This window comes from Microbispora sp. H11081 (assembly GCF_012999535.1).
Lineage (GTDB): Bacteria > Actinomycetota > Actinomycetes > Streptosporangiales > Streptosporangiaceae > Microbispora.
In genome coordinates this window covers 55,116-112,141 of the sequence record NZ_JABBWV010000015.1, presented here as the reverse complement: position 1 = coordinate 112,141, position 57,026 = coordinate 55,116, and the positions used below count along the sequence as shown (strand labels likewise).

Below are 57,026 nucleotides of genomic sequence, written 5' to 3'. Positions count from 1 at the left end.
GCCCGGCATGTGCACGTCGAGCAGCACCACGTCGGGCTCCAGCTCGGCGATCGTCTTCACGGCCGACTCCACGTCCTCGGCCTCGCCGATCACCTGGATCGACGGCCCCAGCTCGGCCCGCACACCGGAACGGAACAGCCGGTGGTCGTCGACGATCAGCACGCGTACGGTCTTCATCGCTCCCTCTTCATGGTCAGCATGACCTCGGTTCCGTCGCCTGGCTCGGTCCTGACCCTGGCGCTTCCCCCGTTGCGCTCCATCCTGCCGATGATCGACTGGCGGATGCCCATCCGGTCCCCCGGGACGTCGTCGAGCACGAAGCCCTTGCCACGGTCCCGGACGAACACCGTCACCTCGTCGGGCTCGACCTCGGCGTAGACGGAGACGACCGGAGCCCCACTGTATTTGCACGCGTTGACCATCGCCTGCCTGGCCGCGTGCAGCAGGGCCACCAGGCCCTCGTTCAGCTCGCAGTCGCCCACGCAGACGACCTCGATCTGCACCCCGTGGGCGTCCTCCTCCTCGGCCGCGACCCGCCGTACGGCCGCCGCGAGGGTGGCGTCGGCGTCCTGCTTGGGCTGGTACAGCCAGTTGCGCAGCTCCCGCTCCTGCGACCTGGCCAGGCGCACGACCTCACGGGCGTCGTGGGCGTTGCGCTGGATCAGGGTGAGCGTGTGCAGCACCGAGTCGTGGACGTGGGCGGCCACCTCGGCCCGCTCCTCCTGCCTGATGCGCTCGGTGCGCTCGCGCTGGAGCTCCTTGACCAGCGAGGCGAGCCAGGGCGCGGCGATCATCGACATGCCGCCGACGACTACCGCGGTGAACACCAGCCCGGTCCTGGCCTTGGCCAGCTCGCCGCTCGCGGCGAGGAAGCCGATCGCGCCCACGACGACGAGCAGCGCCCCCACGCCGGTGCGCACCCAGCTCGCGCTGACCTGCTTCACCGCGCCGGACATCCACCGCTGCCGCCTCCCCGGGTCGGCCTGCTGCCAAAGGATCAGCGCGCCGATGCCGCCGACCGCGATCGGCCACATGCCGAACCCGCCGCTGGACGCGCCGGTCAGCCAGGCGAAGCCCGCCAGGGCCAGCCAGAGCACGCCGTACGCGGCGAGCTGGCCCCAGTCACGGGCCGGCTCGCGGCCCTTCGCCTCCTCCTTGGGGACGTCCTCCTTGGGGGTGAACATCCACAGCGCGGCGTACGCCACGAGCCCCAGCCCGTCGACCACGGTGAGCAGCACGAACGCGAGGCGCAGCACGACGGGGTCGAGCCGCAGCTGGGCGGCGGCGCCCTGCGCGACGCCCGCGACCACCCGGCCCGCGAGGGGCCGGACCATCCGGGGGTACGCCACGGGGGCGTTAGGCATCTCAGACATCTCGGGAAGCATCGTCACACGTCACGGGCCATGAGCGCATCAGGGCATGCCCTGACCGCATCCCTGAGGGGTCGGGGTCGAGTCAGGGGTTCCCCCGATGGCAGAGACACGGCGGGCGACGACAGGATGGGACCATGACCGAGGCACCATCCACCCCCGCTCCCGACCCCGCAGGCCCGCCCGAGCCCGAGAAGGCGCTGAGCCGTTCCGGGGACGGCCGCATGATCACAGGGGTCTGCGCGGGCCTCGGCAGGTTCACGGGCATGGACCCCGTGCTCTTCCGGGTCGGTTTCGCTGTGCTGGTCCTCGCCTCCGGCATCGGCGTCATGCTGTACGTCGCGGCGTTCCTGCTGATGCGCAGGCCGGACGGCGGCCCCGGCCATCTGGAGCAGTGGACCCGGCGGCTGTTCGACGCCGAGACCGTGCTCGCGCTGCTCGCCGCCGTCTTCGCGTTCGGCCTGATCGTCAACGTCGCGTCCGGGGGGATCAACCGCGGCACGATCGTGGTCGGCACGCTGCTGGCCATCGTGCTGATGGCCGCCCACGCGCGCGGCGTCGACCTGCTGACCATGGCCAAGTCGATGCCCGACCGGGCGACCGGACGGCGCGGCATGACCCGCGCCGCCCCGAGGTTCGCGCCGTTCGCGCCCCCCACTCCGCCGCCCGGCTGGGAGCCGTACGGCGCCGGTGCGCCCGGGGCGGGAGCGCCGCTGCGGCAGACCCCGCCTCCGCCGCCGCCGGGCCCCGCCGGGGACGCCCCTGTCACCCCCGGTCCGGCCTCGGACGACAGGAGGGAGGACACGGCCGTGGACCACACGCTCGTCCAGGAGGCCGTGCCCGGCGACGCGGCGGAGCGCGCCGACGCCGGCCCGCCGACCCGGCCCTTCGAGCCCGTCGCCCCGCCGGCCGCCGAGCCGGTCTCCCGTCTGGCCGCGGAGCCCGCCCCCTCGGAATCCGGCCACGCCCAGGGTGCGCCGGCCGGTTGGGCCTCCGGAGCACCGGGACCCTCCGTCCCCGCGCCTCCGGCCGCCGACGGCTACCGGCGGCTGTCCGATCTCGCTCGCGAGGCGCGGGAGGTCGCGTACGGTCCCAGCGGCGCCCGGGACGCCAGGCAAGGCACGTGGCGACACGGAACCGGGAGCGAGGGATACGGGTCGGGAGAGCCGTTCGCCCCGCACGGCCCCTACATGACGCGGGAAGCGCACCCGTCCTACGCGCCGTCCCCCTACGCGCCACCCGCGCCGCCGCCCGTGCGGCCCGCGAAGCCCAAGCGCCCCAGGTCGTTCATCGGCGTCCTCACCATCTGCCTCGCCCTGATCGTTGGAGGGATCATGGTCACCTTGGAGCGGACCGGCTCAGGCTCGGTCGGCCTGCCGGTCGTCGGCGGGGCGGTCCTCGTCACGATCGGAGCCGGCCTGCTGGTGGCGACGTGGTTCGGCCGGGGCGCGGGGCTGGTCGCCGCCGGGACGATCGTGGCCCTCGTTTTGGTGGGGAGTTCGACGGTGAACGGCATCCCCCGCAAGGTCGGCAGCTTCGTCTGGCACCCCGTCGGCACCGTCCAGTCGCCCGGGACGTACGAACTGGGGATCGGCCAGGGCAAGCTCGACCTCGGCGACATCGCGCTCAAGCCGGGCGCCCGGGTCAGGTTCGACGCCTCGGTGTCGCTGGGACAGCTCACCGTGATCGTCCCGGCGACCGCCCGCGTCGAGGTGTTCGGCTCGGCCAAGCTGGGCGAGGTGAAGATCGACCACAGGGTCGAGGGCGGCACGGACGTGCGCTTCGACCGCGTCCTGGAGCCCGAGACGCCCGTCGAGGGCGACGCGCCCACGATCGAGTTGCACGTCAAGGCGGGGGTCGGCGACGTGGAGGTGCGCCGTGCAGCGTGAGATCCAGCCCGAGCGCCCGCGCCGGACACACCGTACGGACTGGATGTCCCTGCTGTGCGGCCTGCTGTTCATCGGCATCGGCATCCGCTATCTGGCCGGGCCCGTTCCCGACGCGGTCGTCATGGCGCCCATCATCGTCGGAGGACTGGGCTTCGCGGCCTTCGTCGCCATCCTCGCCAAAATCATCCGCCGCTGACGGCGTTCTCATGGATGGAGCCGGACGGTCGCGTTAGACTGACGCGATGTCCTCCCTGCTGACCCTGGAATTCGTGAGCACCGTCCGCGCGGACCGCTCAGGACCCGTGGACGCGCTGGAGGACGTCGGCGGCCTGACCGCCTGGGTCCGGGAACACGCGCCCGATCTCGGCGTCGACCCCGGCACGTTCGCCGCGACCACGGAGATGCTCGACGAGGTCGTGGCGTTGCGACAGGCGATCCGCGCGCTGCTCGCGCGGGCCGTCTCCCCCGCGCCGCCGAGCGGCGCGGACGCGGCCCGGCTGCCGGCCTTCGAGCCCTCCCTCGATCTCGTCAACGCCACCGCGGCGGCGATGCCCGTCGCTCCCCGGCTGGAATGGCCGGCCGGCGACGGGCCCCGCGCCCGGATGCTGCCCTCCAGGGCCGCCGACGACTCGGCCCGCCTCCGGGCGACGCTCGCGGCCGCCGCCATCGACCTGCTGGCCGGGCCGCGGCGGGAGCAACTCCGCACCTGCCCGGCGCCCAGGTGCGTGCTGTACTTCCTCAAGGAGCACCCGCGCCAGGAGTGGTGCTCCGTGGCCTGCGGAAACCGCGCCCGCGCGGCCCGCCACTACCGGCAGCACAAGAACACCTGATCCCCCGCGCGTTCACTCCTCGCGTGGTCGGCCCGCCAGACTCCTAATGGACTTTATCGTCAGGTTCCATTAGCCTGCCCTCATCTTCTAACGGAACCATCCGTTAGAAATAGCAAGGGGAACGGCTATGAGCTTCACCACGGGACACATCGGACTGAACGTCTCCGACCTCGACAGGTCCGTCGGCTTCTACCGGAAGGTCTTCGGCTTCGACGTAACCGGCGAGTCGGCCGACGAGGCACGGCGGTACGCGTTCCTCGCGCAGGACGGCACGCTGGTGCTGACGCTGTGGCAGCAGAGCGAGGGCACGTTCGCACCCGGCCTGCCGGGGTTGCACCACCTGTCCTTCCAGGTGCCGGACATCGACGCCGTACGCAGGGCGGAGGCCGTCATCAGGGAGACGGGGGCGGCGATCCACCACGGCGGGATCGTGCCGCACGGCGAAGGGGCCTCCTCGGGCGGCGTGTTCTTCGAGGACCCCGACGGCATCCGGCTGGAGATCTACGCGCCGAGCGGCGCCGACGAGCGCCCCGCACCCCGGTCCGACGCCCCGACCTGCGGCTTCTTCTGATGCGGCACACCGGAGAGATCGCGGTCCAGCGCCGGGCGGGCGTCCGGCTGGCCGAGCACGGATCGGCCCGCGTACGGGCCGAGATCCCAGAGGTGGCGGCGCGGTTCCTGGAGTCCCAGCGCATGGTCGTGATCGGCGCGGAGGACCGGGAAGGCCGCGTGTGGGCCGCGCCGCTCACCGGTCCCGCGGGCTTCGTCGCCGCGGCCGGCGACCGCGCGATCCTCGTCGAGGCGGTACCCGGCGCGCCGCTCGCGGGGCTGTTCGACGACGAGCGCGACATCGGCATGCTGGCCATCGAGCCGTGGTCGCGGCGCCGGATGCGGATCAACGGCCGCGCCCGGCGGGACGGCGACCGCCTGAGCGTACGGACCGAGCAGGTGTACGCCAACTGCCCGAAGTATCTGCAGCGGCGTACGATCATCGGCGACCTGGAGCCGGGTGAGCGGGCGGCTCGGTCAGGAGACCGTCTGTCGGCCGCCCAGCGGGAGTGGATCGGGAACGCCGACACCTTCTTCGTCGCGACGCACGCGCCCGGGCTCGGCTCGGACGTCTCGCACCGGGGCGGCAACCCCGGGTTCGTCCAGGTGGTGGACGACCGGCGGCTCGTCTGGCCCGACTACGCCGGCAACCTGATGTACATGACCCTCGGCAACCTGGAGCTGAACCCCGCCGCCGGCCTGCTCTTCCTCGACTGGACCACCGGCGACGCGCTGCACCTGACCGGCAGCGCGCAGGTCGAGTGGGACCCTCGCGGTGTGCCGGGAGCCCAGCGGCTCGTGGAGTTCGACGTAGAGCGCGTGCTCCAGATCGACGGCGCGAGCCCGCTGCGCTGGGCCTTCGAGGACTTTTCCCGCTTCAACCCCCCAGCGACCACCAACACCCCCCGTGTGATCTTGTAGTTTGTCGCAGAGATATGCCCTGGCCTGCGCCGATACCCTTGGTGATCTTGCACTTTTTGCCGACGAGGGCCTCCCATCTGCGCGGACGCCTTTCATGACCTTGCAATTGCAAGATCACGAAAGGCACACGCGCAGGCCAGCTGGCACATCCACCGATTTCTGCATGATCACGAAGGGTATCGGCCCAGGTAGGCGGGTTTTCTGCGACAAACTCCAAGATCACGCCCTAGGGGGGTTAGTGAGGGAGGAGTTCGGGGGTGCGCTGCTGGGGGAGGCCCGCGAGGCGGCGCTGGCCTTCGGTCAGCAGGGCCGCCAGGGGGCCGGGCTCGCGCAGCCGGGTGAGCCGGTCACGGTTGTACTTGCGCAGCCGCGCCGCGCGGCGCTTGGCCGCCGCCGCCTTGAACGCCGCGACGTGGTCACGGTCCGCCTTGCGCGCGCCGCTCAGCTCGTAGCCGTACGCCGTGAGCCGCTCGCCGAGCACCTCCTCGCACAGCGAGATCTCCCAGGGCTCCAGCCGGGAGGCCCACTTGCCCGAGTGGGCGGTGGTCACCTCCTCGTGGGTGTTGCTGTGCCACACCTTGTGCTTGGGCACGGCCAGCTCGGCCATGTGGCGGGGGTCGCACATCCCCGGGTCGTAGTCCTCGCCGAGGAACACGCACAGCTTCTGCAGCTCGGTCTCCGGGTCGGCGGTGAGGTCCTCGTACCGCAGCTCGTAGAAGCTGTCGGCAGGCAGCTTGCGGGCGTGCCGCCGGCCGAAGTCGATCGCCTCGGCCCAGTTGGCCATGGCGTGTACGGCGTCCGCCTTGTACCAGGGCATCTGCTTGAGCGAGGCCACGCAGTCGCGGCCGTCCCTGACGAGGTGGACGAACTGCGCGTCGGGGAACATCCGCGTCAGCATCTCGACGTGCCGGTAGTAGCTGGGCCGCTTGTCGCCCCAGCGCGGCTTGCCGAAGCGCTCGGCGTAGGACTTGAAGACCATGCCGATGACCGAGCCGAAGCTGCCCGGCCCGAGCATGGCGGCCTGGACGAAGTCGGGACGGCTCAGGCCGAGCTCGTGGAACTTGGTGGTGCGGCCCTCGGCGATCCAGGTCGCCAGCTTGCGCCGGTTGTCGGCCAGCCGCATGTCGCCGTACGCCCGGCGGGAGAAGTAGGCCGGGACGAGGAAGCGCGTCTCCGGCGGGACCGCGATGCGCGGGTGCGAGTGCAGCATGAGCTGCAGCATGGTGGTGCCGGAGCGCGGGCAGCCGACGACGAAGACAGGTCTGTCCGAATGCATGAGTTCTATCCCCCGTGGTGAAATTTCCGGACGTCAGGGCCACCGCCCCCGGGCGCGGCTCATGACGCGAGTCCTACGGCAGCACGCCGTACGAGCTGGTGGATCAGGCCGAGCAGGCCAGGTCAGACGAGGATCTTCTCTCTCTCGGCGGCGGAGCTTGGCACCTGGCGCGACGCCAGCCAGACGCGGTAGACCAGGCTCATCTCGAACGCCAGCAGCAGCGCGCCGGCCACGGCCGAGACCGGCACCAGCGCCGCGGGCCCGAGCAGCGGGGCCACGACGAAGACCGCGGCGTGGAACTCGATGCCGCTCATGACGTGGGTGCGCACCCGCCGCCGCACCAGGAAGACGCGGAACCTGTCGTACCAGGGGAAGCGGGCGTGGAACGCCTTCTGCAGGTCGACCACCGTGGCGCCGGTCTCGTCGGCGACCTGGCCGAACTCGGCGGCGGCCTGGCCGAGCTCCGCCCGCGGCCTGCCGCGCAGGACGCTCTCGGCGAGGACGCACTGCCCATCCAGCCGCGCCTCCACCAGCGCGCGGGTGGCGTCCTTGACCCGCTTCAGCTGCGGGCCGTTGATATAGCGGAACAGGTCGAGCACGACGACGCCGACGGCGGCGAGCACCACATCGGCGTCGCCCGTCCGGGAGTACTCCCCGAAGCCCAGCCCGAAGGCGCAGCAGACCACCCGCAGCCGGTCGCCGACGTAGTCGAGCCACAGGCCGAAGGGCGTCCCCGTGCCCTTGAGCCTGGCGATCTTCCCGTCCATGCAGTCGATCGTGAAGCTGAGGTAGAACAGCGCCGCCCCCGCGACGAGCATGCCCTCCGCGAACGCGGCCGCCGAGGCGAAGCCGATCAGCATGGACAGCCTGGTCAGCCCGTTCGGCGTGATCGAAGTGTGGTTAGCCACGAGCAGCGCGAGCCGGCAGGCGAGCGGATCGACCATGAAGACGGTCCACCACGAGTCCCTCGGCTTGCGTGTCGCGAGTATGTCGTTCAGCGTGAAGCCCCCCATGCAGGCAAGAATGACTACAACGGGTAGCCGTTGGCCTGCTCTTCGGTAACAGGCAGGGCATCTCATTGCCGGTTCTTGACCGTCTTCCACAGGTAGGTAAACCGTGCGCCAATACGGTCGCCGATCGGTTACAGTCCGTGTTCGAGGGGGAGACCATGCCCGTTGTCACGTTGTACCGGCGGCTGCAGGGGCGGTTGCCGTCATGGGAGCCCGCGCCGCGGGCCGCGCTCATCCGCCCTGACGCGGGTCCGCTGCAGGCCCAGCGCGAGACGCTGGACGTGGTGTGCGCCCTGCTGGACGGGGCGGGCGTGCCCTATTTCTGCGTCAGGCCGCTGCCGAACCGGCCGCCCGTCGTCGCCGTGCCGGAGGACTCGCGCGCCCGCGCGCTCACCGCGCTCGCCGCCGGCGACCACCCGCTGTTCGCGGCGCGGCAGCCGTACGGCAGGCAGGGCCCGCGGGCGCGCCAGGCGGACGCGGGCCGGATGCGTCCGCTGCGGCGGGCGGCGGCGCTGCTCGGCGACGCCAGGGTCGTACGGGTGGCCATGTACTTCGCCAGCCCCTCGCGCACGCTGACGCTCGGCCCGGAGAACGGCTGCGACCTGGAGTTCTGGGCCCGTGAGGGTGACGAGCTGGTCGCGCCGAGGCCGAACCCCGCCTGCGACCGCGTGCCCGTGGAGGGCACCGACGTGGACGGCGGCGAGGAGTTGTTCACCCCGCTGGCGTGCGCCACCCGCCGGGCTCGCGTCTACCGCACCCGGCCCGAGTTCGCCAGGCGGCTGCTCGACGACATCGACTTCCCGATCGACGCCGTCTACACGTGGGTGGACGGCGCCGACCCGGCCTGGCGGGCCCGCCGCGACCAGGCAGAGCGCGGCGAGTCGCTGCGCGCCGGCGGGCCGCTGAGCGAGATGGCCACCACCGAGGCGCGCTTCACCAGCAGGGACGAGCTGCGCTACTCGCTGCGTTCGCTGCTGATGTACGCCCCGTGGATCAACCGGGTGTGGATCGTCACCGACGGCCAGACGCCGCCGTGGCTCGACACCACGCATCCGATGGTCGCGGTGGTCGACCACAAGGACATCTTCACCGACCCGTCGGTGCTGCCGGTGTTCAACTCCCACGCCATCGAGACCCAGTTGCACCACATCGACGGGCTCAGCGAGCACTTCCTCTACTTCAACGACGACTTCTTCCTTGGCAGGCCGCTGCCTCCCCGGACGTTCTTCGAGGGCAACGGGATCACCCGGTTCTTTCCCAGCACCGTCCACGTGCCGTTCGGCGTGCCGGAGACCGAGGAGTCGCCGGTGCACGCCGCCGGCATGAACAACCGGCGCATCCTGGAGGACCTGACCGGCCGCACGATCACGCAGAAGCTCAAGCACGTGCCGTACGCGCTGCGCCGGTCGCTGATGTACGAACTGGAGCAGCGGTTCGCGGCGGAGTTCACCGCGACCGCCCGCAGCAGGTTCCGCACGTCGCGGGACATCTCCGTGGTGTCCTCGCTGGCGCACTACTACGGCTACCTGAGCGGGCGGGCGGTCCCCGGCACCGTCGACTACACCTACGTCGACCTGTCGCTGCCGAAGACGCCCGCCAAGCTCCGCCGCATGCTCGCCCGGCGCAGGCACGACGTGTTCTGCCTGAACGACACCGCTCCCACCACCGTCGAGCAGGACGCCCTGCTGGCGCGCTTCCTGGAGGCGTACTTCCCCACCCCGGCGCCGTTCGAGCTGCGCTGAGACCGAGTCGAGTCAGCGGGACGGTTCCGGCCTGTCCTTGGGCAGGTAACGGGCGACGAACAGGCCGCGGAAGGTCCAGTGGCCGGCCGGGGTGAACGAACGGGCGACCAGGGCGCGCCGGCGGGCGGGCATCGTGTGCCTGCCGGTGTGCCCGACCACCCAGAGCGTGCGCAGCCCGTCGAGCCGGGCGGCGAGCGCCCGGGGGCCCGTCTCGCGGCCGGGGAAGCTGCCGTCCCGCTCCGGTGACAGGGCCAGCGCCACGTCACTAAGCCTGCCGAAGACAGACGGGTAGACCATGGTGTATTTCCTGACCTTGGCGGGGACGAACAGCACCCCGTCGCCCGGCCGCGCCTCGGCCGCGAGCAACGCCATGACCGGCCGGGGATCATCCTGCCTGCCGTCCGGCCCGCGCGTGGCGAACTGCCCCGGAACCGACAGCCCGAGCCAGGCGGCCAGCACGGCGGCGGCGAGCCCGGGAGGCAGCGCGGCCAGGCCCGCCCCCGCGAGCAGCGCGGCCGCCGGCACGCAGCAGAAGACGTACCGGAACACGTACACGGGATGGCCCGTCCAGGAGATCGTGAGCAGCACCAGCGCGGGCACCAGCAGCCACGGCAGCGTCAGCCGCACGAGCGCCCCATGCCCGCCGGGCGCGTGGGCGGGGGCCTCCGCGGGAGGCTCCGGCGTGTGACGCGCCGTGGGCTCGTCCGCGCCGCGTGCGGCACGGGCCCCGCGTACGCCCGCGACGGCGGCGCCCGCGAGGCCGAAGATCGCGAGCCCCCAGGTCAGGGGGGCCACTCCGGGTCCGGTCGCCCCGCCGAGGTCGCCGAACAGTTCTACGGCCAGCCTGCCCACGTCGGACGCGTCCGGCGGGGAGATCCAGTCCACCTGCTCGCTCTGCCGGGAGCCGAGCCAGGCCAGCGGCGCCACGGCCGCCAGCGCCGGCGTCGCCGCGCACGCCCAGCGCAGCAGTGGTCCCCTGGACAGGATCAGCGCGACGCCGTGCGCCGCCGCGACCAGGAACGCGAACAGGTTGAGGTAGCCGAGCACGGTCAGCGCCGCCGCGTACGCCGCGAGGACCCCCGACGTCGGCGACCTGACCAGGCGCAGGAGCAGCAGGGTCGCCCCCACGGCCGCCGCGGCCGCCAGCGAGTACGGCCGGGCCTCCTGGACGTACCTGGAGAAGATGGGCATGAGGGCCAGCAGCACGCCGCCGTACAGGCCCGCCCGGGGGGAGCCGAGGGCGCGGCCGAGCGCGCCGGTCCCCGCCGCGGCCAGCGCGCCCGCGACGACCGACGGCAGCCGCAGCGCCACCTCACCGGTGCCGGACAGGTCGGCGACGACGTGCGCCACCAGGTAGTAGAGGCCGTGCACGGCGTCGACCGACTGCAGCAGGTGCGCCAGCTCGGGCAGGGTTCGGCCGGCCGCGCTGATGGTGGCCGCCTCGTCCCGCCACGGCGGCGGCCCCCCGAGGTTACACAGCCCGGCAGCCAGCGCGACGACGGCGGGCACGACGGTGACGGTGACGACGCCGGGCAGGTCACGCCACCCGGGCCGCTCCGGCGACTCGGCGGACCGCGACGCGGACGACCGGGACGCGGACGACCGGGACGACGGCTGCGACGGCGGCGCGGTGCGCCGGGGCGCGCGGGTCATGACCGCATCCGCGCGACCACGCGCGCCGAGGCGTGCCCGTCGTCCCAGGGGCAGTACGTGCGGGCGAATCGCTCGTAGCGCTCCGCGAAGCGTCCGAGGTCGCCGTCGCGCAGCACGTCGAGCACGTCGTCGCCGGTCCTGAGTACGGGCCCGGGGGCCTCGGCCTCGAAGTCGAGATAGAAGCCGCGCACCTCGTCCCGGTAGCGCTCCAGGTCGTGGGCGAAGAACACCATGGGCCTCCCGGTGCACGCGAAGTCGAACATGGCCGACGAATAGTCGGTGACGAGCACGTCCGCGGCGGCCAGGAGATCCGCCATGTCTGGAAATTTCGAGACATCGCGAATGCGGTCTCCGGCCGGGATCGTCATGTCCCGCGCCACCAGGTAGTGCGCCCGCACGAGCAGCACGTCGTCGTCGCCCAGCGCCCCTGCCGCCCGGACCGGGTCCAGCGCGAGCCGCCCCACGGGCTCGTCGTCCCGCCACGTCGGCGCGTAGAGGACGACCCGCCGATCGTCGGGCAGCCCCAGCCGCCGCCGCGCCGCGCGGGCGCGGGCGGGGTCGAAGAGCGCGTCGTTGCGCGGGTAACCCGACTCAAGGATCTCCCCCTCGTAGCCGAACGCCCGCCGCAGCGCCGCCGTGGCGAACGGGCTCGGCGACAGCAGCAGGTCCCAGGTCGCCACCTGCCGCGCCAGTTCGTCGCGCGGCACCCGTCGCGCGTACGGCATGCCCTCCAGGTCGAGCCCCAGCCGCTTGAGCGGCGTGCCGTGCCAGGTCTGCACGAACGTCTGCCACCGCGGCTTGCGGTACCAGCCAGGCTGGGTGCGCCGGTTGGCCACGACGAAACGGCTGGTGCGCAGCGCCTCCTCGTGCTCGCGCGAGCCGAAAAGGACCAGCCGTACGCCAGGCGGCACCGCGAACTGCCCGTCCCTGGTCACCCAGACGATCTCGACGTCCGGGTGGCGGCGCGCCAGTTCCTCGGAGACGGCGCGGGGATTGCACGAGTACTGCCCGCCGCCGTAGCTGTCGAACAGCGCCGCGTTCCGCGGAGCGGTGCGCCCCCGCGACCGGGACCCCGCCGCGGCCAGGCGCCTGCGCGTCGCGTACGGCCCGCGCTCGTGCGGGCCGAGCGCGGGCCGCACCGCGAGGCTCAGGTCGCCGTCGCGCGAGGTGCGGACGGAGACCTCGTGGAACCCGGTGACCCGCGGCCTCGGCGGGTCGGCGATCAGCGCCGGGCTCAGGCGCACCCGCTCCTCCCCGCCGTCCGGTGTCACGGCGAGGACCCGCCAGGTGCCGCTGCGGAGCGGAAGTCCCTCGGCCGTCGCGCCGACCGCGACCGTCCACACCGTCTCGTCCTCGGAACCCGGCCCCGCCGCCTCGTCCTCGCGGACCGTGCGCACCGCTTCGTCCTGGCGGACGGGCCACGCGTGCCGCTCCGTGCCGCACTCCAGGACGATCCGGCCGACCGGCGGGCGTCCTGTCCCCTGCAGGACCAACTCGCCGGACTCCGTCCACCTGACCGCGCTTATCCGGCCGCATACACCGCGACCGGCGCCTGGATCGGGGTCGCCGGCGGCGCCGGGGCCGAGGGTGAGCCCGCGGTCGCGGGTGAGGCTGACGCGCACGCCTCCCGCGTCGAAGACGCGTTCGCTCGGGCCTCCCGCCGCCCGCCCGGTCCTGGTCACGCCCCGGGCCAGGACCCGCGCGTGCAGCGCCCAGCGGCCGGGAGGCAGCGCGTCGAGCGCGACCACGGTCTCGAAGCCGGAGTCGTCGTGGCAGGCGACCGACTGCCGGGAGTCCGCGGTCACGTCGGGCCTGGCCGTCCGCCGTACCGGCAGGGTGATGCGCTCCTCGCCCCGCTGGAGCCACAGATCGATCCGGCTGCGCCCGCTGTCCAGATGGGCGATGTACGCGTGCCCGGCCACGACGAGCCTGTCCTCCGTGTGGCGTACGTCGTCCACGCAGGCGACGAGCCGCAGGTCGCGGGTGGCGTCGAACAGCGAGCGCGGAAGCCGGGGGTCGCGCCTGAAGGGATAGTCGAGATACCAGCGGCGGCGGCGCAGCCCTCGCCGGAGCACGCCCCGGTGCCTGATCTCCGACTCGGTGAACGTCCGTAGCTCCGCCAGTTCGCCGGTCATGCCGTGCGCGGCGAGGTGGATCCGCAGCCGCCTGAGGACCGGCAGCCGTTCGACCGCGCCGGGGTCGAGGCGGCCCAGCGCCTCGGCGATCCCGTCGGGGACGTGGTCGCGCACGGCGTCCAGCACCGCGTCGAGGTCGGGCCCCTCGGCCAGTCGCAGGTCGTACGCCGTGCGCAGCGCGGGCGCGTGCCGGCCGAGCAGGTCCGACACCTCCAGCATGGCCCGCAGGCGGCACAGGGGGTCGGCGGGCGGCCGGGACCCGCGGGTGAGGCAGACCACGTCACCGAGCACGTCGGCCGACGCGGACAGCACGTGCGCGGGGATCGTCACAGGGAAGTCCTCACCCAGCCCCGCCGGGAACGCGAAGGCGTGCCGGTTCCAGAACTCGCGGCGGAACACGGTGCCCCCCGCCCGCGGGTCGTCGAGCAGCTTCGGATGCCGGGTGATGTGGGTGCGCAGGAGCTCCTTGGCCTTCGAGGCGGTGTCCCGCGCGTACGGCGTCCAGGTGCGGATCCTGCCGCAGGCGAGGTCGGAGCCGGTGTGGTCGAGTGCGCGGACCAGCGCGCGGTAGGCGTCCGCGGGGACGACCGAGCCGGGGTCGGCGAAGGCGAGGTAGCGCCCGGTGGCGCACGCCGCGCCCGTGTTGCGCGTGACGCCGGGGTCGTCGCCGCCGTCGCCGAGCGTGAGGAGCGTGAACCTGTGGTCGGGCGGGCGAATGCCTCTAGGGCGGCCGACCAGGATCACCTCCAGGTCGTCCAGGGTCTGGTCGCGCAGGGATTCGAGGCACTCCTCGGCGTGTTCCTCCCCGCCGTACAGGGGGACGACCACCGAGAGGCTGGGAGGCACCGTCACGCCGTCAGGATGCCGACGCCCGGCGGCGCGCCACCCGGCCCATCCCCGATGCCTTACGGTCGCTTTGCCGGTTCTTGACCCGCGTATGCGGCGTGGTCAGCCGAACAGGCCGTCAACCACGCGGCAGGCGGCCCGGCCGTCGGCCATCGGGCGATGCCTCGCCAGGAAGGCGGCGTGCGCGTCCCGGTGCTTGTCGGCGACCTCGTCGAGGTGTGCGACCGCGTCGAGCACCTCGGCCTCGCGCCGCAGCGCCGGCCCCGGCGCCTCTGGAAGGAGCCACAGGTCCTGCGGCCGGCCCGCGTGCAGGAGCACCGGCCGGCCGGTCACGGCGAAGTCGAACACGGCCGCCACGTCCCCGGCGACGAGGACGTCCGCGGCGAGGTACAGCTCGTGCGGGTCGGGATGGCCGGTGACGTCCCGCAGGCGCGCCTCGTCGGGCCCTGCCTCCGAGAGCCGGCGGACCAGCAGGACGTGGTCCTCAGGCAGCCCGTCCGCCAGGCGTCCCGCGTCGAGCGTGTCGTGCTCCCCCGCGACGTACAGCACGACGCGGGCGGGCTCCGGCAGACCGAGGCGGCGCCGCACCTCGGCGGCGCGCTCCTCCGCGCCGGGGCCCGTCAGCAGGTCGTCGCAGGGCAGGCCGGTCTCCCACACCTGCCCGCCGAAGCCCGGCGTCCCCCGCAGCGACGGCGTCCACCGCGGGCCTGGGGACAGGAGATGGGTCCACTGACCCGCCCCGACATCGTCACGGGCGTCACCGCCACCGTGGGCGGACCCCTGCCAGGTCTGCAGGACCACCTGGCCCGGCCTGCGCCTGAACCAGCGCGGCAGCGGCGCGTCGGTGACGACGTAGCGGCACCGGGCGAGGGCCTCGTAGTGTTCCCGCCCCAGCGTGCGCACCGCTTCCACGTCGCCGGGCAGGGCGACCTGGCCGTCGCGCACGTTCCACAGCAGCGGCAGGTCGGCCCCCCTGCGGCGCAGTTCCTCGCAGACCGCCCTCGGGCTGCCGCCGAAACGGGTGCCCGCGCCGCCGTCGAACAGGACGGCGTCCCGCAGCGACCTGTCCCTCATCTGCGGATAGGCCGTCGCGCGCAGCACCCGCTGCGCCTTCCTGCCGCGCTCGTCGGCGGTCAGGTCGCCGCTCACGGTCAGCACGGCCCTGCCGGGACCCGACGTGGCGATCCCGAACGTACGGCGGGCCGTCTGGTGGGGCGCCGGCACCTCCGTGTCGAGCTCCAAGGGCAGATCGGTCCAGCCTCCCCCGGCGGCGCGCGCCCGGATCGACAGGGCGTACCGGCCGCGCGGCAGCGGCAACGGGCCGGCGGCCGAGCACACCCGCTCGGGCGTCAGCCGGGCCCTGAACCGGCTCCCCGCGCCCTCGATCGGCAGCAGCCGCTCCCCGCGCCAGGGGGCTGCGTCGAGCGCGGTCACCACCAGCGCCGACATCTCGTGCGGCACGGTGAGGCCGCCTTCCAGGAGCAACTCGCCGCCGGGCAGCCACTCGGCGAGGTCGGCGTACGCCGCGGCGGCCTGGTCGCGCAGGACCAGGCCGCCGGTGCCGTCCCTGGACACGACCATCTCCCGGCCGGCCAGGCCGTACCGGCCGGTGGGCACGTCCTCGGCGAGGGTCACCGGGGTGACCGCGCCGTCGGCGGCCACCACCGTGACCTCCCACCATGCCTCCGGCGCGGCGACCTCCGCCGGCACGAGCTCCCGGAACGCGGCGGCCCGGCTCGGGGGCAGTAGGTCGCGCAGGTCGACGACGGCCTCGAACGTCCGCCCGTCGACGTGCACGGGACAGGTGCGGGGAACGCCGCCGGGACGCCGGGTGACCTGGAGCACCGGGCTCGGTCCGAGGTCGTTGACGACGTGGCCCACGAGGCGCAGGCGGCCGTCCCGCACCTCGTGGGTGACGACCCGGGCGGTCTCCCGCTCGGCGCGGAGCACGAGGTCGCCGGTCTCCCCGAGGAGCGGCGCGACGTAGTGGTCGGGGCCCACGGCGCGATACCCCGCCCCCTCGACAATCGGGACGGGGACGCGCGGATCAGTCAGCCGTCCGCGCCGCAGGGCGCCCCGGTGGAGCACGCGCAACTCAACGTGCCACCGGCCGAGGCGGCCCGGCCTGGCCAGCGCCGCCGGGTCGATCGCCAGCCGGAAGCCGCCCCAGTCGCGTTCCTTCGACTTCGTGGAGATCCGGGCCCTGGTGACCGAGGCGGGCACCCGGACGCGCCGTCCCGTCCGCTCGTGGACGAGGGTCGCGAAGACCTGCTGGTGGACGCGCCGGGTGGGGCGCAGGTACGGCGGGGCGGCGCGGCCCTCCACCACGAGCACGCCGTCCTCCCACCTGACCGCGTCGATCCGGTGACGCGGGACGAGTTCGTCCCTGGCCTTGGTGACGGTGGCGGGGATGTCGGCGGAGCGCGGGAGGGAGACGTTCAGATGGTGGCCGCCCATCCTGCGGACGAGCCGCCGGTCGGGTCGCACCTCCCGGTCCCAGGCCAGGACGTCCAGCAGGTCGGTCAGGCGGCGCAGGCGCACCAGATGCCACTGCAGGCGCCGCAGGGCGGGCAGCCCGTCGAGCACCGGTGGCGCCACGTCCTCCAGGTAGCGGCCGGCGAGGTCGAGAAAGCGCTCCCGGAACTCCGCGGTGCCCTGGTCGAGCACGTCGAGGAAGTTCGTGAGGTCGCCGTCGAGCACGGCGTGGTCCCAGGCGTGGATGTGCGCGGTGAAGTGGTGCTGGCTGAGGAAGCGGCGGACCTGGGTCACGGCGGCGAACCGGTCCTCCAGATGCGCGGTCCGGGCCTTGTCCTGGGTGATCGAACGGCCGCCGTCCTCGCGCCGCCGCCACACGTAGACCGGCGAGGGCAGGACGTCCACCGACCGCGCCAGGAAGTGGGCGCGCAGCGCCACCGCGATGTCCTCGTACAGCACGCCCTCGGGGAAGGCGAACCCGTGGGCGTCCCAGAACGAGCGGCGCCACAGCTTGTTGGTCACCAGGCGGTCGCGGAGCAGCGTGCGCGTCCTGGTGATGTGGGTCGCCGCGGCGGCGTCGGCGAACACGGCCCTGTGCATGGCCGACTGGCGGGCGCCGCGCGCGTCGAGGCGCAGCACGTTGCCCGTGGCGAGGTCCGACCCCGTACGCTCCAGGGACGCCATGAGGTGCTCGAGGGCGTGCGCGGGTAGCAGGTCGTCGCTGTCGAGGAACATCAGGTAGTCCCCCGTCGCGTGCCGCACCCCCGTGTTGCGTGCCGCGCCGAGCCCCGCGTTGGCCTGGCTCACCAGCCGGAACCTGTCGTCCCGCGCCGCGAAGCCGGCGGCGATCGCGGCGCTGCCGTCCGGCGAGCCGTCATCGACCATGACGACCTCGACGTCCTCCCAGGTCTGCGCGGCGACCGAGGCCAGGCACCCGGCGAGGTACGGTTCCACGTCGTAGATGGGGACGATCACGCTCAGGCGGGGCATGGCTTGTCCTTGCGAGTCGGCGGTCGGTGGTAGGCCCGGCTCAGGCCGGGCGCACGAGCGCCCGCAGGCGCCTGCGGAGCGACCGGGCCGTGCGGCGCAGCGGCCTGCGTACGAAGCGAAGCGATCCAGGGGTGGCGCGAAGCGACCTGGGAGTGAAGCGCACCCATCCAGGGGCGGAGCGGGGCGATCCGGAGGAGGAGCGGGCCCGGTCGTGCCCCGGCATCGGCGACGCGGTGGCCGACGCGATGTCGGCGGGCAGGAACCCCCACGTGGCGCCCGCGACCCACACCGTGCCGTACATCTCGTGGACCAGGTCGTCGAGGTCGTCCCCCGGCCCCGCGCACCGGCGGGCGCGGCTCATCGCGGCGGTGCGCTCCAGCCGGGCGCTGACGACGCGGCCGTCCTTCCGCTCGTCCAGCGCCAGCGAGACGACGCCAAGCCGCTGCCGGTCCGCGTGCTTCACGACAGAACCGATGGTGCCCCGAGACGGCACCCAGCCGGGCGGGCAGTGGAAGCGGAACGGCACGGGGAAGCAGTCGTCCGGCACGGCCTCCCGGAACCGCACGCGCGGCTCGCCCTGGTAGCAGGCGAGAACCAGCCGGAGGTCGAGCGCGGGATCGCCGAGCGGGTCCCGCCGCCCGCCGCCGAGCCGCCCCCACGGCCCGACGACGGTCACCCGCACGTCGGGCAGGCGCCCGGCGAGCACGGCGTCGACGGTGGCCCTGACATCCTCGAACGACGCGTCCCCCACCTCGACCACCACGTCGACGTACGGCACCAGATAGGAGCGGTGGGGGTGCCTGCGCAGCCAGCGGAAGCTCGGGACGCGCTCGGCGAGGTGGGGCCAGTTGTGCCGCTTCACGTCGGCCTCGCGGCGCATGACGGTCGACCTGCCGAGGTGCCAGCACCGGCTGCGGCGGTCGGGCACGAACACGGCCCCCGCCTGGGCCAGCCGGTAGCCGAGTTCGGTGTCCTCGCCGAGGACCAGCGAGGCGTCGAGCCCTCCCGCGTCACGCAGCAGGCGGGCGGGCAGCGACGCGGTGGCCCCGACCATGACGGAGAACGCGCTGAAACCGGCCGCCCGCAGGTCGTCGGTCTGGTCCCAGCGCCGCTCTGTCCACTGCGGCGTGGCGTCCTCCTCGGCGTAGAGCTTGTGCACCGCGCCCGCGTCGACGGCCGCGAGCACCTCGCTCGCCGGGACCTCGTCCAGGCCGGGCACGAACCGCAGGTGCCCGAGCACGACCAGGTAGTCGGCCATGTGGTGCCAGCGCATCTGGGCCTCCACGTGCTCGGGGAACAGCACGATGTCGGCGTCCAGGTAGAGGATCACCTCTCCATGGGCCGCCTCGGCCCCCGCCGCGCAGGCGCTCGCCCTGCCCCACTCCCCGTCACGCGGGCGTACCACCCGCAGCCGCTCCGGCAGCGGCCCCGCGTACGACTCGAGCGGCGGCGACATGGGCCGTTCGCCGTCGTCCACGACCACGACCTCCATGAGGTGGGCCGGGTACGTCTGCCGGGCCAGGCCTGCCAGCGTCAGCGGCAGGGTGCGCTCCGCGCGGTGGGCGGGGACCACCACGCTCACCGTCCGCGTGGGGGTCCACTCCCCGAGCGCGGGCGGCTCCCCCAGCACCCCGTAGTCGTTGAGCGGGATGCGCACAGCCCCCGTCACGTCCTCACCTCCGCCCGCCATCCGGCACCGTCCTCCATCAGTTCGTTGAAGACCAGCCCGCGCCACTGCTCCTGATAGGCCGCGAGGAACGACTGCACGGGCTGGCGCCAGGTGTGTCCGTACGCGCTGCGGCGACGCAGCATGTAGCCGAGGCCGTGGGTGCGGTAGATCCGGCCGCCGACGGCCTCCACCGCCTGCAGGAGCTGGCCGTCCACGGTCCTCGCCAGCGGCCGGAAGCCGCCGGCCGCCTCGAACGCCGCCCGGGTGACCAGCATCGTGCCCCCGGCGACCAGCGGGGCGAACCGCTCGGTGCCGATGCACCTCCTGATCGTCACGTCGAGCGACTCCAGGTAGACGAACTCCGCCGCGGTCCCGACCAGGTCCGCGCCGCTGTAGTGCCGCGCGAGCAGGAGGTCGGCGAGGTGGTCGGGGCCGTACCAGTCGTCGTCGTCCACCTTCGTCAGGTACGACCCCGACGCCGCGGCGGCCATCCGGTTCAGCACCTCGCCGAACGGCGTCGCGGCCGGGGCCTCGATGACGGTGAGCGGCAGCGGCGTACGGGGCAGCACCGTCTCCGCCGCCGTGAAGCCGTGCATCCCCACGATCAGTTCCGCGGTGACGCCGCGCTGGCGCCCCATCTGCTCGACCGCGAACGGCACCATCTCAGGGCGGCGCGTGCACAGCAGGATCGACACCCGCGGCTCCGGCGGCACCGGCAGGCCCGCGGCCAGGGCGAGACCCCGCCAGCGGGCGGCGGCCCCGTGCTCGCGCAGCGCGGCCCTGCGCAGCCGGACGCTCAGCTCCTCGCGGCGCAGGTCGGACGTGATCGCCTCGTGGGTCACGGCGGCGAGCGCGGCGGCCAGGCCGGGGCCGAGCGCCCGGTCGCGGGCGGCGTCGGGTGCGGTGACGACCGGGATCCCGGCGGCCGCGAGGGCGGCCACGACACGGGCGACGGCGGACGCCCGTCCCTCGATCGCGGGCACCTCGATCCCGCGTAAGTCCCGCAGGCGGGCGACGTCGACGTCCGTGACCCGGCCCGCGGCAGGGATCCGTACGAGCGTGTCACCGCCGAGGGTGACGACGAACCCGTCCCGGTGCGCGGCGAGCGCCGCCGTCCCCTGCGCGGGATGCTGCCGGAACCCGATGGGGTTGACCACGGCCTCGTCCAGGGGCGGCACGGAACCGGCCGTCTCCGCCAGGGGCAGCGGCAGATCGCAGCCGGGGGCGTCGCGGCGGTCCGGCACCGGCCCGCCGGGCGGCGACAACGTCACGTTGGGGTCGCCGGGCCGCCAGTCGGCCGCGCCGCCGCCCTCCAGCCCCGCGACGGGAGTGGTCGCCTCGCACCCGCCGAACAGGCCGCGTGCCACGTGGGCGACGACGTCACCGGCCGGCACCGGCTCGGTGAAGGCGGCGTCCAGGTGCCAGCCGCGCTTGCGGCGCACGATCCGCATCTCGGCGAGGTGACGCCAGCAGGCGCCCGGCGCGGCGGCCGGCAGGGGCTGGGCCGCCCAGGGCGGCACGTCGGCGACGGCGATCCTGACCCGCGTCGCCGTGGGCAGCAGGCCGCGCAGCGGCACCGCCCTGCGCAGATCGGCCGGGGAGCGGGCGGCGAGCACGACGCATCCGACCGCGCCGGTGCCATCCTGCGCCCGCTCCACGCCGGTCGCGCCGTCCGGGCTGTTCACTGTGGGGACGGTGCCGGGGATCGCGTCCGCGTCGCCCGCCGCTGCCGACGGCGGCGCGGGGACGGGCACCTCCTCAAGCGCGGTCCAGGGACCGGCGAAGCCCTCGACGAGACGGCCGAGCAGCGCGGGACAGGACTCGAACCCGATCCACGTCCCCCACGCCGACCGGGAGGCGGCTCGCTTCACCCGCCCTCCTCACCATGCCCGGGGTCCTCTTCCGACCGGCCCAGCATCGCGAACCCCACCCGTGACGGGCCGGGTTATTCCCTTCCTTGGCCGAAGGTTTAATCGCCCTTCGCCGCAGGTGGGCGCGGATTTACCGGCGGTGAGAAACCGGACTGACGAGGAGGAAGTGACGTGAAGCACGTTACGATGCCGCGTTATAGATTCCCGAGGAGTATCCCCATGGCTGTACGTCGTCTGATCGCCGTGGCCGTCGCGTGCGCCCTCGCCGCGGCCACCGCCACCCCTGCGCAGGCCCGCGGGACCGATGAACCGTACTGCGCGACCCACAAGTGCATCGCCCTGACCTTCGACGACGGTCCGGGGAAGTACACCCAGACGTTGCTGAAGACCCTCGCCCAGTACAAGGCGAAGGCGACGTTCTTCGTCATCGGGACGGAGGTGAAGAAGCACCCGAAGATCACTCAGATGATCGCCAAGGCGGGTCACGAGATCGGCAACCACTCGTGGGACGCCAGCTACCTGACCGAGCTGACGTACGCCCAGATCAACAAGAAGATCGGCGACAGCCAGCGACTGATCCAGAAGACGACCGGCAAGGCCCCGAAGCTCTTCCGCGCCCCCGGCGGGCTGCGCAACGGCGGAGTGGAGGAGATCACCGCCAAGTTCGGGCTCATCCAGGTGCCCGGCACGACGGCCACCAAGGACTACATCAAGGACTACCGGCACGTGGACCTGCTCACGACCCGGGCACTCGACGTGGCCGGCGACGGCGAGGTCGTGCTGATGCACGAGACCGTCAAGGAGACCGTGGCGTCCATGCCCGAGGTGCTCCAGATGCTGACGGCGGAGGGCTACAGCTTCGTGACGGTGTCCACCCTGCTGCAGGGCCAGGAGCTCACCCCGGGACAGGTATATCCCGACCGGTCGGGGACGGAGACGACGGCCACCGTCCACTGATCCTGCGGCCCAGCGCCTGGGCCGGCGTCTCCAGGAAGCGGTAGGTGACCCAGCTCAGCGTGAGCAGCGCCACGAGATAACCGAGCCCGAGAGCCGTCCGGCCGGTCGGCGGGAGCGACCGCAGGTCGCCCGCGAGCGCGTTCAGATACTTGAGCAGCGGGTGGTGCAGCAGGTAGACGGAGTAGCTGATCAGCCCGAGCCAGGTCAGCACGCCGGGGACGCGCCGCCCGCGCAGCGCCATGCCGAGCGCGAACGTCCCGCCGGCGAGGATCATCGTGATGATCCACACGTCGGGCTGCACCCACCACCACCCCGCCTGGATCGACCACACCGGCGCGGCGGCCACCAGCGCCGCCGCGGCCACGACCGGGCCGAGCCCGCCCGTCCCGCGCTCCCACCGGTACAGCGCCGTCCCCGTGAACATCACCGCGAGGATGGCCGCGCCGAACCACGGCACGTAGCTGCCGAACACGAGGAGCACGAGCGCCATCAGGCCCAGCGCGTACGCCGCGACCGTGCGGAACCTGCCGGTGATCAGGCAGCCCAGGCCCACGACGAACAGCACACAGGAGACGACGGCGGGCCACGGCCCCGGCAGCAGCGGCGCCGAGAGCACCAGACCGGCGCCGACCGCCACGAGACCGAAGGCGATCGCCAGCCGCCCGCTGCGCCGGTGCACGCCACCCACGAACAACGCCGTCACCAGCAGGTAGAACACCATCTCGTACGACAGCGTCCACATCGGGTCGGCGAGCGCGCCGGTGTGGACGACGTCGAGCAGCATGGTCACGTGCGCGGCCACGCCCGAGGGGTCCCGGGGCACCTCCGCACGCACCGGAACCCAGAACGCCATCGCGAGCACGAGCACGATCACCAGGAGATACAGCGGATACAGCCGGAAAACCCGGCTGATCCAGAACGCTCCCACGTCGCCCCGCTTCTCCAGCGACGCGGGAATGATGTATCCGCTGACCAGGAAGAAGACCAGCACGCCGTACATGCCGAGACTGAACCAGTAGGGGCGCAACGACGGCATGAGCCAGGGCAGCGCGTGCTCGGCGACCACCGCCATCGCACCGATCCCGCGCAGTGCGTCCAGCCAGGCCAGCCGGGTGACCTGGTGTGACGCGGCGGTGACGGGCTGAGTGGCTATCACCGCGTCACCCTATCCAGAGACGCCGGATCTATTCCTGTTGATCCAGGATCATTCCCACTCGATGGTGCCCGGCGGCTTGCTCGTTACGTCGAGCACCACGCGGTTGACCTCGCGGACCTCGTTGGTGATCCGGGTGGAGATGCGCGAAAGCACGTCGTACGGCACCCGCGACCAGTCGGCGGTCATGGCGTCCTCGGAGGACACCGGCCGCAGCACGACGGGGTGGCCGTACGTGCGCCCGTCACCCTGCACGCCGACCGAGCGGACGTCGGCCAGCAGCACGACCGGGCACTGCCAGATGTCGCGGTCGAGACCGGCGCGGGTGAGCTCCTCCCGCGCGATCGCGTCGGCCTCGCGCAGCAGGTCGAGGCGGTCGCGGGTGACCTCGCCGATGATCCGGATGCCGAGGCCGGGCCCGGGGAACGGCTGGCGCCAGACCATCGCCGGAGGCAGCCCGAGCTCTTCGCCGGCCCGCCGCACCTCGTCCTTGAACAGCGTGCGCAACGGCTCGACCAACTGGAACTTGAGGTCGTCCGGCAGCCCGCCCACGTTGTGGTGCGACTTGATGTTCGCGGTGCCCGTGCCGCCGCCCGACTCGACCACGTCCGGGTAGAGCGTGCCCTGCACGAGGAAGTCCACCGGCCCGTCGGCGAGGATCGCGCGCTGCTCGTCCTCGAAGACCCGGATGAACTCCCGGCCGATGATCTTGCGCTTCTCCTCCGGGTCGGTGACGCCCGACAGCGCCTTGAGGAAGCGCTCCGAGGCGTCCACCACGCGCAGCTTGACGCCGGTCACCTCGACGAAGTCCCGCTCGACCTGCTCCGCCTCGCCCTTACGCAGCAGGCCATGGTCGACGAACACGCAGGTCAGCCGGTCACCGATGGCCCGCTGCACGATCGCGGCCGCCACCGCGGAGTCCACGCCGCCCGACAGGCCGCAGATCGCGCGGCCGTCGCCCACCTGGGCGCGCACCGCCTCCACGGCGTCCTCGACGATGTTGAGCATGGTCCAGGAGGGACGGCAGCCCGCCGCCTCCAGGAAGTGCTTGAGCACCTGCTGCCCGTGCTCGGAATGGAGCACCTCAGGGTGGAACTGCACGCCGTACAGGCCGCGCGCGGGGTCCTCCATCGCGGCGACCGGGGTGGCGTCGGTGGCGGCCGTGACGGCGAACCCGGCAGGGGCGCCGACCACCGAGTCGCCGTGGGACATCCAGACGGTCTGGGCGGCCGGGAGACCGGCGAACAGCCGTCCCTCGTCGACGACCTTGAGCGCGGTCCCGCCGAACTCGGCGGAGCCGGTCCTGGCGACCTCGCCGCCGAGCGCCTGGGCCATGGCCTGGAAGCCGTAGCAGATGCCGAAGGTCGGCACCCCGGTCTCGAACAGGCCGTCCGGCACCGGCGGGGCGCCCTCGGCGTACACCGACGAAGGTCCGCCGGACAGGATGATCGCCTTGGGCTTCCGCTCCAGCATCTCGGAGACCGGCATGGACGACGGGACGATCTCGGAGTAGACGTGGCACTCACGCACCCGTCGGGCGATCAGCTGCGCGTACTGCGCGCCGAAGTCCACGACGAGCACCGTGTCGAACTCGGACACTGGAAAGGACCCCCATGAAGGCAGCGAGGCGGTAACGCCAGTCTATCGGCGCGGTGACGCGTACCGCCCGGCCACACTCACCCGTCGGGCGACGGAGGTCCGGTGATCTCCACGATGGGCAGGCGCAGCGCCCCCGGCGCGGACGCCGGGACCACTGGCCGTACGGGCGCGACCGGGGTGAGCCGCACGTACGGCGAGCCGGGGGCGGGGCGGCGGTCCCGCTCGCCCTTGTTCGGCCACAGCGCCATCGCGCGCTCGGCCTGGGCGGTGATCGTGAGGGAGGGGTTCACCCCGAGGTTCGCCGACACGGCGGAGCCGTCGACGACGTGCAGGCCGTCGTACCCGTAAACGCGGTGGTAGGGGTCGATCACACCCGTCTCGGGCGAGTCGCCGATCGCGCAGCCGCCGAGGAAATGCGCCGTAGCCGGGATGTCGAACAGGTCGAGCCAGGAACCGCCGGGCATGCCGCCGACCTCCTCCGCCGCCAGGCGTACGGCCTCGTGCCCGGCCGGGATCCAGGTGGGGTTCGGCTCGCCGTGGCCCGGCCCCGCCCGCAGCCTGCCGCCCTTCATGGACAGCGTGATCGAGTTGTCCTTGGCCTGCATGACCAGGGCGATGACCGCGCGCTCCGACCACCCGCGGTGGTTGACCAGCCGGGCCAGCACGCGTGGCCGCCGCAGCGCCGCGCCCAGGAACTTCAGCCACCGGGGAGCCCGGCCGCCGCCGTCCACGAGCAGCGTGCGCAGCAGGCCCATGGCGTTGGAGCCGTCGCCGTACCTGACCGGCTCGATGTGCGTCTCCGCGTCCGGATGGATCGAGGAGGTGATCGCCACGCCGCGGTTGAGCTTGACGCCCTTCGTGGCGAGGCGCTCGAAGCCGAGCAGCGCCTCGGAGTTCGTCCTCGTCAGCGCGCCGAGCCGGGGCGAGATCCGGGGCAGCGTCGTCGCCCTCAGCCGGTGGAGCAGGAGCTGGGTGCCGTACGTGCCGGCCGCGAAGACCACCTGGGCGGCGGTCAGCGTGCGGGTGGAGCCGAACACCCCGGTGCGCTTCACCGTGATCTCGTAGCCGCCCTCGACGGGCCGTACGCCGGTCACGGTGGTCTCCGGGTGGACCCTGGCCCCGGCCTTCTCGGCCAGGTAGAGGTAGTTCTTGATCAGCATGTTCTTGGCGCCGTGGCGGCAGCCGGTCATACACTCGCCGCACTCGACACAGCCGCGTCGGCGTGGCCCCACCCCGCCGAAGTAGGGGTCGTCGACCTCGGCCCCCGGCTCGCCGAAGAACACCCCGACCGGTGCGAGGCGGAAGGTGTGGCCGACGCCCATCCGCTCCGCGACCTTCCTCATCACCTCGTCGGCGGCGGTCACCGTGGGGTTCTCCACCACGCCGAGCATCCGTTTGGCCTGGTCGTAGTAGGGGGCGAGCTCCGCCTTCCAGTCGGTGATGTGGCGCCACTGCGGGTCCTCGTAGAACGGGGCGAGGGGCTCGTACAGCGTGTTGGCGTAGACGAGCGAGCCGCCGCCCACGCCGGCCCCGGCCAGCACCATCACGCCGTTGGCGCCGCGCAGGACGTGGATGCGCTGGATGCCCTTGAGGCCGAGCGCGGGAGCCCACAGGAAGTCCCTGGCCCGCCACGAGGTCTTGGGCAGGGTCTTCTCGTCGAACCGCCGGCCGGCCTCGATGACGCCGACCGAGTAACCCTTCTCAGTGAGCCGCAGCGCGGTCACACTCCCGCCGAACCCCGACCCGATCACCACAACGTCGTAATCCACAACCCCACCCATCCCATCCCCACCACCGTGATCTTGTAGTTTGTCGCACGGATGGCCGCTCACCTGGGCGCCTATTCGTCGTGATCTTGCAGTAATTCCGCGGATGACCCCCCGACCTCGTCTTTCGCATGTCGTGATCATGCAATCGCATGATCACGGTGGATGTCGTCCGAGGTGAGAGGCCGATAGAGAGTTTTTCTGCATGATCACGGAGGGTTCCGCTCCAGCTCAAGGCGTACGCCTGCGACAAACTGCAAGATCACGGCATGAGGGGGGCTTCATGAGGGGGGCTTTATGGGTGGGGTTATTTGAGGTGGAGGCGTTTCATGGTTTTGAGCACGCCGGAGAGGGTGTCGGCGTACTTGTCGTAGGTCATGCCGAGGATCGGCTCGAAGCCCAGCCACGTGGCCTGGCTCGACACCGTCTGGACCTCCGTGTACTTCAGCAGGCCTTCGGCCCCGTGGCGGCGGCCGAGCCCGGACGACCTCATCCCGCCCATCGGCGCGTCATAGGAGGCGTACGCCGAGCCGTACCCCTCATTGATGTTGACGGTGCCCGCCTTGATCCGGGCGGCGAGGCGGCGGCCCCGCGCGACGTCCCTGGTCCAGATCGAGGCGTTCAGCCCGTACGCCGTGTCGTTGGCCGCGCGGACCGCCTCGTCGTCGTCCCTGAAGCGGTAGAGCGACACGACCGGCCCGAACGTCTCGTCCCTGCAGACGGCCATGTCCTCGCCGACGCCGTCGAGCACGGTCGGCTCGTAGAAGAACGGGCCGAGGTCGGGCCGCGGCCGGCCACCCGTCAGCACCGTGGCGCCCTTGGCGACCGCGTCCTCGACGTGCGCGACGACCGCGTCGAGTTGCCGCTGCGAGGTGAGCGAGCCCATCTGCGGGTCCCAGTCGAGGCCGGGGCCGATCCTCATGTTCTCCACCGCCCGCACGAACTTGTCGCGGAAGGCGGCGGCGACGGCCTCGTGCACGTAGATCCGCTCGATCGAGAGGCACAGCTGCCCGGCATTGGTGAAGCAGGCCCGGATCGCGCCCTGCGCCGCGACGTCGAGGTCGGCGTCGTCGAGCACGACCATCGGGTTCTTGCCGCCGAGCTCCAGTGAGCAGCCGATGAGCCGCTTGGCCGCCTCTTCCGCGATCCTCCGCCCGCCGCGCGTCGAGCCGGTGAACGCGACGTAGTCGGCGCCGTCGATCAGCGGCTCGCCGATCTCCTCGGGGTCGCCGAGCACGACCTGCCAGATGTCGCGCGGCATGCCCAGCTCGGCCAGCAGGTCGATCGTCCACAGCGCGGACAGCGGGGTCTGGGTGTCGGGCTTGTGCACGACCGCGTTGCCGGCCATCAGGGCGGGGACGACGTCGGTGACGCCGAGGGCCAGCGGGTAGTTCCACGGGCTGATCACGGCGACCGTGCCCTTGGGGTGGCGCAGCTCGGTCGTACGGGTGGCGACCGGGAAGATGCCCTGCCTGCGCTTCGGCTCCAGCAGCCCGGCCGCCCGCCGCGCGTAGTAGAGCACGCAGCCCGCCACGTCGGCGACTTCCTCGTACGCGTGGCGGCGCGCCTTGCCCGTCTCCCACTGCACCACGTCGAGCAGGTCGGCGCGCCGGTCGAGCAGCGCGTCGTGGAGCCGGAGGAAGGGTTTGACCCGTTCGCGGACCGGCAGCGCCGCCCACGCCTCCCGCGCCTGCCCGGCCCTGGCGTACGCCTCCCGGACGTCGTCCCGGGTGGAGATCGGGACCTCGGCCAGGACGTCGCCGGTGAACGGCGCGAGGATCTCCCGCGTCTTGCCCTCGGAGGAGACGTGCGTGAGGATCCGGTCGACCATGGCCGCGTCGAGCGTCCGATTCATGGCACCCATGGCCGAAGAATATTCCGGAGCCTCGCTCCTGGCTACCGCCTGGTAATGGGCCGCTGGGCGCTCAGGACCGCGCGCAGCGTCTCCCCGAACTCGGCGGGGTGCGTGGTGAGCCCCACGTGGCCGCCGGGGAAGTGGACGAGCTCCGTGCCGAGGCGTTCTGCCAGGAAGGCGGCGGGACGATAGGGCAGCTCACCGACCGAGTCCGTGCCGGCCGCGAGCACGAGCCGGTCCGACAGCGCCGCCAGGCGGTCCACATCCGGCCTGTACGCCATGAAGCTCGGCACGATACGCCCGAGAAAGTACGACATATCCGTCAAGGCCCGGCCCGGCGGCGGCGCTATGGCCGCCGGGGGCTCGACGGGGTCGCCGGGCCTCCTGAGGCCGGCCGCGAACACCGCGGCCGCGGGCATGAGCCCCTCCCGGCGGAACGTGTCCGCGACGCGGGCGAGCAGCGCCCGGTGCTCGGCGGCGTCCGGCAGCACCTCGACCACCGGCGGCTCGTGCGCCACGACCCGCTCGACGCGCTCGGGGTGCGTGGTGAGCAGGTGCAGCGCGACGATCGCGCCGGAACTGCAGCCGGCCACGCGGGCGGGCGCGTCCGGAGACAGCAGGTCAAGCAGCCGCACCGCGTCGTCGGCGTGCCGCGCGACCCGCTGCTCGGCCTCCGGGTCGTCCAGGGGGCTGCGGGACAGGCCGCGCGGATCATAGGACGCGACCGTGTATTCGGCGGCCAGGCCGTCGGCGACCCCGTCGTAGGCGGCCGCGCCGCCCGTGCCGCCGGGGATCAGCAGGAGGAGCGGGCCGCTGCCGCGCACCTCGTAGCGCAGGGTGGCGCCGTCCACGCGCAGGCGGCCGACGATCGGGCTGGTCATGCGGGGTCTCCTTCGGGGCGCGAGGGCCAGTGCTCCAGGAGGGTGTGCAGGGCGTCGAGGCAGCGGATCCACGTGTCCTGCGCCGGGCGCTCGTGCGCGAACCCGCCCGCGGCCTCGAGGCTGGTGAAGCCGTGGAGCGTGCTGCGCATCAGCCGGACCGCGTCGGTCAGGTCGGGCTCCTCCAGCGCGTAGGCGCGCAGCATGCCGTAGGTCAGCTCGATCGCGCGTCGCGGCCCGGGAGCCCGGGCCACGAGCTCGGGATCGATCCGCATCGGGATCTGCGTCGCCAGGTATCGGCCCGGGTGGTCGTGGGCGTACTGCCGCCAGGCGTTCGCGTACGCGACCAGCGCGTCCTTCCCGGCCCGTCCGGCGATCGCCTCCGCGATCCGGAGGGTCTTCTCGTCGGCGGCGAGCAGCGCGATCCGCCCGCGCAGATCCTCCAGGCTGCGCACGTGCGCGTAGAGGCTGGCGTCCTTCACGCCGAGCCGCCGCGCCACCGCCGACATGGTCACGTGGTCGAGCCCGGCCTCGTCCGCCAGTTCGGCGCCGGCGAGCGTCACCCGGTCCGCCGTAAGCCCGGCCCTTCGCATCCGCCCATCCCTTCCTAGGACTATTAGGCACAACCTAGCAACCCTAGATCCCGGCCGTCGAACCCGTTTCCGATCCGATCCGTCTTGGAAGCATGAGGACATCGATCCGTACGGCCGGCGTTGTCGCCGCGCTGCTGGCCATGGGGGCCACCGGAGCCACGGCCTGCGCGGGTGGCCGTACGACTCCGGACTCGCCGCCCTCCCCCGCCGACCTGACCGGGAAGGTGCGGCTCGTCGCGTACGCGGGCTGCGACGAACTGACGGAAGGGCTGCGGCAGGCGGCCGCGCGGAACGTCACCCCCTGGGGCTTCGAGGAGAGCCTGCTCCTCATGGCCCGCTCCGATGTCGCCGCGGGCAGGGAGGCGGCGTCCGGGCAGCCGTCCCACTCGACCACCAACACCCACGAGGCGGGCGTGGACGAGCCCGACCTCGTGAAGACGGACGGCGAACGGGTGGTCACGGTCACGGCGGGCGTGCTGCGCGTCGTGGACGCGAGGAGCCGGAAGGTCACGGCGACGCTGCGGCTCGTCCCCGAGGACCAGTCGTGGGCCCAGGCCGACCTGCTGGTCCACGGCGACCGCGCGCTCGTGCTGTTCGAGGGTGGCGGGGTGATTCCCTTCGGGACGACGGCCAGGCCCGCGGACGGTCCCGGCGGCCCGAGATACGTCCTCGTGGACCTGTCCGGCGAGCCGCGCGTCCTCGGCGCGATGACCGTGCGGGGGCACCACGTCGACGCCCGGCAGACCGGCTCCGTGGTGCGGCTCGTCGCCAGGTCCCAGCCGGCGATCGTCTTCCCCCCGCCGAAGGGGAACGAGGCGGAGAAGGAACTGCTCGAAGGCAACCGTCAGGCCGTGCTGTCCGCCCCCGCGGACGCGTGGCTGCCGTCGTACGACGTCGAGTCCGGCGGTGTGAGCCGCACCGAGCGGGTCGCCTGCGACCGGGTCAGCCATCCCGAGCGCTTCACCGGGGCCTCGATGCTGACCATCCACACGATCGACCTGGCCGCCGCCACGCCGTTCGGCTCGCCCACGCCGATCGCGGTCGCGGCCGACGGCGACACCGTGTACGGGACGGCGGGCAGCCTATACGTCACCAGCAACCCGCTGTGGTGGGCGGCCCGCCCGATCGACGTGGCGCCCATCCCCGGCGCGACGGCCACCGCGCCCACGCCCACCGCTCCCCCCGAGCGCACGGAGGTGCACCGCTTCGACGTCTCCGCCCCCGGCGCCCCGCGCTACGTCGCCTCGGGATCGGTGCCGGGACGGCTGCTGAACCAGTACTCCCTGTCGGAGTACGACGGCCATCTGCGGGTGGCGACGACCAGCGGCGCGGAGGCGTCCGGCAGCGAGAGCGGCGTGTACGTGCTCGACGCCGGCACGCTCTCCCCGACCGGCTCGGTGACGGGCCTCGGCAGGGGCGAACGGATCTACTCCGTCCGGTTCATGGACGGCCTCGGCTACGTGGTGACGTTCCGCCAGACCGACCCCCTGTACGCGCTGGACCTGCGTGACCCGGCCGCGCCGAAGGTCACCGGCGAGCTGAAGATCACCGGCTTCTCCGCCTATCTCCACCCGGCGGGCGAGGGGCGGTTGATCGGCGTGGGCCAGGAGGCGAGCGATGAGGGCCGCACGCTCGGCACGCAGATCTCGCTGTTCGACGTCTCCGACCCGGCCGCGCCCGCCGTGCTGTCGCGGTTCCACCAGGAGCGGTCGGGCTCGGAGGCCGAGTGGGACCCGCACGCCTTCCTCTACTGGCCCGCCACCGGGCTGGCCGTGCTCCCGCTCGTGAACTGGACCGAGGGCGGGATCGCGGGGAGCGCCGCCCTCGCCCTGCGGGTGGGCGACCGCGAGATCACCAAGCTGGGCGTCGTCAGCCACCCGGGGCAGGCCGGCAGGAGCGGCTTCGCCCCCGCCGGCCAGGGCATCCGCCGTTCCCTCGTCATCGGCGACGACCTGTGGACCCTGTCCGACAACGGCCTCAAGGTCAGCGACGCGGCCACGCTGGCCGACCGGGCGTGGATCCCCTTCGGCTGACGGTCAGCTTCCGCTCCCCCGCGCCTTCGCGAGGTCGCGCGGGGGCGCGACGGGAACGATCTCCGGCGCGCCGAGGCGGATCGCGTCGGCCTCCTGGTCGGTGTCCTGCTCCTGGGAGGCCCGCTCCGCCTCGACCCGCTTGGTGTAGTACTCGACCTCGCGCTTGACCTGATCGCCGTCCCAGCCGAGCGGGCCGGCCATGAGCTCGGCGGCCTCCCCCGCGACCGCGGTGCCCCGGTGGAAGGTCTCGATTGAGATGCGGGTGCGCCGGGTCAGCGCGTCGTTGAGGTGCCGCGCGCCCTCGTGCGTCGCGGCGTACACGATCTCCGCCCGCAGGTAGTCGTCGGCGCCGTCGAGGGGCCGGCCGAGCGAGGGGTCGGCCTCGATGATCGCGAGCACCTCGTCGATCAGCGAGCCGTACCGCTCCAGCAGGTGCTCGATCCTCGCCACGTGCAGTCCCGAGGAGCGCGCCATGCGGTGGCGGGAGTTCCACAGCGCCTGGTAGCCCTCCGCGCCGACGAGCGGCACCTGGTCGGTGCACGACGGCGGCACGCGCTGGTCGAGGCCGAGCGCGACCGCGTCCACCGCGTCGGCCGCCATGACCCGGTACGTCGTGAACTTGCCGCCGGCCACCATGACCAGCCCGGGCACGGGGTGGGCGACGACGTGCTCGCGCGAGAGCTTCGAGGTCTCCTCGGACTCCCCGGCCAGCAGCGGCCGCAGCCCGGCGTACACGCCCTCGACGTCGTCCCTGGTCAACGGCACCGCGAGGACGGAGTTGACCTGGTCGAGCAGGTAGTCGATGTCCGCCCGGGAGGCAGCGGGGTGTGCCTTGTCCAGGTTCCAGCGGGTGTCGGTGGTGCCGATGACCCAGTGCCGCCCCCAGGGGATGACGAACAGCACGGACTTCTCGGTGCGCATGATCAGGCCGCTGCGCGAGTGGATGCGGTCGCGCGGCACCACGAGGTGGATGCCCTTGGACGCCCGCACGTGGATCTGTCCCCGGCCGCCGACGAGTTGCTGGATGTCGTCTGTCCACACGCCGGTGGCGTTGACCACCTGGCGGGCCCGCACGTCCAGTTCCGCGCCGGTCTCCAGGTCGCAGACCCGCACTCCGGTGACCCGCTCCCCCTCCCGCAGGAAGCCGATCGCCTGCACCCGCGAGGCGACGTGCGCGCCGTACGTCGCGGCGGTGCGCAGCGTGGTCATCACGTAGCGGGCGTCGTCCACCTGGGCGTCCCAGTACTGCACGGCGCCGGTGAACGCCGACCGCCGCAGCGACGGGATGACCCGCAGGGCCTGGCGGCGGGTCAGGTGGCGGTGCCCGGGCACGCCCCGGGTGAGGCCGAAGGACAGCCCGAGCGTGTCGTAGAGCACGAGCCCCGCCCCGATGTACGGCCGCTCCCAGCCCGCGTGGGTGAGCGGATACAGGAAGGGCACCGGCCTGACCAGGTGCGGCGCGATCCGCTTGAGCAGCAGGGCACGCTCCCGCAGGGCCTCTCTGACCAGGTCGAAGTTGAGCTGCTCCAGGTAGCGCAGCCCGCCGTGGATCAGCTTCGACGACCGCGAGGACGTGCCCGAGGCGAAGTCGCGCGCCTCGACGAGGCCGACGGAGAGCCCGCGGGTCGCGGCGTCGAGCGCGACGCCCGCGCCGACCACGCCGCCGCCGATCACGACGACGTCGAGTTCCTGCGCCTCCATCCGTGCCAGGGCTGCGGTGCGTTCCGCCGGGCCGAGTCGCGCCGTGCCCATCCTCGCCGTCATAAAGCTCCTTCTGTACCGCTTGCACCTGTGCCGAGTAAATCTACCCACGAGTAGCCACCCGGGAATCCATCCTTTTCGCCCACTTTTCCGATGATCTCCGGAAAGTCGGTGAACTCGTCCCCGCGCCAGGCGCTCGGCGGACGGCCGGAGCCGCCCGCGCGCCCGCTCCGGGACCCGCGGCGGCACTTGCGGGCCGTACGCGGAAGGATGGCGGCATGAGCGTGACTCTCTCCGATGCCCGCGTCGTCACTCCCGACGGCGTGCACGACGGCTGGCTGACCATCGAGGACGGCAGGATCACCCACATAGGGCGCGGACAGGCGCCGCGCGACGGGTTCGGCCTGGGCGGACGCACCGTCGTCCCCGGTTTCGTCGACATCCACAGCCACGGCGGCGCCGGGGGGAGCTTCCCTGAGGGGAACCCGGAGACCGCCGCCGAGGTCGCCGCCTTCCATCTCGGACGCGGCACGACCACCCTCATGGCCAGCCTGGTCACCGCCGCGCCGGACACGCTCACGCGGGCCGCCGCGTCGCTCGCCGACCTGTGCGAGCAGGGCCTGCTCGCCGGCGTCCACTTCGAGGGGCCGTACATCGCCCGGTCGCGGTGCGGGGCGCACGAGCCCGCGCTGCTGCGCGAGCCTGACCGGGCGGAGTTCCGGGCGCTGGTCAAGGCGGGGCGCGGGCACGTACGGATGCTGACGATCGCCCCGGAACTGCCTAACGCGCTCGACGTGATCAGGGACGCCGCCGCCGAGGGGATCGTCGCGGCCCTCGGGCACAGCGACGCCACCTACGAGCGGACGCTCGACGGCATCGAGGCGGGGGCGAGCGTGGCGACCCACCTCTACAACGCGATGCCGCCGCTGGGCCACCGCGCGCCCGGCCCGGTCGCCGCGCTGCTGCAGGACGAGCGGGTGACGGTGGAACTCATCAACGACGGGGTCCACGTCCACCCGGCCATGCTGCGCCTGGCCATGGACGCGGCGGGCGCGGACCGCACGGCGCTGGTCACCGACGCCATGGCGGCGGCCGGCATGGGCGACGGGCGCTACCCGCTCGGCCCGATGACCGTCGACGTCGTCGACGGGGTGGCCAGGATCGCCTCCGGCGTCTCCGGGGAGCCGGGCCCGATCGCGGGCAGCACGCTCACGATGGACGTGGCCTTCCGCCGCACGGTGCGTGAGGTCGGGCGGTCGCTGGTGGACGCCGCCCGCATGACCTCCCTCACCCCCGCCCGCGTCCTCGGCCTGGACGGCGAGGTCGGCTCGATCACGGTCGGCAGGTACGCCGATCTGGTCGTGCTCGACGACGACCTGGAGGTCGCCGGCGTGATGCGGCGCGGCGCCTGGGCCCGCCACCCCTGACCGGCGGCCCCGGCCCCCTCTGGTGGCGCGGCGCGTTCACGGGATGATCCCGCGGCGGCGGAAGCCGGCGAAGATGTCCAGGAACATCTTCCTGGTGTCGACGAACTCGTGGAATCCGAACCGCCGCGCCTTGGAGCCGTCCGCGATGAAGTCGTAGTCCCAGGAGAAGACGGCGTCGCCGAAGCGCCAGGACGACACCTCCTCGTAGGAGTTCTTCATCAGGCCGTGCCGCTCGACCATCGAGTCCCACAGCGGCCCCTTGTCCGCCATGACGACCTCCAGCGACATCGGGAGCGGCGGCGCAACCTCAAGGCCGAAGAAGCGGGCGATCTCCGGCCACATCTCCTCCCACCGGAAGAGATCGCCGTTGTTGATGTTGAACGCCTGGTTGGCGCAGGCCTCACTGGTCGCCGCCCACACCGTGGCCTTGGCCAGCAGCGTCGCGTCGGTCATCTCCAGCAGCGCGTGGTAGGCCCCCGGCCTGCCGGGGAACCGCAGCGGCAGGCCCAGCTCCCTGGAGACGGCCGCGTACACCGCGATCACCATGGCGAGGTTCATCGGGTTGCCGAGGGCGAACCCGCACACGACCGAGGGACGCAGCGCGGACCACGTCCACGCCTTGCCCCTCTGGCGTTCTTCGAGGAAGTTCTGCTGGTCCACGTTGAACTCCGGCGGCATGTGGTGGGGGTCGTCCTCCCGCGCGGGCGTCTTGAACGGCCCGAGATGCGCGCCGTACACCTTGTAGCCCTGCATCAGGCTGACGTGGCGCAGGCCGGGTGCGGCGGCCTCCACCGCCTCGACGACGTTCACCAGCATGGCGAGGTTGGGCGGCACCAGTTCCGCCCAGGTCGGCCGGTCCTGGTAGGCGGCGTAGAAGACGTGGGTGACGCGGTCGAGGCCGCGCAGCCGCTCCCGGCGGTCCTCCGCGTCCAGCAGGTCCACGGCGATGTGCCTGACCCGGCCCGCGTCGGTCCCGCCCCGCCGGGACAGGCCGATCACGTCCCAGTCTCCGAGCTCCACGAGATGATCGATCAGATTGCGGCCGATGACGCCATTCGCCCCGACGACGAGGGCGACCTTGTGGTCCGTGTCCATGGTCCAAGCTTCGGGCGGCCGCTGAGATTAGTCCAAGACATGGATTTCACAGCTCCGATAATCTCTGTTCATGGCAAGCCTGCGGCAGCTCGAATATCTGGTCGCGATCGTGGACGAGGGGTCGTTCACCAGGGCGGCCGAACTCCTCCACGTGTCCCAGCCCGCGCTGTCCCACCAGGTGCGGGCGCTCGAACGCGAGGTCGGCGGCCCGCTGCTCGAACGGCTCCCGCGAGCGGTGCGGCTCACCGCGATGGGCCGGGCGATGCTGCCGCACGCCCGGGCCGCGCTGGCCGACGCGGAGCGGGCGCGGTGCGCGGCACGGCAGGCCGGTGGGCTGGAGACCGGTGAGCTCCAGGTCGCGACCCTCTACTCGGTGAGCCTCGGCGTGCTGCCGCCCGCGCTGCGCGCCTGGCGGCGCTCACATCCCGGCGTACGGGTCAGGCTGTTCGAGCATCCGCACGCCGAGCAGTTGCGCGAGGCGATGCTGGCCGGCCAGGCGGACCTCGCCATCGGGCCCGCCCCGCGCGACTGGGACGGCCAGATCACGCCGCTCGGGACCGAACCGTTCCTCGTCGTGCTCCCCGCGGACGACCCGGCGGGCCGCCCGGCCGACGACGAGGACGCTCGGGACGACGCCGGGGACGACGCCGGGGACGACGCCGGGGAGTCTGTGGATCTGGCGGCGCTGGCCGGCCGCGACTGGGTGCACTTCGCGCCGGGCAACGGGCTCGGTGAGATCCTCGACCAGGCGTGCGCGGCCGCCGGGTTCCAGGCGCGGGCCGCCGTGCGCACCGAGCAGACCGCCGCCGCGCCCGTCCTCGCCGCCGCCGGGCTGGGGCCCACCCTGGTGCCCGCCAACGTCATCCCGCCCCACTTCGACGGACGCGTGCTGTGGCCCAGGCCGCCCGTGGAGCGCGTCATGACGGCCTACACGCGGGGCCGCCCCGATCCCCTCGCCGCCGCCTTCGTGGCGACCCTGGGGCGTGCCGCCCGCCTCGTGCCCGCCCACGTACGCGCCCGTCGCTGAGGCCCGCCGCCGGCCCTACGCCGACCGGTCACCCGCGCGGCGGGAACGACTCAGCGCCAGCCCGCTGACGACCGCGGCGGCCGGCCCCACCACCAGGGCGACGTAGCCCCCGACTATCCCGTAGCCGGCGCCGGGACCACCGTCGGCGGCGGCCACGACCAGGCCGCCGACGACCGTGCCGGTCAGCCCGGCCACCAGCGCCACGACGGCCCCGCTTCTCGCGTCGCCGACGCGGATACGGCCCGCGGAGCGGGCCAGGGCCAGCCCGCCGACGGCCACGCCGGCCAGCCCCAGCACCATGGCCACCAGGGCCCAGAGGCGTCCTGCGGTCATGGTGTAGGCGCCGGCCGGCTCAACCAGGAGATGGACCACCGGCGACGTCGCCTGCCCGGCGGATCCGAGCAGGGCGGTCGGGGCGGCGGCGAACAGGTGACGCACGGACATGAGGTGCTCTTTCTCCTCGTACGACGGGACGTGACCCGAGCATGTCCGCCGGACCCGCCGCCCGTCGTCCGCCGTGGGCGGGCCGTTCACGCTGCCGCCGGCGCCGCACCCCGCTGCCGCGTACGCCACGGGGGCGGCGCGAGTACCGCGGGGGCGGTAGCCGGCCGATCATCCGCGCGGAGGAGTCCCCCGCGCCCGCGCCGGGCTAGGGTGCGCGCATGAGGACAGTCCGGCCCGGTGTCATAGACGGGGCGATCGCCGTCTGCGTGGCGGCGGCGCTGGTGGTCACAGGGCTGTCCAAGCAGGACCCCGCGACCGGCCTCGATCCGGTCGGCTTCGCGCTGCTCGCGTCCGGCGGCCTGGCGCTGGCCGCCGGACGCCGCGCACCGGTCCCCGTCCTGGCCGTCACCGGGCTGTGCGCGGTGGGTTACCAGGCGGCCGGTTTCGACGTGCCCGCCGTCGCGTTCCTGTTCGCGGTGTACGCCGCGATGCGGGCGGGACACCGCGCCGTCACGGTGGCGGCGAGTGTGACGATGCTGGCCGCGCTCCCTCTCGCGGCCATGGCCTCGGGCCTGCACGACACGGGCGCGGCGCTCGCGCAGGCTCGTGGCGCCCTCGAACTGGCCTGGCTGATCGCGGCCGGCGCGGCGGGCGAGGCGCTGCGGCAGGCCGAGCGGCGGGCCGAGGAGGCCGAGCGGACCCGTGAGGAGACCGCGCGCCGCCGCGCCGACGAGGAGCGGCTGCACATCGCGCGGGAGTTGCACGACTCTTTGACCCACCAGATCTCGGTCATCAAGGTGCAGGCCGAAGTCGCCGTGCACGTGGCGCGCAAGCGGGGGGAGCAGGTGCCGGAGGCCCTGCTCGCTATCAGGGACGCCGGCCGTGAGGCGGCTCGCGAGCTGCGGGCGACCCTGGAGGCGCTGCGCGACGACGAGAACCCGGCGCGTGGGCTCGACCACGTCCCCGACCTGGTGCGACGCGCCCGTACGACCGGCCTGGACGCGACGCTGACGATCGAGGGACAGCGAGACGACGTGCCGGCCGCGGTGGACAGGACCGCCTACCGGATCGTCCAGGAGTCGCTCACCAACGTCGCCAGGCACGCCTCCGCCACCACGGCGACGGTCCGGATCGGCTACCGTCCCGGCGCCCTGGTCGTGCGGGTCGACGACGACGGGAAGGCATGTCCGGGCGCCGCGCCCGTGCCCGGCGTCGGACTGCTCGGGATGCGCGAACGCGTCACCGCCCTCGGCGGTCACCTCCGCGCGGAGCCGCGCGGCGAGGGCGGCTTCACCGTCCACGCCGAACTGCCGGTGCCGCCGTGATCCGGGTCCTGCTGGCCGACGACCAGCCGCTCCTGCGCAGCGGATTCCGCGCGCTTCTCGACCTCGAAGACGACATCGAGGTGGTCGCCGAGGCGGGCGACGGGATGGAGTGCCTGGCCCTGGTCGGGGAGCATCTGCCCGACATCGCCCTCGTCGACATCCAGATGCCGGCCGCCGACGGCATCGAGGTGACCCGGCGCATCGCCGCGGACCCGGCCCTCGCCGGGGTGCACGTCGTCATCCTGACCAACTACGGCCTGGACGAGTACGTCTTCGACGCGTTGCGCGCCGGCGCCGCCGGTTTCCTCGTCAAGGACATCGTGCCGGAGGACTTCCTGCACGCCGTACGCGTCGCCGCGCGCGGCGACGCCCTGCTGGCGCCGTCGATCACCCGCAAGCTGATCGACCGGTACGTGACCCAGCCGCTCCATCTGGGCGCCGGGATCGAGCTGGGGGAGCTGACCAACCGCGAGCGCGAGGCCGTCGCCCTGGTCGCCCGCGGCCTGTCCAACGAGCAGATCGCCGAACGCATGGTGATCAGCCCGCTGACCGCCAAGACCCACATCAACCGGGCCATGGCCAAGCTGCACGCGCGTGACCGCGCGCAGCTCGTGGTCATCGCCTACGAGTCGGGCCTGGTGACCCCGCGCGACCGCTGACCCCCGGCGCTCGGGCGTACGGAGCGGGGCAGGGCGTACGGAGCGGGGCAGGACGCCCGGAGCGGGAGCCGGCCCCCGCTCCGGGTGACACCTCAGCGCTGCGGCGGGGCGACGACGACCTCGACGCGCTGGAACTCCTTGAGGTCGGAGTAGCCGGCCGTGGCCATCGTGCGGCGCAGCGCGCCGAGCAGGTTCATCGAGCCGTCGGCCAGCGACGACGGGCCGTGCAGGATCTCCTTGAGCGTGCCGATCGTGCCGAACTCGACCCGCTTGCCGCGCGGCAGCTCGGGGTGGTGGGCCTCCGACCCCCAGTGGAACCCGCGGCCGGGGGCCTCGGTGGCCCGCGCGAGCGGCGAGCCCACCATGACGGCGTCGGCGCCGCAGGCGATCGCCTTGGCGATGTCGCCGGAGCCGCCCATGCCGCCGTCGGCCACGACGTGGACGTACCGGCCGCCGGACTCGTCCATGTAGTCGCGGCGGGCCGCGGCCACGTCGGAGATCGCGGTCGCCATCGGCACGACCACGCCCAGCACGTTGCGCGTGGTGTGCGACGCGCCGCCGCCGAAGCCGACGAGCACGCCTGCCGCGCCGGTCCGCATGAGGTGCAGCGCGGCCGTGTACGTCGCGCAGCCGCCCACGATGACGGGGACGTCGAGCTCGTAGATGAACTGCTTGAGGTTGAGCGGCTCGGCCTGGCCCGACACGTGCTCGGCGGAGACCGTCGTGCCGCGGATCACGAAGATGTCCACGCCCGCGTCGATCACGGCCTTGTGGTGCTGCACGGTGCGCTGCGGCGACAGCCGTACGGCGGTGGTGACACCGGCGGAACGGATCTCCTCGATGCGCCGGCCGATCAGCTCGTCCCTGATCGGCGCGGTGTAGATCTCCTGCAGCCGCCGGGTCGCGGCCTCCCTGTCGAGGGTCGCGACCTCCTCGAGCAGCGGCGCCGGGTCCTCGTAGCGGGTCCAGAGGCCTTCGAGGTCGAGCACGCCGAGGCCGCCGAGGCGTCCGATCTCGATGGCCGTCTGCGGCGACACGACGCTGTCCATCGGGCTCGCCACGAGCGGAGAGTCGAACCGGTAGGCGTCGATCTGCCAGGAGATCGACACCTCCTCCGGGTCGCGGGTGCGCCGGGAGGGCACGATGCCGATCTCGTCCAGCGCGTAGGCACGCCGTCCGCTCTTGCCGCGCCCGATCTCCACCTGTGTCATATCGCTTGTTCTTTCCGTTTCTTCGGGTGCGAACTATCGCCCGTGGTAGTTCGGGGCCTCGACCGTCATCTGGATGTCGTGCGGGTGGCTCTCCTTGAGCCCGGCCGTGGTGATCGGCATGAGCTGCGCCTTCTCGTGCAGTTCCTCGATCGTCCGGGAGCCGGTGTACCACATGCCCTGCCGCAGGCCGCCGACCAGCTGGTGGGCCACCGCCGCGACCGGGCCGCGGTAGGGCACCTGGCCCTCGATGCCCTCGGGGATGTACTTGTCCTCCCCGGACACCTCGGCCTGCGCGTACCTGTCCTTGCTGAACGACGCGCCGCCGCGCTCGCGGTTGCGCACCGCGCCGAGCGAGCCCATGCCCCGGTACGACTTGAACTGCTTGCCGTTGATGAAGATCAGCTCGCCGGGCGACTCCTCGCAGCCGGCCAGCAGCGAGCCCAGCATGACCGTGTCGGCCCCCGCCGCCAGCGCCTTGGCGATGTCGCCCGAGTACTGCAGGCCGCCGTCGCCGATGACCGGGACGCCCACGGGCCCGCACGCCAGCGCCGCCTCGTAGATGGCGGTGAGCTGCGGCGCGCCCACGCCGGCGACGACCCGGGTGGTGCAGATCGAGCCGGGCCCGACGCCCACCTTGACGGCGTCGGCGCCCGCGTCGACCAGCGCCTGCGCGCCCGCGCGGGTGGCGACGTTGCCCCCTATGACGTCGACCCGGCCGTTGGCCTTGATCTTGGCGATCATGTCGCAGACACCCCGCGAGTGCCCGTGCGCGGTGTCGACGATGATGACGTCGGCGCCCGCGTCGATCAGCGTCATGGCGCGCTCCTCGGCGTCGCCCGCGACGCCGACCGCCGCGCCGACCATGAGACGGCCGTCGGCGTCCTTGGTCGCGATGGGGTACTGCTCGCTCTTGGTGAAGTCCTTGACCGTGACGAGGCCCTGCAGGCGGCCTGCCCCGTCCACGAGCGGAAGCTTCTCGACCTTGTTCTGCCGCAGCAGCCGGAACGCCTCGTCGCGGTCGACGCCCACCGGCGCCGTCACGAGCGGCATCGGGGTCATGACGTCGCGCACGGCCCTGCGCTGGTCGCTCTCGAACCGCATGTCGCGGTTGGTGACAATGCCCACGAGCACGCCGTCCACGTCGGTGACCGGGACCCCGGAGATCCGGTAGGTCGCGCACAGCCGCTCGACGTCGGCGAGGGTGTCGTCGGGGGAACAGGTCACCGGGTTGGTGACCATTCCCGCCTCCGACCGCTTGACCAGGTCGACCTGCTGCGCCTGCTCCTCGATCGAGAGGTTGCGGTGGAGTATGCCGATGCCGCCCTGCCGGGCCATCGCGACCGCCATCCGCGCCTCGGTCACCGTGTCCATCGCGGCCGACACCAGCGGGATGCGCAGCGTGACGTTCCTGGACAGCCGCGTCGTCGTGTCCGCCTCCCCCGGCTGCAGGTCCGAATAAGCGGGAACGAGGAGCACGTCGTCGAACGTGAGTCCCGGTTCGGTGAACTTGGCCATCTGCTGCACCCCTCCTGCGCCGCGGCTCCCGCGCGTGGGTCCCCCACCGGACCCGAGGTCAGTCTAGTGGTCGTCTCAAACCGCAAACCGGCAGACCTGTCAAGAGGGCCGGCACAAAAAGTGGGGGGACCGGCTCCCGGTCCCCCCACTTCCACGCGTCGCGCCTGCCACTCCGTCGAGCCCCCCTCCGTGCCCGGCGGTCGCGGCGTTCCCGGCTAACGCTGGGTCAAGGATGCGTCACGGAACGTCAACGCGCAATGGCGTAACGTGCAACTGCACAAAGATGCATTTCCGCTTTCGAAAACGCGACCGAAAGGAAATGTGATCGCCCGCATCCCTGCAAAAGCCGCCGCATCCGGTCGTACCGAATGTGCGAACGGGACGGACAGCGCGGAAAAGCCGAGCTATTCTCACGACGCGAAGCGATGCGGGGATGAGGCGGAAGTCGGGGCGCGGGACGCCGGGAGCCGTTTTCGCACCACGGGCCAGTGCGGCCGATGCGACCAGCGCGGTCCGATCAGCGCTGGGGACCATGTGTGACCACCGACGGAGCGAGCATGAGCACGACGCGCAACGCCCATCCCCAGACCGGCCCTCTCGAAGGCCTCGGCCTCTCCCCCTGCCAGGCGGCCCTCTACACGGCGATGCTGCGGCTGCATCGCGCCACGCTGACGGAGCTGGCCGAGGTGGTCGGCAGGCCCGCGGAGGACGTGCTCGACGCCCTGGACGGGCTCGTACGGCTCGGCGCGGTGGACCGGCGGCGGGAGGAGTTCTCCGTACGGCACCCGGCCGCGGCGATCGGGCGGCTGGTGGCGGAGCGGCTGGACCGCATGGCCAGGGAGACCCGCCAGATCGACGAGGTGCTCGCCGCGGCCGGCCGTCTGGCCCATCACTACGACGCCGGCCGCGACTGGCGCAGCGGCAGGTTCTCCGTCGAGCCGATGAGCGGCGCGGACGAGCTCTGCGAGAGCGTCATCGGGCTCGCGCTGCAGGCGCCCCCCGCCGAGCTGGTCATGGCCGTGCCCGACCGCCGGACCATGGCCAGGTTCGCGGACGGGTACGGCGGCCAGTGGCTCCAGGCCGCCGCGGACGGCATCCTGCGCCTGCGGCTGGTCGTGGCGCTCGACGCCCTGTCCTCGCCCGCCGTACGGGAGGTGCGCGGGCGGTTCTCCGCCGTGGGCGCGGGGCTGCGCACCCTCGACGCGGTGCCCAGCTGGTTCTTCGCGCTCGGCGACGGCGCCGCGGGCCTGCCCGCGGAGTGGGGCGTCCCGCTGCCCGAGCACTCCTACAACTGCTACCTGGTCCACGCCCCGGTGGCGGTGGGCGCGCTGCGGGCGCTGTTCGAGGAGCTGTGGGCCCGGGCCGCGCCGATCTCCCCGCACAACAACGTGCTGCAGGTGTTACGGCTGGCCGCCCACGGCCTGTCCGACGACGCCGTCGCCCGCCACCTCGGGGTGTCCGTACGCACGGTCCGTGCCAGGTTCGCCGAGGCGATGTCGGAGCTCGGGGCGCAGTCCCGCTTCCAGGCGGGGGTGGAGGCCGCCCGCCGCGGCTGGCTGTGACGGGTCCGCGCCCGCGGCCCGACGAGCAGATGAGGCGCACTTTCACTCGTGGAGGGGGCGGTGGTCATAAGGTGGGATGCGTGCTGGAAGACGTCCCCCGCGACCCGTTCGCGGATGACCCCAACGACCCCGCGGCGGAGCTTGGAACACCCGACGACGTGGAGCCGCTGACGCTCGCCGAGCGCGACGAGGCGCTGACCGATCTCGCCGACGTGGAGGTCTTCCGTTCCCTGCTCGAACCCCAGGGCGTGCTCGGGCTCGTGCTCGACTGCCCGGAGTGCGGCGAACAGCACTACTTCGACTGGGACCTGCTGCGCGGCAACCTGCGCCAGATGATCGACAACGGCCGGCCGCAGGTGCACGAGCCTGCCTACCAGCCCGATCCCGCCGACTACGTAAGCTGGGAGTACGCCCGGGGCTACGTGGACGGCGTGATCGACACGGAGGAGAGCCGCTGACTGTCCACGTCGGCGATCAGCGCGCCCAGCAACCGGACGGCGGCGTCCGTGCCGCCGACCGGCTCTCTGCGGGCGAGCGCGTCGAGGACGGCGTCCGTCCTCGTTACGTCGCCCTCCAGATCAGCATCGCCGTACGACCGCGGGTGGCGCACCCTGCGACGACGTTTCGTGGTCACGCAATCGACTCCAACTCGGCGAGTTGCCGGAGCCGTGCGAGCGCGCGATGCTGCGCGACCCGGACGGCGCCCGGTGACATGCCGAGTACATTACCCGTCTCCTCGGCCGACAGGCCCGAGACCACCCGCAGGATGAGGAGCTCACGCTGGGTGTCCGGGAGCCGGGCCAGCAGGTCCCTGGCGTGCTGCGCCTCGATGTAGCGCACCACCGTCTCCTCGGGCCCCGGGCCCTCGTCCGGCCCGTCGGGCAGGTCCTGCGTCGGCACGGCCGAGCGGACGGAGCTCCGCAGGGCGTCGGCCACCTTGTGCGAGGCGATGCCGAAGACGAACGACGCGAACGGGCGGCCCATGTCGCGGTAGCGCGGCAGCGCGGACAGCACCGCGATGCACACCTCCTGGGCCACGTCGTCGGCTATGTGGTACTGACCGGACACCCTGCCCAGTCGAGCCCTGCAGTACCGGACCACCATCGGGCGCAGATGCCCCAGCAGTGATTCGATCGCGGTGCGATCTCCCTGTACGGCAAGGCTGGTCAGTTCCCTGAGGTCGGACTCATCCGATCTCGTCGCAAGCCTTACCCCAGTTGCGGCGTCGGCGACGCATCCCTCGGTCACGTTACGCATGATGCCCGCCGCGATCGTTCATGTCGTCATGGTTAACGGCTACGGATTGGTCACATTGACGCGTCGATAACGGACCGTAATCATTCGGCCACTCACCTGTTGGAACCTTCCAACCGGAATGCCCAAAACGCGAGATATATACGCGACGGCTTGACAGCGAAAAAGAAGTATGCGGGTCGTTCTCATTGCCCGCGGCCCTGCCACACCCCGGCCGCGCTTCCGGCGGCGCGCCCCGGGCGCACGGCACGGAACAAGGGGCGGAAAAGCGGCGCGCCCCGCGGTCCGCCTTCTGGGCGGGCGCGGGGCGCGGGATGCTACCTACGGGGCCTGCGGCCGGGAGGGCCGCCCGCCTCGATCAGCGGACTCGATCAGCGGACTCGATCAGTGGCCGTGGCCGTGACCGTGCCCGTGGCCTCCGTTGGCGGCCGGGGCCTCCTCCTCGGGCTTGTCCACGACGAGGGCCTCGGTGGTGAGCAGCATGCCGGCGATGGACGCGGCGTTCTGCACGGCCGAGCGGGTCACCTTGACGGGGTCGATGACGCCCTGGGCCACCAGGTCGCCGTACTCGCCGGTGGCGGCGTTGAGGCCCTCGCCGGCGTTCATCTCGGTGATCTTGGAGGTGACGACGTAGCCCTCCAGGCCGGCGTTCTCGGCGATCCAACGGGCCGGCTCGACCAGCGCCTTGCGGACGATCGAGACACCGGTGGCCTCGTCGCCGGTCAGGCCCAGGTCGTCGAGCTCCTTGGCCACGTGCACCAGCGCGGAGCCACCGCCGGAGACGATGCCCTCCTCGATCGCGGCGCGGGTCGCGGAGATCGCGTCCTCGAGGCGGTGCTTCTTCTCCTTCAGCTCCACCTCGGTCGCAGCGCCGACGCGCAGCACGCACACGCCGCCGGCCAGCTTCGCGAGACGCTCCTGGAGCTTCTCGCGGTCCCAGTCGGAGTCGGACTGCTCGATCGCGACCTTGATCTCGCGGACGCGGTCCTCGATCGCCTGGGCGTCGCCGGCGCCGTCCACGATCGTGGTCGTGTCCTTGTTGACCACGATGCGGCGGGCCGTGCCGAGCACCTCGAGGCCGACGTGCTCCAGCTTGAGGCCGATCTCCTCGCTGACGACCTGGCCACCGGTGAGGATGGCGATGTCCTGCAGCATGGCCTTGCGGCGGTCGCCGAAGCCGGGGGCCTTGACGGCCACCGAGGTGAAGGTGCCACGGATCTTGTTGGTCACCAGGACGGCCAGGGCCTCGCCCTCGACGTCCTCGGCGATGACCAGGAGCTGGCGCTTGCTCTGGGCGACCTTCTCCAGCAACGGCAGGAAGTCGGCTATCGAGGAGATCTTGCCCTGGGTGATCAGGACGTAGGGCTCCTCGAGGACCGCCTCCATGCGCTCGGAGTCGGTCACCATGTAGTGCGACAGGTAGCCCTTGTCGAACTGGAGGCCCTCGGTGAACTCCAGCTCCAGGCCCATCGCGTTGGACTCTTCGACGGTGATGACACCGTCCTTGCCCACCTTGTCGAACGCCTCGGCGATCAGGCCGCCGATCTTCGCGTCCTGCGCGGAGATCGTGGCGACGTTGGCGATCTCCTTCTTGTCCTCGACGTGGCGGGCGCTGCCGAGCAGCCGCTCGCTGACCGCCTGGGCGGCCTTGTCGATGCCGCGCTTGAGCGACAGCGGCTGCGCGCCGGCCGCCACGTTGCGCAGGCCCTCGCGGACCATGGCCTGGGCCAGGACGGTCGCGGTGGTGGTGCCGTCACCCGCGATGTCGTTGGTCTTGGTCGCCACTTCCTTGGCGAGCTGGGCGCCCAGGTTCTCGTACGGCTTGTCCAGCTCGACCTCGCGAGCGATGGTCACACCGTCGTTCGTGATGGTCGGGGCACCGAACTTCTTGTCGATGACGACGTTGCGGCCGCGCGGGCCGAGGGTCACCTTGACGGCGTCGGCGAGAGCGTTCACACCACGCTCGAGAGCGCGCCGCGCGTCCTCTTCGAACTCCAGGATCTTCGGCATTCAGGTCTCCTTGTGAGCGCGCGGAGCCCCGGGCGCTTAACCCGGGGCTCCACTGGCCGACGCGGCCTACTTCTCGATGATGGCGAGCACGTCGCGGGCCGAGAGCACCAGGTACTCCTCGCCGCCGTACTTGACCTCGGTGCCGCCGTACTTGCTGTAGAGGACGACGTCGCCCTCCTTGACGTCGAGCGGAATGCGCTTCTCGCCGTCCTCGTCCCAGTTGCCCGGACCCACAGCGAGGACGCGGCCCTCCTGCGGCTTCTCCTTGGCGGTGTCCGGGATGACCAGGCCGGAGGCGGTGGTCTGCTCGGCCTCAAGCGGCTGGACCACGATGCGGTCGCCGAGCGGCTTAACGGGAACCTTGGTGGCGGTCGTCACGATCGGACCTCCCCTTCAGATTGCGATGAATGAGCTGAAGAGGCGACCAGCGGCCTGCCGTCGCGGGTGTCAGACCTGTCTCGTCGCTATTGGCACTCTCAGTAGGAGAGTGCCAACACGAAACAGTATGCAAGTGGCGCGTGACAGTCAACACGAACCGGCATCGCAGGTCAGACGCGGGAGGCCGACGGACGGGAGCGCACGTCGTCCACGATGCCCGGACGGCGCGGCTCCCATCCGAGCACCTTCCTCGCGAGATCGCCGCTCACCACCTGGCTCAGGGCCAGCCCCTCGGCGAACGGACGGCCGAGCGCCTCGGCCGCCTCGTCGATCCGCCACGGCACCGCCCTCCCCGTACGGCCGGCCGCCGCCGCGATCTCGGCGACACTCACCGCCTCCTCCGCGACGCCGTGGAAGAGGCTGCCGGGCTCGGCCTTCTCGATCGCGAGCACCAGCAGGTCGGCCAGGTCGTCGACGTGGACGGTCGGCCACGTCGGCACCGGGCCGCCCGCGTGGACGTACCGGCCGTCCTCCCTCTCGGGGGAGACGAGCAGCGTGGGGATGCCGGCGCCCCGGCCGTAGACGATGCCCGGCCTGACGACGACGCCGCCCGAGTCGCGCACCAGCCTCTCCACCCGCGGCCGGTAGCCGGACAGTGCGATGGGATTGACCGGCGCGTCCTCGTCCGCCGCCTCCGTGGTGGCGCCGAGCACCCAGACGCCGCTGACGTAGACGAGTCGCGCCCCGCCGCCGGCCAGCGCCTCGATCGCCGCGACGTCGGCCGCCTCGTCCCCGACGGGGTTGGCCGCGTGCACGACGACGTCGATGTCCGGCGTCACCGCCGCCCTGAGCGTCCCGGGTTCGTTGATGTCGCCGTGGCGCACCTCGCCGGGCACGGCGGTGTCGCGGGGCTTCGCGCGGACGAGTGAGACGACCTCGTGGCCGTGTTCGCCGAGACGCTCCGCCAGCACCGAGCCGATGTACCCCGTGGCGCCGAGCAGCAGGACCTTCATCATTCTACCTCAAACATTTCGACGTTGTACTGTTCGACGTAGAGGCTAGCGTACGGCCGGAAGATATTTCAACGTCGAAGTGTCGGCTACCATGGACGGTGGAGGAGGAGCGGCGGAGGACCCAGGCCGCTGCGCGCTATGAACGACACCCTCGCCGACGAGACCACCGGCGACGACACCACAGGCACCGGCGGCACGATAGGCACCGGCACCATGCGCGCCGACGCCGTCGACCGGATACTCGGCCAGTGGGCCCAGGTGCGCCCTGACGTGGACTGCTCGGCCATGGGGGTGGCCGGGCGGATCTCCCGCGCCTCCAGGCTGCTGGAGAGGGGCATCAAGGAGCACTTCTCGGAACACGACCTGGAGCCGTGGGAGTTCGACGTGCTCGCCACGCTCTTCCGGTCCAACCCCGACCACCGGCTCTGCATGAGCGACCTCGCCACCGCCGCCATGGTCAGCTCCGCCGCGCTCACCAACCGGGTGGACCGCCTCGCCGCCAAGGGACTGGTGCACCGGGAGGTCTCGCCCGCCAACCGCCGCATGGTGCTGATCACCCTCACCGGCGAGGGCCGGGCATTGGTCGACGCGCTGCTCTCCGGTCACGTGGCCAACGAGGAGCGACTGCTGGCCGGCCTCACCGGCGAGGACCGGGCCCAGCTCTCCGTGCTTCTCCGCAAGCTGCTCACCTCGCTCGGCGACGCCGGCCCCTGCTGACCACGTCCGGCGGATCGGCGCCGCCGCCGGGCGGTGTAGCGTCGCGGGCGTGGACCTGGACGCCTTCCGCATGCTGCTCACGCCCACCGGGCAGGCCGCCCTGCACGAGGCGACGCGGATCCTCGCCGACGGCGCCGACCCGGTGGCCGCCGCGAGCGCGCTGCGCCGCGGCCACCCGGCGGACCTGACGGCGGCGGCGCTCACCCAGGCGTCGCTGCGGCGGCGGGCCGAGGCCAAGTTCGGCCCCGAGGCCGCCGTCATGTACTTCACCCCGCACGGGCTCGAGCAGGCCACGCGCCCCGAGGTCGCCGCGCATCGCGCCACGAGGATCCGCGCCGAAACCCTGCCGGACGGCGGCCCCACCGTGCTCGACGTCTGCTGCGGGATCGGCGGCGACCTCCTCGCGCTGGCGCGGGCGGGCTGCGCCGTGGACGCCGTGGACCTCGACCCGCTGACCGTGGAGGTCGCCCGCGCCAACGCCGCCGCGCTCGGCCTGTCCTCCCTGGCCTCGGTCCGCACGGGTGACGCCGCGCTGGCCGACCCCGGAGGCTACGGCCTGCTGTTCGCCGATCCCGCCAGGCGCGGAGCGCGGGGACGGACCTTCGACCCGATGGCCTACTCCCCCGCCTGGCCGGTCGTGCTCGAACTGGTGGCCCGCGCCCCCGCCGCCTGCCTGAAGGTGGCCCCCGGCATTCCGTACGAGCTCATCCCGGAGGGCGCCGAGGCCGAGTGGGTGTCGTACCGGGGCGAGGTGAAGGAGGCGGCGATCTGGGCCGGGATGGGGACGGAGGGACGGCGCGCCACCCTGCTGCCGTCCGGGGTGACCCTCACGGCGTCCGGCGCGGAGGCGGAGACCGGGCCGGTGCGCCGCTACCTCTACGAACCCGACGGCGCGGCGGTGCGTGCCCACCTGGTCGCCGAGGTCGCCGCCATGGTGTCCGGCCATCTCCTCGATCCCAGGATCGCCTACATCACGAGCGATCGCCTCGTACGCACGGAGTGGGCGTCGTGCTATGAGGTGACCGACGTCATGCCGTTCTCGCTCAAGGGGCTGCGAGCGGCGTTGCGCGAACGGCGCGTCGGCGCGGTCACCATCAAGAAACGCGGGTCCGCCGTCGACGTCGAACGGCTACGCAAGGATTTGCGGCTTTCCGGGGACAATTCTGTGGTAATTGTCCTGACTCGTATCGGAGAGCGGCCGTACGTACTGCTTTGCCAGGCCCCCGAGGTGGTGCGGACCAGCACCGACGGGTGAAACCTGAGTAATCCACCGGCAATTGCCGCCTTTCTCATTCCACCCCTGATGGCCGCGGGTCAGGGCCTAAAGTTGGCCGTCGGGCGTGCCGCCTGTTCGTTCATCCTGCGCGAGACGGGCCGAACCGACGTTTCGGCGAGTGAAGGAGCATTCTCGGTGGAGCATTCCAGCCACAACCTCCTCCAAGCGGGCAGCCAGACCGCCATCTCCGACCGGATGCGCGAACTGCTCGCCCGTGCGGCGCAGGACCACGTCTACGAGCAGCGGACGCAGGGCGCGGTGCTCGACGAGATCCGCCAGCGGCTTGAGGGCATGGAGTGGCTGCTCCGGGAGGTGCGCGAGCGCGAACTGGGCGGCCTCGGCGCGGCCCTGGAGGCGATCACCCAGCGGCTCGACGACATGAACACGAGACCGCCCGCCTGGGCCGAAGGGCTGGCCCAGCACGTGGAACTGCTGCGCGACCACGTGGAGGAGACCGGCGGAAGGACCCAGGGCCTCGCCGAGCGCATGGCCGACTTCGCCCACCGGCTCGGCAAGTTCCAGGGCAGCATGGAGGCCGCCGCCGGGCGTTTCACCCGCCTCGACAAGGCCCTCGCCTCCCTCACCGAGCGCACGGAACGGCTGGAGGCCGTGGTCGTCGAGGGGCTCGACTCGGCCGGAGGCCGGATAGAGGCGGTGCGAAGCGGCGTCGAGGCGGTCGGCGAGCGCGTCGGGACCCTCCCCGCCGAGTTGGGCATCGGCGACCTGCGCGGCGCCGTCGCGGGGCTGGGCTCCAACGTGGACGGCGTGAACGCCGCCGTGGCGGGCCTGAGCGCCGGGCTGGGCGACGTCGCCGCGAGCGTGGACGAGATGAGCACGACCATGGCGGGCATGAACGCCGATCTCACCCTTACGGCGGGGGCGGTGGCGCCGCTCGCGGAGGCGGTGCGGAGCAGGCCCGACCGCGAGCAGATCGCCGAGACCGTCTCCGACGCGGTCACCCGCGCCATGGAGCCGGCGCGCGGAGACGTGGCCCGGCGGCTCGCCGCGCTGGAGGAGACCATGCTGGCGCTCGCGGAGGTCCTGCTGCGCCCGGCCCACAAGCACACCGACTGACCCGCGCGGGGCAGGCGACCACCCCGACCTTGGACGCGCGGATCGGCGGCCCGCCGCCGGTCAGACGTGGACGACGGTGATCGGGAGCGACGAGTCGGCCGGGATCTCCAGCGTCGAGGGCGTGGCGCCGGCCGCGACCAGGTCGGCGCCGAGCGCCGCCACCATCGCGCCGTTGTCCGTGCACAGGCCGGGCCTGGGCACCCGCAGGCGCACCCCCGCCGCGTCGCAGCGCTCCTGGGCGAGCGCCCGCAGCCGCGAGTTGGCCGCCACGCCACCGCCGATCAGCAGGTCCTGCACGTCGTAGCGGGCACACGCCTGCAGCGCCTTGCGGGTGAGCACGTCCACGACCGCCTCCTGGAACGACGCGGCGACGTCGGCCACGGGCACCGCCTCGCCCGACGCCTCGCGGGCCTCGACCCACCGCGCCACGGCCGTCTTCAGGCCGGAGAAGGAGAAGTCGAGCGTGCCGTCGTCGTACTTGCCCCGGGGGAAGGCCACCGCCGTGCCCGAGCCCTCGCGGGCGGCCCTGTCGATGTACGGCCCGCCGGGGAACGGCAGCCCCAGCACCCTGGCCACCTTGTCGAACGCCTCGCCCGCCGCGTCGTCCACGGTCGAGCCGAGTGAGATCACGTCCTGCGCGACGTCCGGCACGAGGAGCAGCGAGGAGTGCCCGCCCGACACCAGCAGCGCGATCGCGGGCTTGGGCAGCGGGCCGTGTTCCAGCTGGTCGACGGCGACGTGCGCGGCGAGGTGGTTGACCCCGTAGAGCGGGACGCCGAGACCCAGCGCGTACGCCTTGGCGGCGGCCACGCCGACGAGCAGCGCCCCCGCGAGGCCCGGCCCCGCGGTCACCGCGACCGCGTCGATGTCGGAGAACCGCAGCCCGGCGGCGGCCAGCGCGCTCTCCACCGTGGGCGTCATCGCCTCCAGGTGCGCCCGTGAGGCCACCTCGGGCACCACCCCGCCGAACCGGGCGTGCTCGTCCATGCTGGAGGCGATGGTGTTGGCCAGCAGCGTGTGGCCGCGGACGATGCCCACGCCCGTCTCGTCGCAGGACGTCTCTATCCCCAGCACGATCGGCTCGTCATGCCCGCTCATGCCCGCTCCCCTATCTCGTGTTTCCCGCTTCGCTCATCAGGGCGGCCCGCGTCCGCCGGGTCGTGCCGGAGGCGCTCGGCCGCCTCGCTCCGGCGGCGTTCAGCCGTCCTGGTGTCGCGGCCCGAGGTCCTTAACCATCGTGATGGCGTCGGTGCCGTCGTCGTAGTAGCGCCGTCGCACGCCCAGCCGCCGGAAGCCGAACCGCTCGTACATCGCCTGCGCGGGCGGGTTGTCGGCGCGCACCTCCAGGAACACCGAGGCCGTGCCGCGGCGTACGGCCTCGGCGAGCAGGGCGTCCATCAGCGCGGTTCCGACGCCGGCCCTCCGGTGGTCGGCGAGGACGGCGATGGTCTGCACGTCCGCCTGGTCGGCCGCCACCGCGAGCCCGGCGTAGCCCACGACGCGGCCGCCCACCTCCGCGACGAGGTAGTGGCGGGTGCGCGGCTGGTCGGCCAGTTCGCCGCGCATCATGGGCTCGCTCCAGGCGTCCTCGGGGAACGTGCTCCGCTCGATCTCCATCACGGCGGGCAGGTCCTCGTGGGTCATCTGGCGCAGGACGGCCTCGGCCTGCCTCACGGCGCGCTCCCGCGGCGGGTCACGCCGTCACCCGCTTGGGCGTCCCGGGCACCTGCGCGTCGGGACGGCGCAGGTAGATGGGCCGCGGCGGGCCGAGCACGGCCAGTTCCCGCGCCTTCTCGACGGAGTCGACGCGTCCCTCGGGCACCTGGGCGATCTTGGCCGCCTCCTCCTCGCTCAGCGTCGCGAGGTGCTCGGCCGCCAGGGCGGCGAGCGCGCCGGCCGACGGATGCTCGGGGCCGCGCACCCGGCCGGGGCCGATGACGTCCGCGTACATCGCGCCGCCCGCGCCGATCACGGGCAGGTCCGCGGGCAGGTCGTGCGGCCGGTCCACGCGCGGTCCGTCGAGCCGCGTGCGCGGGTCGCCGTACCTCGCCCAGAAGACCTCCTTGCGGCGCGCGTCCGTCGCGACGAGGAACGGCCCGCTCTCCCGCGCGGCGTACGCGAGCGCGTCGAGCGTGCACACCCCGAAGGCGGGCACGCCGGCGGTCAGCGCCAGCGCGGTCGCGGTCATCAGGCCGACCCGCAGGCCGGTGTACGGCCCGGGACCGGTCCCCGCGACGATGGCGGTGACGTCCTTGAGCGTCGCTCCGGACTCGCGCAGGACATGCTCGACGGCGGGCGCCAGAAGCTCCCCGTGCCGTCGCGCGTCGATCGTGGTCGACTCTGCCACCACGCGCTCGCCGTCGTGCAACGCGGCGGTGACGGCGGGAGTGGCGGTGTCGAAGGCCAAGACAAGCACGGAGGTCAAGCGTAGTCGCTGCGCGGGGGCGGACGGCCACACCTGGGCGATTCCCGCCGCTCCCGCCGCGAACGAGGTCAGGCTGCGCGGATCAGGGAGGCGTAGACGATGACGTTGTCGCGATATTCACGCTGTGACCAGTCGAAGTCGCCGCCGCAGGTGATCAGGCGCAGGCCGTCCTCGGTGTAGACGCGCTCGGCGGGGAAGTCGTCCTTCGGCACGCGCTCCACGGAGTCGACCCGGTAGGAGGCGGTCTTGCCGTCGCTGCGCACCACCTTGACGACCGCTCCCTTGCGCAGTTCGCGCAGCCGGTAGAAGACGGCGGGGGCGGTCTTGGTGTCCACGTGGCCGATGATCACGGAGGCGCCGGGGTCTCCCGGCACGACGCTGCCCGTGTACCAGCCCGCGGTGGTCGGCTTGTCGAACGGCGGCAGTTCGACGTCGCCCTCGTCGGACAGGCCGAGCTTCATCAGAGGGGCTTTGAGATTCAACGCCGGGATGTCTATCCGCTTGGGTACGGCGGAGGATTTGGCGGCGGGCCGCTCCTCCTCCCCGCCGCCGGTGACCGCGGCGAACACGAGCCCGGTGATCACCCCCGCGATGATCACCCCCCGGGTGGAGAGCGCCAAGGTCAGGCCCCGGAACGCCTGCGGACCACGCCGACGCCGACGCCGAGCGCGGCCAGTAGGACGACGACGGTGACACCGACCGGCAGTCCCGGCTCGTCCGTGGGGCCGCCGGCCGCCGTGCCGCCACCGCCCGCGTGCGGCGCCCTGGTGGGAATCCTCGTGTTGTCCTCGGTGCGGTCGGGCTCCGCCGCGACGATCTTGAAGGAGGCGCTGCCGACGTCGTTGGTGGCCTCGCAGCGCACCTGCACGCGGTAGCCGCCCGTCTTGGCCCCGGCCCTGATGGTCGCGCTGCCGCGCACCATCGGCACGGCCGCGGCGCCGGGGCTGGCCGACGGCGCGGCCGGGGCCACCAGCGTGACGAGCCCGGTGAAGGCGTCGGAGCGGGCCGTCGCCCGGTAGTCGGTGCCGCCCTGGGGCAGCGGGCACCTGGCGGTGATGTGGATGCTCTTGGTCGACCCGCCGACGACACGCTTGGGATCGACGTCCACCCGCACGTCCTGCCGGGACACCGACACGATCGGCGTCGGGAGGGCCGGGGTCAGCGTCATGGTCGGCTCGGTCGAGACCGTCCCGGCCTGCGCCGAGCAGCCCAGCGCGCAGAGCAGCACGGCTCCCCCGACGGCGACCTGCGTGATCCTGCTCAACGGCACACCTCTTCCACGCCGGTCCCTTACCCAGAAAATCCTTGCCGACTCATGACCGAGGATCTTCTACGTCCTGATGATCCACAGGTGTGCGGACAGGCGTCAAGGAGATGCGGCGGACCGGTCTGGATCCCGCGGGGACAATGCCCGGCTTGTCCCCGCAGATCCTTATCCGCACGTCAGAGGCAGATTGTGGCCTTTATCCGGGAGCGTGGGGATGCGTCAGACGAGGGAGAGTTCGGACCAGCGCGGGCCCACGCCGGTCACCTTCATGAGGCGTTCCTCGCCCTCGGCGCCGCGCTCAAGGTGGATCTCCAGGCGGTCCTCCGACAGGCCCTCGACCAGTCCCTCGCCCCACTCGACCACGGTGACGGACTCCGTCAGCGAGGCGTCGAGGTCCAGGTCGTCCACTTCGAGCGCGCCGCCCAGGCGGTAGGCGTCGGCGTGCACGAGCGCGGGCCCGCCGGACAGCGACGGGTGGACCCGCGCGATCACGAATGTCGGGGACGTGATCGGCCCGCGCACCTTCAGGCCCTCGGCGACGCCCTGCACCAGCGTCGTCTTCCCCGCGCCCAGCGGCCCGCTCAGCACGACCAGGTCTCCCGGGCCGAGCAGCGCGGCCAGCCGCGCCCCCAGCGCCCGCGTGTCCTCGGCGGTCGCGGCCCGGAACTCAGCCGTGGTCACGTGTTTCCCCTCTCCGCTCGCTTCAGCAGTTCGCGCAGCGCCTCGTTCACGGCGTCGGGCCGTTCGAGCTGCACGAGATGCGACGTCTCCGGCACTGTGGTGAGCTGCGCGGTCGGCACGGCCGACGCGATCGCCCTGCTGTGGTCGATCGGCGTCAGCCAGTCGCGGTCTCCGACGATTATCGCGGTGGGGACCTTGTTGAGCACGTCGAGCGCGGTCAGCTTGTCGTGCGACATCAGCGCCGGGTAGAAGTCGGCGATCACTTCGGAGGGAGTGGCCCTGATCATGGACTCGACGAAGTCCACGACGGTCGGGCTGACGTTCTTGGAATCGCCGAACCCGAGGTGGCGCAGCGCCAGGAACGACAGGTCGGTGCCCGCCTGCCTGCCCCGGTCGACCAGCGCGCCGCTCTTGCGCATGACCGACACGGCGGGCGGCACCGCGAGGTTGACGATCTTGGAGACCAGGGCGGGCAGGCCAAGGGTGAGCTCGGCGATCTTGCCCGCCGAGGTCGCGACCAGCGACACGCCGCGGATCTTGTCACCGAACAGCTCGGGCCGCCGCTCGGCCAGCGCCATGATCGTCATGCCGCCCATGGAGTGGCCCACCACCACGCAGGGCCCAGGCACGAGCTCGTCGAGGACCAGCGCGAGGTCCTCACCGAGGCGCTCGATGGTGCAGTCGCCGGCCGGGGCGCGTGCCGACAGGCCGTGACAGCGCTGGTCCCACAGCACCACCCGATAGGAGTCGCGCAGGTCGCGCCGCTGGTAGTGCCAGGAGTCCGAGGAAAGGCAGTAGCCGTGGCACAGCACGACCGTCAGCGGCGCGTCCTCCACGCCGTCGACCTCGGCGTGGATCCGCACGCCGTCCGAGGTCGTGAGCGTCACCGGACGGCCGCGCAGCTC

General features: G+C 72.7%; 49 protein-coding genes (2 of these 49 cut by a window edge). 17 read left to right on the top strand and 32 right to left on the bottom strand.

All coding sequences use genetic code 11. The features are described from left to right. Together HHX31_RS28455 and HHX31_RS28450 are read right to left on the bottom strand one after the other, a co-directional pair. Positions 1-177, bottom strand: partial view of a response regulator transcription factor gene (locus HHX31_RS28455; RefSeq protein ID WP_169951928.1) — the 5' end (the start) only. 462 nt of this gene lie to the left of the window's left edge; the window shows 177 of its 639 coding nt (coding positions 1-177); it begins with the start codon at positions 175-177; its stop codon lies beyond the left edge, outside the window. Continuing rightward, positions 174-1,373, bottom strand: a complete 1,200-nt coding sequence (locus HHX31_RS28450) for an ATP-binding protein (protein WP_169951927.1) — start codon at positions 1,371-1,373, stop codon at positions 174-176. The genes HHX31_RS28455 and HHX31_RS28450 overlap by 4 nt, the downstream gene beginning before the upstream one ends. A 134-nt stretch (positions 1,374-1,507) precedes the next feature. Between HHX31_RS28450 and HHX31_RS28445 the strand changes: the two genes are divergently transcribed. From HHX31_RS28445 to HHX31_RS28425, 5 genes are all read left to right on the top strand, one after another. Then, positions 1,508-3,259: a PspC domain-containing protein gene (locus HHX31_RS28445; RefSeq protein WP_169951926.1), complete on the top strand. Its 1,752-nt coding sequence runs from the start codon at positions 1,508-1,510 to the stop codon at positions 3,257-3,259. Next, a complete protein-coding gene (locus HHX31_RS28440; protein WP_169951771.1) occupies positions 3,249-3,455 on the top strand; it encodes a hypothetical protein in 207 nt (68 codons plus the stop codon). Before HHX31_RS28445 ends, HHX31_RS28440 begins: the two co-directional genes overlap by 11 nt. A gap of 46 nt (positions 3,456-3,501) precedes the next feature. Next, positions 3,502-4,089, top strand: a complete 588-nt coding sequence (locus tag HHX31_RS28435; protein ID WP_169951925.1) for an ABATE domain-containing protein — start codon at positions 3,502-3,504, stop codon at positions 4,087-4,089. A 127-nt stretch (positions 4,090-4,216) separates the two neighbouring features. Continuing rightward, positions 4,217-4,660 (top strand): VOC family protein, encoded by a 444-nt coding sequence (locus HHX31_RS28430; RefSeq protein ID WP_169951924.1) that lies wholly within the window; start codon positions 4,217-4,219, stop codon positions 4,658-4,660. After that, complete coding sequence (locus tag HHX31_RS28425; protein ID WP_169951923.1) at positions 4,660-5,559, top strand: pyridoxamine 5'-phosphate oxidase family protein; 900 nt, start codon at positions 4,660-4,662, stop codon at positions 5,557-5,559. Before HHX31_RS28430 ends, HHX31_RS28425 begins: the two co-directional genes overlap by 1 nt. Positions 5,560-5,794: 235 nt before the next feature. Here HHX31_RS28425 and HHX31_RS28420 read toward each other — a convergent pair whose 3' ends face one another. Both HHX31_RS28420 and HHX31_RS28415 read right to left on the bottom strand, forming a co-directional pair. Beyond that, a complete protein-coding gene (locus HHX31_RS28420; RefSeq protein ID WP_169951922.1) occupies positions 5,795-6,835 on the bottom strand; it encodes a sulfotransferase in 1,041 nt (346 codons plus the stop codon). 122 nt (positions 6,836-6,957) lie between these two features. Continuing rightward, positions 6,958-7,848, bottom strand: coding sequence for a CDP-alcohol phosphatidyltransferase family protein (locus HHX31_RS28415; protein WP_169951921.1), 891 nt, complete (start codon positions 7,846-7,848; stop codon positions 6,958-6,960). A gap of 155 nt (positions 7,849-8,003) precedes the next feature. Here HHX31_RS28415 and HHX31_RS28410 point away from each other — a divergent pair, with 155 nt between their 5' ends. Beyond that, positions 8,004-9,587 (top strand): stealth family protein, encoded by a 1,584-nt coding sequence (locus HHX31_RS28410; protein ID WP_169951920.1) that lies wholly within the window; start codon positions 8,004-8,006, stop codon positions 9,585-9,587. A gap of 12 nt (positions 9,588-9,599) precedes the next feature. Here the strand turns inward: HHX31_RS28410 and HHX31_RS28405 are convergent, their stop codons facing one another. The 5 genes from HHX31_RS28405 to HHX31_RS28385 form a co-directional block, all read right to left on the bottom strand. Then, a complete protein-coding gene (locus HHX31_RS28405; protein ID WP_169951919.1) occupies positions 9,600-11,240 on the bottom strand; it encodes a glycosyltransferase family 39 protein in 1,641 nt (546 codons plus the stop codon). Next, complete coding sequence (locus HHX31_RS28400; RefSeq protein ID WP_169951917.1) at positions 11,237-14,227, bottom strand: bifunctional glycosyltransferase family 2 protein/CDP-glycerol:glycerophosphate glycerophosphotransferase; 2,991 nt, start codon at positions 14,225-14,227, stop codon at positions 11,237-11,239. Before HHX31_RS28400 ends, HHX31_RS28405 begins: the two co-directional genes overlap by 4 nt. 96 nt (positions 14,228-14,323) lie before the next feature. Further along, on the bottom strand, positions 14,324-17,686 hold the full coding sequence (locus tag HHX31_RS28395; protein WP_169951916.1) for a glycosyltransferase: 3,363 nt from the start codon (positions 17,684-17,686) through the stop codon (positions 14,324-14,326). Positions 17,687-17,726: 40 nt separating this feature from the next. Continuing rightward, entirely contained in the window at positions 17,727-19,355 is a 1,629-nt protein-coding gene (locus HHX31_RS28390; protein ID WP_169951914.1) for a glycosyltransferase family 2 protein, read from the bottom strand. Next, positions 19,352-21,226, bottom strand: a complete 1,875-nt coding sequence (locus HHX31_RS28385; RefSeq protein WP_169951913.1) for a glycosyltransferase family 2 protein — start codon at positions 21,224-21,226, stop codon at positions 19,352-19,354. Before HHX31_RS28385 ends, HHX31_RS28390 begins: the two co-directional genes overlap by 4 nt. Positions 21,227-21,445: 219 nt before the next feature. Between HHX31_RS28385 and HHX31_RS28380 the strand changes: the two genes are divergently transcribed. Next, positions 21,446-22,183: a polysaccharide deacetylase family protein gene (locus HHX31_RS28380; protein ID WP_169951911.1), complete on the top strand. Its 738-nt coding sequence runs from the start codon at positions 21,446-21,448 to the stop codon at positions 22,181-22,183. Here HHX31_RS28380 and HHX31_RS28375 read toward each other — a convergent pair. The 6 genes from HHX31_RS28375 to HHX31_RS28350 all read right to left on the bottom strand — a co-directional run bounded on the left by HHX31_RS28375 (position 22,122) and on the right by HHX31_RS28350 (position 30,027). After that, entirely contained in the window at positions 22,122-23,339 is a 1,218-nt protein-coding gene (locus HHX31_RS28375) for an acyltransferase (protein ID WP_311932278.1), read from the bottom strand. The genes HHX31_RS28380 and HHX31_RS28375 overlap by 62 nt on opposite strands. 48 nt (positions 23,340-23,387) lie before the next feature. Next, positions 23,388-24,935, bottom strand: coding sequence for a glutamine-hydrolyzing GMP synthase (guaA, locus tag HHX31_RS28370; protein ID WP_169951909.1), 1,548 nt, complete (start codon positions 24,933-24,935; stop codon positions 23,388-23,390). A 77-nt stretch (positions 24,936-25,012) separates the two neighbouring features. After that, positions 25,013-26,716, bottom strand: a complete 1,704-nt coding sequence (locus HHX31_RS28365; protein WP_169951908.1) for an FAD-dependent oxidoreductase — start codon at positions 26,714-26,716, stop codon at positions 25,013-25,015. A gap of 292 nt (positions 26,717-27,008) precedes the next feature. Continuing rightward, on the bottom strand, positions 27,009-28,565 hold the full coding sequence (locus HHX31_RS28360) for a succinic semialdehyde dehydrogenase (RefSeq protein WP_169951906.1): 1,557 nt from the start codon (positions 28,563-28,565) through the stop codon (positions 27,009-27,011). 32 nt (positions 28,566-28,597) lie between these two features. Next, positions 28,598-29,437, bottom strand: coding sequence for an alpha/beta fold hydrolase (locus HHX31_RS28355; protein WP_169951905.1), 840 nt, complete (start codon positions 29,435-29,437; stop codon positions 28,598-28,600). After that, a complete protein-coding gene (locus HHX31_RS28350; RefSeq protein ID WP_169951903.1) occupies positions 29,434-30,027 on the bottom strand; it encodes a TetR/AcrR family transcriptional regulator in 594 nt (197 codons plus the stop codon). Before HHX31_RS28350 ends, HHX31_RS28355 begins: the two co-directional genes overlap by 4 nt. A gap of 92 nt (positions 30,028-30,119) precedes the next feature. On the opposite strand from HHX31_RS28350, the gene HHX31_RS28345 reads away from it, so the two are divergent. Continuing rightward, positions 30,120-32,060, top strand: coding sequence for a beta-propeller domain-containing protein (locus HHX31_RS28345; RefSeq protein WP_169951901.1), 1,941 nt, complete (start codon positions 30,120-30,122; stop codon positions 32,058-32,060). A gap of 3 nt (positions 32,061-32,063) precedes the next feature. Here HHX31_RS28345 and HHX31_RS28340 read toward each other — a convergent pair whose 3' ends face one another. Beyond that, entirely contained in the window at positions 32,064-33,824 is a 1,761-nt protein-coding gene (locus HHX31_RS28340; protein WP_169951900.1) for a glycerol-3-phosphate dehydrogenase/oxidase, read from the bottom strand. 215 nt (positions 33,825-34,039) lie between these two features. Here HHX31_RS28340 and nagA point away from each other — a divergent pair, with 215 nt between their 5' ends. Continuing rightward, positions 34,040-35,188 (top strand): N-acetylglucosamine-6-phosphate deacetylase, encoded by a 1,149-nt coding sequence (gene nagA, locus HHX31_RS28335; protein WP_169951898.1) that lies wholly within the window; start codon positions 34,040-34,042, stop codon positions 35,186-35,188. 36 nt (positions 35,189-35,224) lie between these two features. Here the strand turns inward: nagA and HHX31_RS28330 are convergent, their stop codons facing one another. After that, positions 35,225-36,283, bottom strand: a complete 1,059-nt coding sequence (locus HHX31_RS28330) for an SDR family oxidoreductase (protein ID WP_169951896.1) — start codon at positions 36,281-36,283, stop codon at positions 35,225-35,227. 70 nt (positions 36,284-36,353) lie between these two features. On the opposite strand from HHX31_RS28330, the gene HHX31_RS28325 reads away from it, so the two are divergent. Next, entirely contained in the window at positions 36,354-37,310 is a 957-nt protein-coding gene (locus HHX31_RS28325; protein WP_169951894.1) for a LysR family transcriptional regulator, read from the top strand. 15 nt (positions 37,311-37,325) lie between these two features. Here HHX31_RS28325 and HHX31_RS28320 read toward each other — a convergent pair whose 3' ends face one another. After that, entirely contained in the window at positions 37,326-37,754 is a 429-nt protein-coding gene (locus HHX31_RS28320; RefSeq protein WP_169951892.1) for a DUF6223 family protein, read from the bottom strand. A gap of 218 nt (positions 37,755-37,972) precedes the next feature. Between HHX31_RS28320 and HHX31_RS28315 the strand changes: the two genes are divergently transcribed. Together HHX31_RS28315 and HHX31_RS28310 are read left to right on the top strand one after the other, a co-directional pair. Beyond that, positions 37,973-39,079 carry a sensor histidine kinase gene (locus HHX31_RS28315; protein ID WP_169951890.1) on the top strand — a complete coding sequence of 369 codons (1,107 nt, stop codon included), beginning with the start codon at positions 37,973-37,975 and terminating at the stop codon, positions 39,077-39,079. Then, positions 39,076-39,738 (top strand): response regulator transcription factor, encoded by a 663-nt coding sequence (locus tag HHX31_RS28310; protein WP_169951889.1) that lies wholly within the window; start codon positions 39,076-39,078, stop codon positions 39,736-39,738. The genes HHX31_RS28315 and HHX31_RS28310 overlap by 4 nt, the downstream gene beginning before the upstream one ends. 92 nt (positions 39,739-39,830) lie before the next feature. On the opposite strand, the gene HHX31_RS28305 is transcribed toward HHX31_RS28310, so the two are convergent. Together HHX31_RS28305 and guaB are read right to left on the bottom strand one after the other, a co-directional pair. Beyond that, on the bottom strand, positions 39,831-40,949 hold the full coding sequence (locus tag HHX31_RS28305) for a GuaB3 family IMP dehydrogenase-related protein (protein ID WP_169951887.1): 1,119 nt from the start codon (positions 40,947-40,949) through the stop codon (positions 39,831-39,833). Positions 40,950-40,982: 33 nt separating this feature from the next. Further along, positions 40,983-42,464 (bottom strand): IMP dehydrogenase, encoded by a 1,482-nt coding sequence (gene guaB, locus HHX31_RS28300; RefSeq protein WP_169951885.1) that lies wholly within the window; start codon positions 42,462-42,464, stop codon positions 40,983-40,985. A 557-nt stretch (positions 42,465-43,021) separates the two neighbouring features. On the opposite strand from guaB, the gene HHX31_RS28295 reads away from it, so the two are divergent. Continuing rightward, a complete protein-coding gene (locus HHX31_RS28295; protein WP_169951883.1) occupies positions 43,022-44,026 on the top strand; it encodes a helix-turn-helix transcriptional regulator in 1,005 nt (334 codons plus the stop codon). An 80-nt stretch (positions 44,027-44,106) separates the two neighbouring features. Next, positions 44,107-44,484 carry a DUF5319 domain-containing protein gene (locus tag HHX31_RS28290; protein WP_169951881.1) on the top strand — a complete coding sequence of 126 codons (378 nt, stop codon included), beginning with the start codon at positions 44,107-44,109 and terminating at the stop codon, positions 44,482-44,484. Here HHX31_RS28290 and HHX31_RS28285 read toward each other — a convergent pair. The 5 genes from HHX31_RS28285 to HHX31_RS28265 form a co-directional block, all read right to left on the bottom strand. After that, the gene (locus tag HHX31_RS28285; protein WP_169951879.1) at positions 44,445-44,660 is read right to left on the bottom strand and encodes an anti-sigma-D factor RsdA; all 216 of its coding nucleotides are present in this window, start codon (positions 44,658-44,660) and stop codon (positions 44,445-44,447) included. The two genes, HHX31_RS28290 and HHX31_RS28285, sit on opposite strands and share 40 nt — an antisense overlap. Continuing rightward, positions 44,657-45,283, bottom strand: coding sequence for a sigma-70 family RNA polymerase sigma factor (locus HHX31_RS28280; protein WP_169951877.1), 627 nt, complete (start codon positions 45,281-45,283; stop codon positions 44,657-44,659). Before HHX31_RS28280 ends, HHX31_RS28285 begins: the two co-directional genes overlap by 4 nt. A gap of 381 nt (positions 45,284-45,664) precedes the next feature. Then, positions 45,665-47,290 carry a chaperonin GroEL gene (gene groL / locus HHX31_RS28275; RefSeq protein ID WP_169951875.1) on the bottom strand — a complete coding sequence of 542 codons (1,626 nt, stop codon included), beginning with the start codon at positions 47,288-47,290 and terminating at the stop codon, positions 45,665-45,667. A 66-nt stretch (positions 47,291-47,356) separates the two neighbouring features. Further along, positions 47,357-47,671 carry a co-chaperone GroES gene (gene groES, locus HHX31_RS28270; protein WP_111699864.1) on the bottom strand — a complete coding sequence of 105 codons (315 nt, stop codon included), beginning with the start codon at positions 47,669-47,671 and terminating at the stop codon, positions 47,357-47,359. A gap of 167 nt (positions 47,672-47,838) precedes the next feature. Next, on the bottom strand, positions 47,839-48,684 hold the full coding sequence (locus HHX31_RS28265; protein ID WP_211590444.1) for an NAD-dependent epimerase/dehydratase family protein: 846 nt from the start codon (positions 48,682-48,684) through the stop codon (positions 47,839-47,841). A 135-nt stretch (positions 48,685-48,819) separates the two neighbouring features. On the opposite strand from HHX31_RS28265, the gene HHX31_RS28260 reads away from it, so the two are divergent. From HHX31_RS28260 to HHX31_RS28250, 3 genes are all read left to right on the top strand, one after another. Further along, positions 48,820-49,398, top strand: a complete 579-nt coding sequence (locus tag HHX31_RS28260) for a MarR family transcriptional regulator (protein WP_311932277.1) — start codon at positions 48,820-48,822, stop codon at positions 49,396-49,398. A 49-nt stretch (positions 49,399-49,447) separates the two neighbouring features. After that, positions 49,448-50,653 (top strand): THUMP-like domain-containing protein, encoded by a 1,206-nt coding sequence (locus HHX31_RS28255; RefSeq protein ID WP_311932276.1) that lies wholly within the window; start codon positions 49,448-49,450, stop codon positions 50,651-50,653. A gap of 156 nt (positions 50,654-50,809) precedes the next feature. Beyond that, positions 50,810-51,748 carry a hypothetical protein gene (locus tag HHX31_RS28250; protein ID WP_169951873.1) on the top strand — a complete coding sequence of 313 codons (939 nt, stop codon included), beginning with the start codon at positions 50,810-50,812 and terminating at the stop codon, positions 51,746-51,748. A gap of 60 nt (positions 51,749-51,808) precedes the next feature. Here the strand turns inward: HHX31_RS28250 and tsaD are convergent, their stop codons facing one another. The 7 genes from tsaD to HHX31_RS28215 all read right to left on the bottom strand — a co-directional run. Continuing rightward, entirely contained in the window at positions 51,809-52,846 is a 1,038-nt protein-coding gene (tsaD, locus tag HHX31_RS28245; RefSeq protein WP_169951872.1) for a tRNA (adenosine(37)-N6)-threonylcarbamoyltransferase complex transferase subunit TsaD, read from the bottom strand. Positions 52,847-52,945: 99 nt separating this feature from the next. Further along, on the bottom strand, positions 52,946-53,392 hold the full coding sequence (gene rimI / locus HHX31_RS28240) for a ribosomal protein S18-alanine N-acetyltransferase (RefSeq protein ID WP_169952042.1): 447 nt from the start codon (positions 53,390-53,392) through the stop codon (positions 52,946-52,948). A 49-nt stretch (positions 53,393-53,441) separates the two neighbouring features. Then, positions 53,442-54,164: a tRNA (adenosine(37)-N6)-threonylcarbamoyltransferase complex dimerization subunit type 1 TsaB gene (tsaB, locus tag HHX31_RS28235; RefSeq protein WP_169951870.1), complete on the bottom strand. Its 723-nt coding sequence runs from the start codon at positions 54,162-54,164 to the stop codon at positions 53,442-53,444. 77 nt (positions 54,165-54,241) lie between these two features. Further along, positions 54,242-54,793 (bottom strand): class F sortase, encoded by a 552-nt coding sequence (locus tag HHX31_RS28230; RefSeq protein WP_169951868.1) that lies wholly within the window; start codon positions 54,791-54,793, stop codon positions 54,242-54,244. A 2-nt stretch (positions 54,794-54,795) separates the two neighbouring features. Next, complete coding sequence (locus HHX31_RS28225) at positions 54,796-55,437, bottom strand: hypothetical protein (RefSeq protein ID WP_169951866.1); 642 nt, start codon at positions 55,435-55,437, stop codon at positions 54,796-54,798. A gap of 222 nt (positions 55,438-55,659) precedes the next feature. Continuing rightward, positions 55,660-56,121: a tRNA (adenosine(37)-N6)-threonylcarbamoyltransferase complex ATPase subunit type 1 TsaE gene (tsaE, locus tag HHX31_RS28220; protein ID WP_169951864.1), complete on the bottom strand. Its 462-nt coding sequence runs from the start codon at positions 56,119-56,121 to the stop codon at positions 55,660-55,662. Beyond that, positions 56,118-57,026: the 3' portion of an alpha/beta hydrolase gene (locus HHX31_RS28215; protein ID WP_169951862.1), read on the bottom strand. Its footprint extends 144 nt past the window's final position; 909 of the gene's 1,053 nt are visible here — the last part of the coding sequence; the start codon falls outside the window, past its right edge — the gene reads right to left on this strand; the stop codon is at positions 56,118-56,120. Before HHX31_RS28215 ends, tsaE begins: the two co-directional genes overlap by 4 nt.

Bases quoted from the DNA above. Each gene is read 5' to 3' on its own strand.
- HHX31_RS28450 (WP_169951927.1), bottom strand. From the start codon at position 1,373: ATGTCTGAGATGCCTAACGCCCCCGTGGCGTACCCCCGGATGGTCCGG.
- HHX31_RS28445 (WP_169951926.1), top strand. From the start codon at position 1,508: ATGACCGAGGCACCATCCACCCCCGCTCCCGACCCCGCAGGCCCGCCC.
- HHX31_RS28435 (WP_169951925.1), top strand. From the start codon at position 3,502: ATGTCCTCCCTGCTGACCCTGGAATTCGTGAGCACCGTCCGCGCGGAC.
- HHX31_RS28430 (WP_169951924.1), top strand. From the start codon at position 4,217: ATGAGCTTCACCACGGGACACATCGGACTGAACGTCTCCGACCTCGAC.
- HHX31_RS28425 (WP_169951923.1), top strand. From the start codon at position 4,660: ATGCGGCACACCGGAGAGATCGCGGTCCAGCGCCGGGCGGGCGTCCGG.
- HHX31_RS28420 (WP_169951922.1), bottom strand. From the start codon at position 6,835: ATGCATTCGGACAGACCTGTCTTCGTCGTCGGCTGCCCGCGCTCCGGC.
- HHX31_RS28415 (WP_169951921.1), bottom strand. From the start codon at position 7,848: ATGGGGGGCTTCACGCTGAACGACATACTCGCGACACGCAAGCCGAGG.
- HHX31_RS28410 (WP_169951920.1), top strand. From the start codon at position 8,004: ATGCCCGTTGTCACGTTGTACCGGCGGCTGCAGGGGCGGTTGCCGTCA.
- HHX31_RS28405 (WP_169951919.1), bottom strand. From the start codon at position 11,240: ATGACCCGCGCGCCCCGGCGCACCGCGCCGCCGTCGCAGCCGTCGTCC.
- HHX31_RS28395 (WP_169951916.1), bottom strand. From the start codon at position 17,686: ATGCCCCGCCTGAGCGTGATCGTCCCCATCTACGACGTGGAACCGTAC.
- HHX31_RS28380 (WP_169951911.1), top strand. From the start codon at position 21,446: ATGGCTGTACGTCGTCTGATCGCCGTGGCCGTCGCGTGCGCCCTCGCC.
- HHX31_RS28365 (WP_169951908.1), bottom strand. From the start codon at position 26,716: ATGGGTGGGGTTGTGGATTACGACGTTGTGGTGATCGGGTCGGGGTTC.
- HHX31_RS28360 (WP_169951906.1), bottom strand. From the start codon at position 28,565: ATGGGTGCCATGAATCGGACGCTCGACGCGGCCATGGTCGACCGGATC.
- HHX31_RS28355 (WP_169951905.1), bottom strand. From the start codon at position 29,437: ATGACCAGCCCGATCGTCGGCCGCCTGCGCGTGGACGGCGCCACCCTG.
- HHX31_RS28350 (WP_169951903.1), bottom strand. From the start codon at position 30,027: ATGCGAAGGGCCGGGCTTACGGCGGACCGGGTGACGCTCGCCGGCGCC.
- HHX31_RS28345 (WP_169951901.1), top strand. From the start codon at position 30,120: ATGAGGACATCGATCCGTACGGCCGGCGTTGTCGCCGCGCTGCTGGCC.
- HHX31_RS28340 (WP_169951900.1), bottom strand. From the start codon at position 33,824: ATGACGGCGAGGATGGGCACGGCGCGACTCGGCCCGGCGGAACGCACC.
- nagA (WP_169951898.1), top strand. From the start codon at position 34,040: ATGAGCGTGACTCTCTCCGATGCCCGCGTCGTCACTCCCGACGGCGTG.
- HHX31_RS28330 (WP_169951896.1), bottom strand. From the start codon at position 36,283: ATGGACACGGACCACAAGGTCGCCCTCGTCGTCGGGGCGAATGGCGTC.
- HHX31_RS28325 (WP_169951894.1), top strand. From the start codon at position 36,354: ATGGCAAGCCTGCGGCAGCTCGAATATCTGGTCGCGATCGTGGACGAG.
- HHX31_RS28320 (WP_169951892.1), bottom strand. From the start codon at position 37,754: ATGTCCGTGCGTCACCTGTTCGCCGCCGCCCCGACCGCCCTGCTCGGA.
- HHX31_RS28315 (WP_169951890.1), top strand. From the start codon at position 37,973: ATGAGGACAGTCCGGCCCGGTGTCATAGACGGGGCGATCGCCGTCTGC.
- HHX31_RS28305 (WP_169951887.1), bottom strand. From the start codon at position 40,949: ATGACACAGGTGGAGATCGGGCGCGGCAAGAGCGGACGGCGTGCCTAC.
- guaB (WP_169951885.1), bottom strand. From the start codon at position 42,464: ATGGCCAAGTTCACCGAACCGGGACTCACGTTCGACGACGTGCTCCTC.
- HHX31_RS28295 (WP_169951883.1), top strand. From the start codon at position 43,022: ATGAGCACGACGCGCAACGCCCATCCCCAGACCGGCCCTCTCGAAGGC.
- HHX31_RS28280 (WP_169951877.1), bottom strand. From the start codon at position 45,283: ATGCGTAACGTGACCGAGGGATGCGTCGCCGACGCCGCAACTGGGGTA.
- groL (WP_169951875.1), bottom strand. From the start codon at position 47,290: ATGCCGAAGATCCTGGAGTTCGAAGAGGACGCGCGGCGCGCTCTCGAG.
- HHX31_RS28265 (WP_211590444.1), bottom strand. From the start codon at position 48,684: ATGATGAAGGTCCTGCTGCTCGGCGCCACGGGGTACATCGGCTCGGTG.
- HHX31_RS28260 (WP_311932277.1), top strand. From the start codon at position 48,820: ATGAACGACACCCTCGCCGACGAGACCACCGGCGACGACACCACAGGC.
- tsaD (WP_169951872.1), bottom strand. From the start codon at position 52,846: ATGAGCGGGCATGACGAGCCGATCGTGCTGGGGATAGAGACGTCCTGC.
- rimI (WP_169952042.1), bottom strand. From the start codon at position 53,392: ATGACCCACGAGGACCTGCCCGCCGTGATGGAGATCGAGCGGAGCACG.